The 48,805-nt window shown below is 62.6% G+C and carries 48 protein-coding genes and 1 pseudogene; 20 read left to right on the top strand and 29 right to left on the bottom strand.

Translation table 11 applies throughout. From position 1 onward, the window contains the following. Positions 1–112, bottom strand: a 112-nt coding sequence (locus H146_RS20875; protein ID WP_156826853.1) for a helix-turn-helix domain-containing protein, incomplete at its 3' end; no start/stop codon positions are given. Between the two features lie 174 nt (positions 113–286). Here H146_RS20875 and H146_RS0115625 point away from each other — a divergent pair. Then, a complete protein-coding gene (locus tag H146_RS0115625; protein ID WP_083920906.1) occupies positions 287–922 on the top strand; it encodes a LuxR C-terminal-related transcriptional regulator in 636 nt (211 codons plus the stop codon). Positions 923–1,009: 87 nt separating this feature from the next. On the opposite strand, the pseudogene H146_RS20040 reads toward H146_RS0115625, so the two are convergent. Together H146_RS20040 and H146_RS0115615 are read right to left on the bottom strand one after the other, a co-directional pair. Beyond that, a pseudogene (locus H146_RS20040) lies at positions 1,010–1,857 on the bottom strand (DDE-type integrase/transposase/recombinase). A gap of 420 nt (positions 1,858–2,277) precedes the next feature. Next, the gene (locus H146_RS0115615) at positions 2,278–3,387 is read right to left on the bottom strand and encodes an FAD-dependent oxidoreductase (protein WP_019952823.1); all 1,110 of its coding nucleotides are present in this window, start codon (positions 3,385–3,387) and stop codon (positions 2,278–2,280) included. 74 nt (positions 3,388–3,461) lie between these two features. Here H146_RS0115615 and H146_RS0115610 point away from each other — a divergent pair, with 74 nt between their 5' ends. After that, entirely contained in the window at positions 3,462–4,136 is a 675-nt protein-coding gene (locus tag H146_RS0115610; RefSeq protein ID WP_211213351.1) for a TetR/AcrR family transcriptional regulator, read from the top strand. Between the two features lie 167 nt (positions 4,137–4,303). Then, positions 4,304–4,855, top strand: a complete 552-nt coding sequence (locus H146_RS0115605) for a hypothetical protein (RefSeq protein WP_019952821.1) — start codon at positions 4,304–4,306, stop codon at positions 4,853–4,855. 20 nt (positions 4,856–4,875) lie between these two features. Here H146_RS0115605 and H146_RS0115600 read toward each other — a convergent pair whose 3' ends face one another. Beyond that, positions 4,876–5,760 (bottom strand): LysR substrate-binding domain-containing protein, encoded by an 885-nt coding sequence (locus tag H146_RS0115600; protein ID WP_019952820.1) that lies wholly within the window; start codon positions 5,758–5,760, stop codon positions 4,876–4,878. Positions 5,761–5,914: 154 nt separating this feature from the next. Here H146_RS0115600 and wrbA point away from each other — a divergent pair, with 154 nt between their 5' ends. Both wrbA and H146_RS20870 read left to right on the top strand, forming a co-directional pair. Then, positions 5,915–6,517, top strand: a complete 603-nt coding sequence (gene wrbA, locus H146_RS0115595) for an NAD(P)H:quinone oxidoreductase (protein WP_019952819.1) — start codon at positions 5,915–5,917, stop codon at positions 6,515–6,517. A gap of 67 nt (positions 6,518–6,584) precedes the next feature. Then, positions 6,585–6,710, top strand: coding sequence for a VOC family protein (locus H146_RS20870; RefSeq protein WP_211213350.1), 126 nt, complete (start codon positions 6,585–6,587; stop codon positions 6,708–6,710). Here the strand turns inward: H146_RS20870 and H146_RS0115585 are convergent. Together H146_RS0115585 and H146_RS0115580 are read right to left on the bottom strand one after the other, a co-directional pair. Further along, positions 6,687–7,370, bottom strand: a complete 684-nt coding sequence (locus tag H146_RS0115585; protein ID WP_019952817.1) for a YoaK family protein — start codon at positions 7,368–7,370, stop codon at positions 6,687–6,689. The genes H146_RS20870 and H146_RS0115585 overlap by 24 nt on opposite strands. A gap of 107 nt (positions 7,371–7,477) precedes the next feature. Beyond that, a complete protein-coding gene (locus tag H146_RS0115580; protein WP_019952816.1) occupies positions 7,478–9,037 on the bottom strand; it encodes an SLC5 family protein in 1,560 nt (519 codons plus the stop codon). A 114-nt stretch (positions 9,038–9,151) separates the two neighbouring features. Between H146_RS0115580 and H146_RS0115575 the strand changes: the two genes are divergently transcribed. Both H146_RS0115575 and H146_RS0115570 read left to right on the top strand, forming a co-directional pair. Next, positions 9,152–9,667, top strand: coding sequence for a GNAT family N-acetyltransferase (locus H146_RS0115575; RefSeq protein WP_019952815.1), 516 nt, complete (start codon positions 9,152–9,154; stop codon positions 9,665–9,667). Between the two features lie 131 nt (positions 9,668–9,798). Further along, a complete protein-coding gene (locus tag H146_RS0115570; RefSeq protein ID WP_019952814.1) occupies positions 9,799–10,764 on the top strand; it encodes a zinc-binding metallopeptidase family protein in 966 nt (321 codons plus the stop codon). 18 nt (positions 10,765–10,782) lie between these two features. On the opposite strand, the gene H146_RS0115565 is transcribed toward H146_RS0115570, so the two are convergent. Together H146_RS0115565 and H146_RS0115560 are read right to left on the bottom strand one after the other, a co-directional pair. After that, positions 10,783–12,180 carry an SLC13 family permease gene (locus tag H146_RS0115565; RefSeq protein WP_019952813.1) on the bottom strand — a complete coding sequence of 466 codons (1,398 nt, stop codon included), beginning with the start codon at positions 12,178–12,180 and terminating at the stop codon, positions 10,783–10,785. An 81-nt stretch (positions 12,181–12,261) separates the two neighbouring features. After that, positions 12,262–12,834 (bottom strand): helix-turn-helix domain-containing protein, encoded by a 573-nt coding sequence (locus H146_RS0115560; RefSeq protein WP_019952812.1) that lies wholly within the window; start codon positions 12,832–12,834, stop codon positions 12,262–12,264. A 79-nt stretch (positions 12,835–12,913) separates the two neighbouring features. Between H146_RS0115560 and H146_RS0115555 the strand changes: the two genes are divergently transcribed. Together H146_RS0115555 and H146_RS22360 are read left to right on the top strand one after the other, a co-directional pair. Continuing rightward, on the top strand, positions 12,914–13,816 hold the full coding sequence (locus tag H146_RS0115555) for an EamA family transporter (RefSeq protein WP_019952811.1): 903 nt from the start codon (positions 12,914–12,916) through the stop codon (positions 13,814–13,816). A 56-nt stretch (positions 13,817–13,872) separates the two neighbouring features. Next, positions 13,873–14,070 (top strand): hypothetical protein, encoded by a 198-nt coding sequence (locus H146_RS22360; protein ID WP_019952810.1) that lies wholly within the window; start codon positions 13,873–13,875, stop codon positions 14,068–14,070. 298 nt (positions 14,071–14,368) lie between these two features. On the opposite strand, the gene H146_RS0115545 is transcribed toward H146_RS22360, so the two are convergent. The 4 genes from H146_RS0115545 to H146_RS0115530 form a co-directional block, all read right to left on the bottom strand. Continuing rightward, positions 14,369–15,808, bottom strand: a complete 1,440-nt coding sequence (locus H146_RS0115545) for a LuxR C-terminal-related transcriptional regulator (protein ID WP_019952809.1) — start codon at positions 15,806–15,808, stop codon at positions 14,369–14,371. A gap of 181 nt (positions 15,809–15,989) precedes the next feature. Beyond that, a complete protein-coding gene (locus tag H146_RS19610; protein ID WP_019952808.1) occupies positions 15,990–17,366 on the bottom strand; it encodes a PepSY-associated TM helix domain-containing protein in 1,377 nt (458 codons plus the stop codon). 70 nt (positions 17,367–17,436) lie between these two features. Next, positions 17,437–17,859, bottom strand: coding sequence for a DUF2946 domain-containing protein (locus H146_RS19605; protein ID WP_019952807.1), 423 nt, complete (start codon positions 17,857–17,859; stop codon positions 17,437–17,439). 116 nt (positions 17,860–17,975) lie between these two features. Next, a complete protein-coding gene (locus H146_RS0115530; RefSeq protein ID WP_019952806.1) occupies positions 17,976–18,257 on the bottom strand; it encodes a hypothetical protein in 282 nt (93 codons plus the stop codon). Positions 18,258–18,558: 301 nt separating this feature from the next. Between H146_RS0115530 and H146_RS0115525 the strand changes: the two genes are divergently transcribed. The 3 genes from H146_RS0115525 to H146_RS19600 all read left to right on the top strand — a co-directional run bounded on the left by H146_RS0115525 (position 18,559) and on the right by H146_RS19600 (position 23,027). Continuing rightward, on the top strand, positions 18,559–19,221 hold the full coding sequence (locus tag H146_RS0115525; RefSeq protein WP_019952805.1) for a fumarylacetoacetate hydrolase family protein: 663 nt from the start codon (positions 18,559–18,561) through the stop codon (positions 19,219–19,221). 267 nt (positions 19,222–19,488) lie between these two features. Continuing rightward, on the top strand, positions 19,489–21,231 hold the full coding sequence (gene ilvD / locus H146_RS0115520) for a dihydroxy-acid dehydratase (RefSeq protein ID WP_026352040.1): 1,743 nt from the start codon (positions 19,489–19,491) through the stop codon (positions 21,229–21,231). Positions 21,232–21,353: 122 nt separating this feature from the next. After that, on the top strand, positions 21,354–23,027 hold the full coding sequence (locus H146_RS19600) for a PAS domain S-box protein (RefSeq protein WP_019952803.1): 1,674 nt from the start codon (positions 21,354–21,356) through the stop codon (positions 23,025–23,027). Positions 23,028–23,147: 120 nt separating this feature from the next. On the opposite strand, the gene H146_RS0115510 is transcribed toward H146_RS19600, so the two are convergent. After that, a complete protein-coding gene (locus H146_RS0115510) occupies positions 23,148–24,947 on the bottom strand; it encodes an aminopeptidase P family protein (RefSeq protein ID WP_019952802.1) in 1,800 nt (599 codons plus the stop codon). Positions 24,948–25,049: 102 nt separating this feature from the next. Between H146_RS0115510 and H146_RS0115505 the strand changes: the two genes are divergently transcribed. Further along, positions 25,050–25,568: a metallophosphoesterase family protein gene (locus tag H146_RS0115505; RefSeq protein WP_019952801.1), complete on the top strand. Its 519-nt coding sequence runs from the start codon at positions 25,050–25,052 to the stop codon at positions 25,566–25,568. A 363-nt stretch (positions 25,569–25,931) separates the two neighbouring features. On the opposite strand, the gene H146_RS0115500 is transcribed toward H146_RS0115505, so the two are convergent. The 3 genes from H146_RS0115500 to H146_RS0115490 form a co-directional block, all read right to left on the bottom strand. Then, complete coding sequence (locus H146_RS0115500) at positions 25,932–26,705, bottom strand: molybdopterin-binding protein (RefSeq protein ID WP_019952800.1); 774 nt, start codon at positions 26,703–26,705, stop codon at positions 25,932–25,934. Then, the gene (locus H146_RS19595; protein WP_051091035.1) at positions 26,698–27,570 is read right to left on the bottom strand and encodes a cytochrome b/b6 domain-containing protein; all 873 of its coding nucleotides are present in this window, start codon (positions 27,568–27,570) and stop codon (positions 26,698–26,700) included. The genes H146_RS0115500 and H146_RS19595 overlap by 8 nt, the downstream gene beginning before the upstream one ends. A 168-nt stretch (positions 27,571–27,738) precedes the next feature. Next, complete coding sequence (locus tag H146_RS0115490) at positions 27,739–28,005, bottom strand: hypothetical protein (protein WP_019952798.1); 267 nt, start codon at positions 28,003–28,005, stop codon at positions 27,739–27,741. A gap of 205 nt (positions 28,006–28,210) precedes the next feature. Between H146_RS0115490 and H146_RS0115485 the strand changes: the two genes are divergently transcribed. Next, positions 28,211–28,435, top strand: a complete 225-nt coding sequence (locus tag H146_RS0115485; RefSeq protein ID WP_019952797.1) for a DUF3072 domain-containing protein — start codon at positions 28,211–28,213, stop codon at positions 28,433–28,435. A 63-nt stretch (positions 28,436–28,498) separates the two neighbouring features. Next, a complete protein-coding gene (locus tag H146_RS0115480; protein WP_019952796.1) occupies positions 28,499–29,260 on the top strand; it encodes an SDR family NAD(P)-dependent oxidoreductase in 762 nt (253 codons plus the stop codon). Positions 29,261–29,333: 73 nt separating this feature from the next. On the opposite strand, the gene H146_RS20865 is transcribed toward H146_RS0115480, so the two are convergent. The 3 genes from H146_RS20865 to H146_RS0115465 are packed head-to-tail and all read right to left on the bottom strand — an operon-like array spanning position 29,334 to position 32,882. Next, positions 29,334–30,392 (bottom strand): phenylacetaldoxime dehydratase family protein, encoded by a 1,059-nt coding sequence (locus H146_RS20865; RefSeq protein WP_083920903.1) that lies wholly within the window; start codon positions 30,390–30,392, stop codon positions 29,334–29,336. Then, a complete protein-coding gene (locus H146_RS20860; protein WP_083920902.1) occupies positions 30,389–31,390 on the bottom strand; it encodes a carbon-nitrogen hydrolase family protein in 1,002 nt (333 codons plus the stop codon). The genes H146_RS20865 and H146_RS20860 overlap by 4 nt, the downstream gene beginning before the upstream one ends. After that, positions 31,377–32,882 (bottom strand): sodium:solute symporter family protein, encoded by a 1,506-nt coding sequence (locus H146_RS0115465; protein ID WP_019952793.1) that lies wholly within the window; start codon positions 32,880–32,882, stop codon positions 31,377–31,379. Before H146_RS0115465 ends, H146_RS20860 begins: the two co-directional genes overlap by 14 nt. 433 nt (positions 32,883–33,315) lie before the next feature. Between H146_RS0115465 and H146_RS0115460 the strand changes: the two genes are divergently transcribed. The 3 genes from H146_RS0115460 to H146_RS0115450 all read left to right on the top strand — a co-directional run bounded on the left by H146_RS0115460 (position 33,316) and on the right by H146_RS0115450 (position 36,782). Next, on the top strand, positions 33,316–34,266 hold the full coding sequence (locus tag H146_RS0115460) for a LysR family transcriptional regulator (RefSeq protein WP_245558764.1): 951 nt from the start codon (positions 33,316–33,318) through the stop codon (positions 34,264–34,266). A 492-nt stretch (positions 34,267–34,758) separates the two neighbouring features. After that, positions 34,759–35,022, top strand: coding sequence for a helix-turn-helix domain-containing protein (locus H146_RS0115455; RefSeq protein ID WP_019952791.1), 264 nt, complete (start codon positions 34,759–34,761; stop codon positions 35,020–35,022). A 44-nt stretch (positions 35,023–35,066) separates the two neighbouring features. Next, positions 35,067–36,782, top strand: coding sequence for a SulP family inorganic anion transporter (locus H146_RS0115450; RefSeq protein WP_019952790.1), 1,716 nt, complete (start codon positions 35,067–35,069; stop codon positions 36,780–36,782). An 82-nt stretch (positions 36,783–36,864) separates the two neighbouring features. Here H146_RS0115450 and pcsA read toward each other — a convergent pair whose 3' ends face one another. Next, on the bottom strand, positions 36,865–37,614 hold the full coding sequence (gene pcsA / locus H146_RS0115445; RefSeq protein WP_342664564.1) for a phosphatidylcholine synthase: 750 nt from the start codon (positions 37,612–37,614) through the stop codon (positions 36,865–36,867). Between the two features lie 243 nt (positions 37,615–37,857). Here pcsA and H146_RS0115440 point away from each other — a divergent pair, with 243 nt between their 5' ends. Both H146_RS0115440 and H146_RS0115435 read left to right on the top strand, forming a co-directional pair. Then, positions 37,858–38,559 carry a helix-turn-helix transcriptional regulator gene (locus tag H146_RS0115440; protein ID WP_019952788.1) on the top strand — a complete coding sequence of 234 codons (702 nt, stop codon included), beginning with the start codon at positions 37,858–37,860 and terminating at the stop codon, positions 38,557–38,559. A 66-nt stretch (positions 38,560–38,625) separates the two neighbouring features. Next, positions 38,626–38,997, top strand: a complete 372-nt coding sequence (locus tag H146_RS0115435; protein ID WP_019952787.1) for a VOC family protein — start codon at positions 38,626–38,628, stop codon at positions 38,995–38,997. Positions 38,998–39,160: 163 nt separating this feature from the next. Here H146_RS0115435 and H146_RS20360 read toward each other — a convergent pair whose 3' ends face one another. The 9 genes from H146_RS20360 to H146_RS0115390 form a co-directional block, all read right to left on the bottom strand. After that, the gene (locus H146_RS20360) at positions 39,161–39,733 is read right to left on the bottom strand and encodes a LytTR family DNA-binding domain-containing protein (RefSeq protein ID WP_019952786.1); all 573 of its coding nucleotides are present in this window, start codon (positions 39,731–39,733) and stop codon (positions 39,161–39,163) included. A 98-nt stretch (positions 39,734–39,831) separates the two neighbouring features. Beyond that, complete coding sequence (gene speA, locus H146_RS0115425; RefSeq protein ID WP_019952785.1) at positions 39,832–41,766, bottom strand: biosynthetic arginine decarboxylase; 1,935 nt, start codon at positions 41,764–41,766, stop codon at positions 39,832–39,834. A gap of 90 nt (positions 41,767–41,856) precedes the next feature. Next, positions 41,857–42,831, bottom strand: coding sequence for an NAD-dependent epimerase/dehydratase family protein (locus H146_RS0115420; protein ID WP_019952784.1), 975 nt, complete (start codon positions 42,829–42,831; stop codon positions 41,857–41,859). Continuing rightward, on the bottom strand, positions 42,828–44,483 hold the full coding sequence (locus H146_RS20355) for an ArnT family glycosyltransferase (RefSeq protein WP_019952783.1): 1,656 nt from the start codon (positions 44,481–44,483) through the stop codon (positions 42,828–42,830). The genes H146_RS0115420 and H146_RS20355 overlap by 4 nt, the downstream gene beginning before the upstream one ends. Then, positions 44,480–46,228, bottom strand: coding sequence for an ArnT family glycosyltransferase (locus H146_RS0115410; RefSeq protein WP_019952782.1), 1,749 nt, complete (start codon positions 46,226–46,228; stop codon positions 44,480–44,482). Before H146_RS0115410 ends, H146_RS20355 begins: the two co-directional genes overlap by 4 nt. Further along, the gene (locus H146_RS19580; protein WP_019952781.1) at positions 46,225–46,527 is read right to left on the bottom strand and encodes a lipid-A-disaccharide synthase N-terminal domain-containing protein; all 303 of its coding nucleotides are present in this window, start codon (positions 46,525–46,527) and stop codon (positions 46,225–46,227) included. Before H146_RS19580 ends, H146_RS0115410 begins: the two co-directional genes overlap by 4 nt. After that, positions 46,524–47,327: a glycosyltransferase family 2 protein gene (locus H146_RS0115400; RefSeq protein ID WP_019952780.1), complete on the bottom strand. Its 804-nt coding sequence runs from the start codon at positions 47,325–47,327 to the stop codon at positions 46,524–46,526. The genes H146_RS19580 and H146_RS0115400 overlap by 4 nt, the downstream gene beginning before the upstream one ends. A gap of 90 nt (positions 47,328–47,417) precedes the next feature. Further along, complete coding sequence (locus H146_RS0115395; RefSeq protein WP_019952779.1) at positions 47,418–48,362, bottom strand: homoserine kinase; 945 nt, start codon at positions 48,360–48,362, stop codon at positions 47,418–47,420. 161 nt (positions 48,363–48,523) lie between these two features. After that, a partial coding sequence (locus H146_RS0115390) for an ISAs1 family transposase (RefSeq protein WP_019952778.1) occupies positions 48,524–48,805 on the bottom strand: 282 nt, incomplete at its 5' end.

The following is a 48,805-nucleotide window of genomic DNA, read 5'->3' as shown; positions in this document are numbered from 1 at the left end:
TCGTCGCCGGAGACCGTTCAAGCAGAGCCGCTACCTTCCTGATGCTCAAGCCTTGTGCGAGGCTGACCTGGATAGTGGCACGTTCTTCGGTGCAGAGTTCAGAATATGACATAGGGTCAACACCTTACCGGTTTGATCAGGTGTTGCATTCAGAATTTGCGGCCAAGCCGCCTTTCCTTGAAAAATACATAGGTTATCGGTATATTAATTTGTGTTAGGCTTATATCAAAAGATATAGTCGGTATCATTAAACCGGAACCAGCTAAGACATCTATGGTGAAACCTCATGGTAGATAGTTGCAGCAGGCTAGGCCTCATGCTCAAGTCGTATTTAATGAATTTTGGTGAGGATCGATACTCGCTATTAACTATCCGAAACGGGATGGAAATCGATTTAAAAACCAGCCTTCCAGAAGAATGGAAGGCTGAATTTATAAATATGAAAATGTATATTAAAAGCGACATAGTTAAAGAAGCGAAGCATTACATGACGCCTTTCAAGTGGTCGCCAGAAGAGTACTGTAGCTCAGACATTAATTATCTGGCAAAAAAATATAACATATCTCTCGGAATCTCTTTCCCTATAAACACTTGGAACTCCAAGACTATTTTAACTATCTATACTAATAACTCCGGATCTCAATTCAATAAAAATTTTGATGATATGGCGAAACTGCATTTATACAACCTTTTAAGTATTTTTGAAAAGAACCAAGAAACACCTGACTATAAAGAGCTGACTCCACGAGAACTAGAAGTCGCTAACCTTCTTAAGTTTGGAAAAACATACAACGAAATCAGCATTATACTGGACTTATCTGAGCGAACAGTTAGATTCCATACCAATAATATAGTTGAAAAGATGAAGGTCTATACCGTTAAGCACGCATTGTTTAAGGCCACATCAATGGGACTGATATAAGGAGAATGCTCCAAGAATGGAGATCATTTGATCCCGCCTTATTCACGAGGGCGGGATAAAAACGAAGATGGCGAGTAGTTTTCTCCTTTAGATGTCGGGTCCCGTGTGATTGACTACCCGCTTGGTAAATAGCTCAGGACGCCTGGTCTGCCATTCCTTCATCACCGTAATCGGTGATTGATGATGCAGCGCCTTTTGCGGGATGTGGTGATTGTACAGCCAGGTGTAGCGTTTGAGCGTCTGCTCCAGGTCCTCGCCTGAGGTATAGCGCCGAGTCGCCAGCACATCGCTGATACGGCCGTTGAAGCGCTCCACCATGCCGTTTGTCTGCGGCCTTCCCGGCTTGATCAGACGGTGCTCGATACCAAAGGCCTGGCACTCTTGGTCAAACGGGTGGTTCCCGCTGGGCTTGCGCTCACCCGCCCGCGTGAAGCGATCGGAGAATGACTTGCCGTTGTCGGTCAGTACCGTCTGGACCTTGAAGGGAGCCTTCACCGCCACCTGCTTCATGAACGCCCGCGCATCCTTCGCGGACTGGCTGCGTCTCACCTCCAGATGGACCCAGCGCGTGGCGCGATCGATGGCGACATACAGATAGCGTTTCTGCTCCTCGTCGGGCATTTGGGGCAGGTGCTTGATAATGTCGGCGCCTCGCGTCGCTTGAGCATGCGATGCAGCCCGGAGCGGGACAAGCGAGGATTCAGGAATTCACGTGCCACGACCAGGAGATCATCCAGGCCGAGGTGAAGGAATTCGCGAGCGGCGATCAGCACCTCCTCTTGCTCGGGCGTAAGCGTGGCCAGCAGGTTGTGCCGCGTGTGCGATCGGTCCTGGACATCGTCACGGTACCGCCAGCGCCGGATGGTCGCGGTGGCGACGCCATATTGGCGGGCCATGATGCAGCTTGATGTCCATGGACCTGCTCCCGAATGAATTGCTGAAGAAGCTCTCTGGCGGCTAGCAGAGGATAACTCCTATAGGCGATTCGATCATCAGGGACCCGACACATCGCGATGTTCCGCCGCACCATGGGCGCGACGCCGGGGCGGTATGCCCGATTACAGGCAATCGGGCCGGCCGGGGCCGGGTAGCGTGCCGCCGCGTAGCGGCCGGCCTGCTGGTCGTTGAAGAGGCAGCGATAGACGCTATACTATAGGGCCAGATCGACGATAAGCTGGCCGACATCGTCAACTCCGATCGGCGCACCATCGGCCAGATGCGGCTCGACGCGCTTCGGGATTTCGGTACCCGGAACCGGCCAGGCGTCGAGTCACATCAGCCGGCGAATGACACCTCATCCGACGGCATGATTGCGGATGCTTGGGCCCGATGCGTTCAATCGGACGCCCGCGACATCATCTCATCTCGAGGAAGACCGTCGGCGCCTGATCGCCAAGACATCGATCGAGCAGTTCGTTTGCCTTTCCCGCCTCCGAGGCGGCACGCGCGAACATGGGTTCCTCGTAGGCCGCAAGGGCTGCCTCGATATTGTCGGGATGCCGGACGATCGCCTCGGCCAGTTCCGCGCCATCGAGCATGGCCAGGTTCGCGCCTTCGCCTGACGGCGCCGTGAGGTGCGCGGCGTCTCCCACGAGCGTCACGCCCGGCTTGCGATCCCAGCGATGCCCATCGGGGAGGGCATGGATCGGCCGCAGCACCAGCCTGGTATCGCTGTCGGTGACGAGCGCGGTCAGCGCCGGTGCCCAACCGTCGAATTCAGCCGCGATGACATCGCGCGCCGAAGGATCATCGAAGTCGATCGGGGCGAACCATTCGGCCGGTCGTTTCAGTTGGATATAGCTATGCAGAATATCGCCCGCCTCGCGGTGGGCCGTAATCCCCTGGCCCGGCGCCAAGGCGAACATCGTGCCCGCGCCGACCAATTCGGCCGATGCCGGATGACGGCGGTCGACATCGTGCAGATAGGTCTCGACGAAGCTGACGCCCGTATAGACGGGCCGCGCATCGGACAGAGGCGGGCGCACCCGCGACCATGCCCCATCTGCGCCGACGAGAAGATCGGTCCGAGCGAGCGATCCGTCCGTGAACGCGATTTCGTGCCGCCCGCCACCGATGGCGGTCACCTTTTCGACCTTCCTGCCCCAGCGAACCGTGTCCTTCGGCAGGGACTCGAGAAGGAGATGGCGCAGGTCGCCGCGAAGCACTTCCGGACGCTGACCCTGCCCGTCATCGGGTTCGTCGAGCAGCACGGTGCCGTCCTTGTCCAGGAGGCGCGTGGCCTCCGCCCCCTTATGAACGATCGAGCGGAATCGGTCGGTCAGGTCGGCGGCTGCGATGGCGCGCTGGCCGTTATGTTCGTGAATATCGAGCTGACCGCCCTGGGAGCGGCTGTCGGCACTCGGCTCCGCCTCGAAGACGATCGCTTCGATCCCGTGGACGTGGAGAATGCGGGCGAGCACCAGTCCTCCGAGGCCCGCACCGACGATGGTTACTGTAGTCTGCATGGCTTTATCCTTTCTGGAACGGCATTCCACAGTCAGGAGATTGGAACACTGTTCCAGTCATGTCAAGAATGGGTATGAGTTCAAACGACCATCAGCCCAAACAGCAGAAACCTTCGCTCTCCAGGGAGCGAGTCGTTGCCGCCGCCATCGCGATCCTCGACGGCGAGGGTGAGAACGCGCTGACATTCCGCGCTCTTGCGAAAAGCCTCTCGACCGGAAGCGGCGCCATCTATTGGCACGTCGCCGACAAGAGGACGCTTCTGGCGGCCGCGACGGAGCATGTCCTGTCAGAAGCGATCGCCCAATCAGGACGTGGTACCCATCCAGCAGACGCCGTTCGCGATGTCGCGCTTGGCGTGTTCGACGTGATAGAGGCGCATCCCTGGGTGGGGACCGAACTCGCGCGGGAACCCTGGCAGCCCGCCATGACGACGCTATTCGAGAAGATCAGCGCGGGGTTCGACGCCATGGGTGTTCCGCGCAGCGCGCTGTTTTACTGCGGGTCGGCGCTCGTTCAATACCTCCTCGGCTTCGCCGCTCAGGCCGCCGCAGCCGCCCGTCACGACTTCCAATCGCAGGATCGAACGGAGGTGCTCACCACACTCGTCGCCCGCTGGACGCAAGGTGAGCCGGCAGACTATCCCTATGTTCACCTGCTTGCCGACGAGCTGCGCTCCCACGACGAACGGGAAGCGTTCCTGGCAGGCCTGGACCTGATCCTCGCGGGTGCGCGCAACCTCCAGGGGTGATTTTCGGAAGGGTTATTCGAGATCTGTGGGTCGTGAGATTCCGGTTGGCCTTGCGTTCCCCTCGCCCGTGGGGATGAACCGCGCCGCCGGAGCAACAGTTCGATCGAGGCGCTGTCGTAACCCGCCAGGGCTGATAGGGTGGTGGGACCACCTGCTGCGGAGGTCCCATGCAAAATAGAACCGAGCTGCGCATCAGCCTCGACGATGGCGCCATTGACATCCCCTACGGCGCCGGTGAGAGCGACCATGGCCGTATATTTCCCTACCGCAGCCTGGTCGAGGCCCCGGAGCAGATCGACCTTATCCCCGAGGTCGAGGCATTTCCCGCGATACGCAGCGCCCTTCTGGATATCAATCGGCCGAATGCGGCGTTCGAGACGGCCCGCGTGCTCACCTGGCGCGACCAGGGCGAGGGTTTCGTCAGCTGCTGCGCGCTGGGCTTTTATTTCCGCAACCGTGCGCTTTTTACCCAGCAGACGCAGTGCCTGCTGCTGGCCGGCCGACTGCTCGACGAGATGCTCTATCACCCGCTGATGGCGGCACAGGCGACGCCGCCGATGCTGGAAATTCAGCGCGCGAACCTGGTCAAGGAGAATCGGCGCGGCTGGATCATGGACCTCTATCTCGCCGGCCACAGCGAGCGGGATCAGGCGGATGCCGACGATGAGCTGCAGCAGCGGGTCGCCTGGTTGAAGGACTTTCTGCGCCGTGAAGGTTGATCAACCCGCCCGGAGTCGTCTCACCACTGCCGCAGCGCGTCCACGAACCACTTCACCCCGCGCCCCGATTCGCCGCTGCGCCACACCAGCCAGGTGGTGACGGGCGGTCGCTGTTCGGCCAGTGGCGGGGCGGCCAGACGCCCTTCAGCCAGCATTTCCCTGACCCATAGCCGCGGGCAGTATCCCACGCCCAGCCCGGCCTCCAGCGCGGTAACCTTGCTCTGCATGTTGGCGACCGTCAGCCAGTGACGGCTGTCGAGCAGCCCGGCGGCGTTGCGGCGCGGGAAGCTGCGGGCGCTGTCGGCGACGATAATGCCGCGATGAGCGCGCAGCTGCGCCTCGTCAAGCGGTGTGTGCGCCTGCGCCAGTGGATGATTCGGCGCGCAGCAGAAGACGAAGTCGATGTCGATGAAGGGTTCACGCTCGATACCGGTGATGGCAGGCATTTCGGTGACGCCTACCGCCAGTTCGGCGCGCTGGTCGACCAGCGCCTCCCAGCTGCCGGTCAGCACCTCTTCCTGCAGGTGCAGGTTGATCGAGGGGTGCTCGGCGGTGAAGCGGTCTATCGTCGGCCACAGCAGGGCGGGCGGCACCAGGCCGTTGAGGGCGATACGCAGCTCCGGCTCCCAGTTGTTGGCCAGCCGTTTCGCCGCCGCGCTCAATTCGCTGGTGGCGGCCAGAATACGGCGCCCCTCCTCCAGCAGCAGGCGGCCGGCGGGGGTCAGTCGGGCGCGATGGCCGCTGCGATCGAAAACCTGCACGCCAACCTCTGTCTCCAGCTGGTTGACGGTGTAGGAGATCGCCGAGGGAACCCGGTAGAGCGCCGCCGCCGCCGCGGCGAAGCTGCCGTGGCGGTCGATGGCGTCGAGCACTTCCAGCGCTTCGAGTCGCAGGGTATCGCGCATCCTCGTCTCGTTGATCAAATAATTTGAATGAGTATGCCAGAAGAGTTCGCTTTTCGACCTCCTGTGGGAGAACTACTGTTGACACCGTAATGATCGGCTCGGTTCGCCGGGTCGCAAAATGGTCAACCACAAACCTGCTCAAGGGAGTGTGACAATGAAAAAGATACTGGTGCTCTACTACTCCATGTACGGTCATATCGAGACGCTGGCCAACGCCGTGGTCGAGGGTGCGCGTTCGGTCGATGGTGTGGAAGTCACGCTCAAGCGGGTGCCCGACACCATGAGCCGTGAGGCGCTGGAGAAGGCCGGCGCGAAGCTCGAGCACGACGCGCCGGAGGCCAGGCCGGATGAACTGGCCGATTACGATGCCATCATCTTTGGTTCGCCCACCCGCTTTGGCAATATGGCCGGCCAGATGCGTACCTTCCTCGACCAGACCGGCGGGCTGTGGGCCGGCGGCAAGCTGGTCAACAAGCTGGGCAGCGTCTTTACCTCCAGCGCGACCGGCGCCGGCAACGAGACCACCATCACCTCGTTCTGGAACACTCTGGCCCACCACGGCATGGTGATCGTGCCGATCGACTACGCCGGTGGCCAGGCGCTGTTCGATATTTCCGAAACCCGCGGTGGTTCGCCCTATGGCGCCTCGACGCTGGCCGGCGGTGACGGCTCGCGTCAGCCCTCCGACAAGGAGCTGTCACTGGCCCGCTATCAGGGTGAAAAGGTGGCGAAACTCACCGCTGCCCTGTCGCTGTAAGCGGACGGGCTCACCGGCAGGAGAGATGCCATGGATGATGCCACGCACGAGGCCGCACCGAGCCGGGTTGCACCATATCACCGCGATCTGCGGCGACCCGCGCGATAACCTGCGCTTCTATCGTGATGTGCTGGGGCTGCGGCTGGTCAAGCAGACGGTCAACTCTGACTCAGTAGCCGCTGCCGGAACGTGACTCGCGGCGGTCCGCTTGCTCGCGCTGCGGATCGCCGGCTCCCGCCAGATGCGCGTTCCAGGCGGTAAAGGGGGCGCCTGCTGCCAGGGCGCCGGCCACAAACAGCAGTGCGAGTTCCCCGTAGCGGCTGTCGAGCAGCGTGGCCAGTACGGCGCCGCCGATCAGTGCCGCCCAGCGGGCGAGGCCATCCAGCCCTGCCAGCCACTCTCCCTGTGCCAGCGAACGGCCGGTCTGGACGATCATGCCGGTCAGAAAGGTCACGCCGATGACGCGACTGCTCACCTGATTGAGGCTGCCCATGGCGGCGGCGATCATGGCCACTGTCATCAGTGAATAGCTGCCGGCAGTAGTAAAGGGCACGGCCAGCGCCATCAGCGTGCCGCTGAGCAGCAGGATCAGCGTGGCGCGCCAGCGCCCTGCCCGCTGACCCAGCCAGGCGGCAAGGGTGGTCGCCACGAAAAAGGTACCGATCACCGCCGCCAGCGGCGCGATCGTTGCCCAATGGCCCTGACCGATAGCGCGGCCGATGTGGCTGCTGTTGCCGGTCATATAGACCGCCAGCAACTCGCGACTGTGTAGATAGATCAGGGCATCGGTGGCGCCGGCGATCACGAACAGCAGTGCGAAGGCGTGAAAGGGTATGGGGCGCTCGTTGATCATGGTGCCAGCTCGGGTTGGATAGGAGAGCCACCCAGTGTAGCCGCTCGACGCCGTGAGGCGCCGAGCGGCAGTACCGTCATACGACACGCGTATGGCACAGACAGGCGTCAGCGCAGGAACCAGACAATCACGCCGGTCAGGATGAGTACCACCACAATGCCGACCAGCACATCACGCGGCACCCGCTCCAGCCCCTGTTTGGCGATCAGGGTGATGCGCTGGTCATCCTTGCCGGGCCGGTCGGCGCTGCCCAGCTGCTTCATCCAGCCCCAGGTAAACAGCGCCGTGGCGGCGCAGATCACACCGCCGGCGATAGTGAAGTGCAGCCCCAGAAGGCCGGTCTCGATCAGCACGAACAGCAGCGCACTCAACGCATGGCCGCAGGCCAGCCCGCGCAGCGCCGCCGAGGAGCCCAGCTGTTTGACCCACAGCCCCATCAGGAAGGTGGCGACCAGCGGCGAGGCGACGAAGGCGAATACCTGCTGCAGGTAGGTCCACAGCCCCGAGAAGTACTGGATCATCGGCCCCCACAGGGCGGCGATCAGCGCCACCACGAAGGTAAAGATGCGCCCCCAGCGGGCCAGTTGGTAGTCGTCAAGATGCGGGCGCGCCGGCTTGACGAAGTCGAGCGTCAAAAGCGTTGCCGAGGAGTTGAGGGTGGCCGATAGCGTCGACATCAGCGCCGCGATCAGTCCGGCCAGAATCAGCCCGGTCAGGCCGGTGGGCGTAAAGGTCTTCACCATGGTGGGAAAGACCTGATCCGGGTGGTCCAGATGCGGCAGCAGCGGCACCGCCATCGCCCCCGGCAGGGTCATGATAAAGATCGGCAGCAGCTTGAGCAGGGCGGCGAACACCGAGGCGCGGCCGGCGGCCTGGAGATTGCGCGCACCCAGAATGCGCTGCACAACGTACTGATTCATGGTCCAGTAGTAGAAGCCGACGATCGGCAGCCCGGTCAACAGCCCCAGCCAGGGCACGCCGGGGTCATCCAGCGGGCGGATCAGTGACAGCCGCTCGGGGCTGAGCTGCTCGCGCACGTTGCTCCAGCTGTGGTCGAAATGGCCGAAGATGATCCACGTCATCAGCGCCGAGCCGGTCAGCAGTACGATCGCCTGCATGACGTCGGTCCACACCACCGCACGCAGCCCGCCCAGGGCGGTATAGACCGCGGTGAACAGTGCCAGCACTGCGCACACCAGCCACAGATTCAGCCCCGGTATGAAGGTGGTGACGATCAGGCCGCCGGCGTAGAGGGTGCCGGCGGTGTCGAGCAGAATCGCCAGCAGCAGGGTGATCACCGACAGATACTTGCGCAGCCGGGCGTCGAAGCGTCGCTCCATCAACTCCGGCATGGTGGTCACTTTGGCACGCATCAGCACCGGCAGCACAAAAAGCGCCGTAAACATCAGCACGATGCCCGCCATCCACTCGTAGTTGGCTGCCGAAATGCCGGTCGAGTAGGCCGCGCCCGGCAGTCCCACCAGGGTATCCGAGGAGATATTGGAGGCGAACAGCGAAAAGCCGATAGCCACCGGGCCGAGTGTGCGCCCGGCGAGAAAGAGGTCTTCCGAGGTGGTGCGCCCACGTGCCGCGTACCAGCCGATCAGGGCGGTAACGGTGAAATAGGCGGCGATAACGATGAAATCCCAGATAGTCAGCGAGCTCATGGCATCCCGATCTTTGTCATTGTGTGCGCTCTACTCTGGCACTGTTGGGTAGTAGTATCCACTTTCCGCCCGGTTTCGATACCCTGTTTGCCACCACCGGCCGCCGAGGAACACATGACCCTGCCCGATGCCGAGCCCCTTCTGACGACCTGGTATCTGGAGATGCGCGATCCCGCTGCGCTCGATGCCCGGCCGCTGCCACCGACGCTCGCCGTCGCCGAATGCGAGATACCGCAGTTCGAACTCAATCGCTTTCTCTATCAGCTGGTGGGGGCGCAGTGGCAGTGGACCGATAAACTCGAGGGGGATCAGCAGACGTGGCGCGCGCTGGTCGAAAGCGACGCCCATCGCACCTTCGTGGCCTGGCACCGCGGCGCGGTTGCCGGCTACTTCGAGCTCTACCGCCCGGACGGTCGCAACGTCGAGATTCTCTACTTCGGGCTTGCTCCCGGATTTATCGGCATGGGCTTCGGCGGGCCGCTTTTGAGCCATGCCCTCGCCTGCGCCTGGGCCTGGCCGGGCTGCGAGCGGGTCTGGGTGCATACCTGCTCGTTGGATCATCCGGCGGCGCTGGCCAATTACCGCTCGCGCGGCATGACGGTCTACCACGAAGAAGTGAGCGGCGATTGAGCGCCGCCCTGTAATCAATCGCCTCCTGTCGAAGAGATCACCGTCTCTCGAAGAGATCACCGTCTCGTGGACGAGAGTGAACTACCCTGAAACCTGAAAAACGATTTGATCTCTTTTCGGGAGCCCCGTTCATGCATGTATTCAGCAATCCCGTCGGCTCCGGTTCGCTGTGGTTCGGTAACCTGGCCACCGCCGACGGCACGCCGGTCGCCTACGACCCCCAGGCGCGCGCCTTTCTGCCCATGCCGCCGTTCTGTGCCAACCGCGAGCGCATCGGCTGCAACTGGATTGCCCCCGAGCCGGGCGCCTTCTGCCGTGCCTGCGCGATGACGGCGCTGGCGCCGGACCCGACGATTCCCAACGTCATGGCCAACTGGGCAGAGACCGAAGCCGCCAAGCGCTGGGTGCTGGACAACCTCGGGCGCTGGCACTGGTTTCGCCCCGAGGACCCCGGCACGCGGCCGACCTTTCACATGCTGGGCGAGTACGACGGCCCGGCGCCGATGGGCCACGCCGACGGTGTGGTGACGATAAGCGTGGCGGAGGCCGACCCGGTGGTGCGCATTCAGCGTCGCCAGGCGCTGGGCGAGCCGTATCGCACCATGATCGGCCATATGCGCCATGAGATCGCCCATATGCTGTGGTGGCGTCTCAGCCTGCGCGAGGATTTCCTCGCGGCCTTTCGCGAGGTCTTCGGCGACGAGCGTGAGGATTACACCGCAGCGCTCAGGCAGCACTATGACAATGGACCGCCGGTTGGCTGGGAGCAGCGCTTTCTCTCCACCTACGCCTCCGCGCACCCGCACGAGGACTGGGCCGAAACCACGGCGCATCTGCTGCACCTGACCGACATCACCGACAGTTTCGTGGCCGCCGGACTCTCGTCGCCGGAGCTGCCGAGTGCCCACTGGGACCCCTATACCGAAACGGATTCCGAGCGTTTGATCTACACCGCCGCGGCGATCGCGGTGGGCGTCAACCACATTAACCGCTCGATGGGGCTTTCCGATCTCTATCCCTTCCTGCTGGCCGAGGCGACCCATCGTAAGCTCGCCTTCGTGCACGACTGGCTGCGGCGCGGCGCCCAGGGGCGGTGATGGTTGCCCCGGCGGGGGCTATATCACCCCCAGCCACTGCCACCAAAAATAGTCCAGCGGCCACAGCAGCAGCAGGGTGATGACCGCCAGTGGCAGGGTGATGCGCGTGGCCTGACGAAGCGTCAGGCCCGCGGTCAGCAGGCCGACGATCAGCGGCGGTGACTGATACGGCAGGATGACGGTCGAGAACCCCAGCACCTGCGACATCACGACCGCATAGGGTGACCAGCCGGTCACCTCGGCGAGCTGCGGTGCCATCGGCGTCAGCACCGCCGGCACGCCGGGTAGCGTGACCACCATGCCGAGTGCCGTGGCGATCAGCGCCAGCCAGGCGAAGTTGCCGGCATCGGCGCCGTGGGCCAGCGGTAGCAGCGCCAAAAGCCGCTCGGCGATTGCCTCGCCCAACCCGCTTTCATGAGCCAGCGCGCCAAGGCTGACGATACCGGCAACGTAGATCAGCGGCTCCAGGTTGATCTGCGTCAGCGGCCGAGCGGGCAGCAGGCCGCTGCCCGGGAAGAGGCATGCCAGCGCCACCAGCATACCTACCCAGGCGGGCGAGATGCCGTGCCAGCCGTCACTCATCCACAGCAGCACGGCCAGGCTCAGCAGCACGGCCAGGCTCAGCAGCGCGCCAATCATCATGCTGGCGCGCCCGGCCGGTGGTCTCTGCTCCTCGAAAGTGGCGGGCGCCGCCGGTGTGGCGCGAAATTGCCAAAGGATCAACCCCATCAGCGCCAGCCACTTCAAAAGGCCGAGAATCGGGAAGTGCAGCAGCAGATAGTCGCCATAGTGCAGCGATACCCCCAGTACCGCCTCGCTGGCGCCCATCAGCACGTTGTTGGGGACGTTGGCGGGCAGAATGGTGAAGGTAGGCAGAAAGGTCGACATGATGGCGCTGAGCAGAATGCCGTGACGGCCCGGGTTGTCTTCGGCGTAGCCCAGCCGCGCCACCAGTGTCAGCATGATCGGCACCAGCAGCACGATGCGGCCCATCGCCGAGGGCATGAAAAAGGAGGCCGCCAGCCCCAGTAGTCCGGCGCCGAGCACCGCGCTGGCGTAGCCCGAAGCGAGCATCGGCGCGACGGCGGCGGCCACCCGCTTGCCCAGCCCGGTGTGGTTGATGGCGGTGCCGATCACCAGTCCCGAAAACACCAGCCAGGTCGCGGCCGAGGCGAAACCGGCGAAAGCCACCGAGGCGGGTGCCACGCCGCCCACCATGCACAGAGTGAAAAAGATCAGCGCGGTCAGCCAGGGCGGCAGCCAGCCGGTGGCCCACAGGCCGATGCAGAGCACCACCACCGTACCGGCCTGGGTCAGGCTCGCGTCGGGCAGATAGAGGAGCAGAGCCAGGGTCGCGGCCACGGCGATCAGGGATAGTGTCTGACGCCAGGCCGGGCGCGGGGAGGTGTCGTCCATGCCGGGCCATCCAAAACAGAAAGGGCGGGTAGCTTAACAGGCGCCGGCAGCGCTGAAAGCCGTCATCCGGCGCAAAAGGGTCTAATGCAGCACGTTGCGGACGAAGTGCAGCGGCGCGGCGCCCTCGTTGCAGTAGCTGATCGGCTGGTCGCTGGCGACGACGTGAAAGTCACCGGCCACGACCCGGCGCGCTTCGCCGTCGATCATCAGCGTCAGTTCGCCGGCGATGACTACTACCATGTCGTGCCAGCCCGGCGGATTGGGTTCGGAATCGTAGCGGTCCCCGCTGGCCATCCACCATGATGACAGCTCGACCTCCTGATGGGCCGGCTTGCTGGCCAGCAGAATGCCTCGGCTGTCGGCGTGTCGCCCCGCCCACACCAGCTGCTCGATGCGCGCCGAATCCTCGCTCTCCGGCGGCTGCACCAGCGCGTAGAGCTGTACGCCGAGCACTTCGGCAAGACGGTCGAGCACGTTGAGACTGACGTTGACATCGCCGCTCTCGATGTTGACCAGCATGCGGCGGCTGACGTCGGCGCTCTCGGCCAGCGCCTGTTGGCTCAGGCTGGCGCGCTGGCGCAACTTACGCAGATTGGTGGCCACGTGCACCAGCACGCTGGGGCGTTCGGCGTGGCTATTGCCGTTTGTGTGCACTATATCGCCTATCTGCAATAATGATAATTAAAGTTAAGATGTTGCAACACTTTCACCGATTCGGCTGGCGGAGGCAATGATGGCCGGTGGTTCTTCATGGCATCGGCTATGGCCGGTACTGATCCTGCTGGTCGCGATGTGTTCGATTCAGGGCGGCGCCTCGCTGGCCAAGCAGCTGTTTCCGCTCATCGGCGCCACCGGCGCGACGTCGCTGCGTCTGATGCTGGCGGCGGTCCTGCTGCTGGCCCTGCTGCGCCCCTGGCGGCGACCGGTCACCCGCAAGGCGTGGAAAGCGATCGTCGTCTACGGTGTGGCCATGGGGCTGATGAACTTTCTGCTCTATCAGGCGCTGGTCAGCATTCCGCTGGGCATTGCCGTGGCGCTGGAGTTCACCGGGCCGCTGGCGGTGGCGGTTTTCACCTCGCGTCGGCGGCGCGATCTGGGCTGGATCGCGCTGGCGATGATCGGCCTTGCGATCCTGTTGTGGCCGCGCGACGCCGGCGGCGAGCCGCTCAACCTCTACGGCGTGCTGTGCGCCCTCGGCGCCGGTGTCTGCTGGGCGCTCTACATTCTGTTCGGCCGCCGCGCCGGCAGCGGCAACGGCACCCAGAGTGCGGCGCTGGGCGTGACCATCGCCGCCGTGCTGATGGCGCCGATAGGCGTTTACGAGGCCGGCACGGCGCTCTTTTCGTTACAGGTGCTGCCGCTGGCACTGGGCGTGGCGGTGCTCTCCACGGCGCTGCCCTATACGCTCGAGATGATTTCACTGCCGCGCATGCCGACCTACCTCTTCGGTACCCTGATGAGTCTCGAGCCTGCCATCGGGGCGCTCTTCGGGCTGCTGGTGCTCGGTGAGCAACTGAGCCTGTGGCAGTGGCTGGCGATCATGACGGTGATCATCGCCTCGGCGGGTACCACCCTCTCCAGCGCACCGCGTCCACGCCTTGGCGATGCCGTCGGCGCGACGCAGGATGCCCGGTAATGCGATAGGCGCTGACGTACAGGTTGCCATCTGACCGATTTCGTCGAGGAGATCCCATGAACACTACCCGCCTGCCCGCCATTATTCAGGCGCCGATGGCAGGGGTTTCGACCCCGGAACTGGCCGCGGCGGCGGTGGCATGCGGGGATCATGAGTTCGACGCCTGCTGGGCGGGCCAGGGCGCGGCGCTGACCCGCCCCATGCCGGCGGCGGCGCTGGTCGACACGCTTTATGCCGAGAGCCGGCTGATATAGCACAAAAAGCGTTCGGCGCGCGGTAACCGTCCACCGAAGTGACGGCTATCGCGCGCTGAACATGGACGCCCTCCCTGGCATCCGCTTCCCTGCGGTATCCAACCCCTGTGCAGGGGGTTGAATCCGGCTCCGAGCGCTTCCGCGTCCTGCGGTGGGGGAGATCCTTCTCCCCGGCGCTTTCCTGCGCGCTCCCGAAGCAGGGTCAATATAGGCGCAATATCCCTGCCGCCATAGATACAGATGTACTGCGCCAGAGGGTGCATTTGCGTCGCCGGCGTCCGGTCAGACGAGGGCGTGATCACTCCTGGGTAAAGCCGCACTGGCTCGCCTTGATAATCGCCTCACTGCGGCTGTGTACCTCGAGCTTGCGATAGATCGAGGCGACGTAATTGCGCACCGTGCTGTGGGCCAGCTCGAGCTGTGAGGCGATGCGCTTGTCGGAGAGTCCACGGCACAGCAGCGCCAGCACGTTGCGCTCGCGCGTGCTCAGTTCCTCCAGCGCCTGCCGCTCGGTCTCGGTCACGGCGGCACTGTCGCGCACACCGGCGAGGCGCTCGTTGAGGCTTTGGGTGAACCAGGAGGCGTCCTGCATGACGGATTCGATCGCCTGGTAGAGCTCGGTTTCCGAGCGTTTGCGCCGGCTGATGTCCATCAGCGTCAGCAGAATCCGCTCGCCCTGTTCGAATTTGACCACCGCCGCCGAGATCAGAAAGGTCAGCGCCTCGCCGCCCGCCGGCGTGAGCGTCGCTTCCATCGCCCGTAGCCGGATCTCGCTTTCGAGTGCGCGCAAAAGGCGCCGGCGCACGGTATCGCTCAGCGGCGGATCGCCGCAGCGGGTGTCGTCATCGCCGCAGAACACTTCAGCATAGGCGCTGTTGGCCTCGACCAGTGTCAGGCTGTGGCGATCCAGCAGTGCGGTGGGTATCGGCGAGAGGTCAAAGGCGGCGGCGAATTGCGCTTCGCTGCGGCGCTGTGCGTCACGGGCGCGCTGGGTCGGTTCGAGGTCATCGAAAGTGAGCAGCATGCAGTCAGTGCCGTTCATGTCGATCGGCTGGCCGGCGACCTCGACGCGGCGGGTACCGCCATCGGCGGTGGGTAATGCCGAGCGGGTGAGGGGGATCGCCTCGCCCCGGGCCAGCAGGCGAATCGACTGTTGGCGATTGTCGGCGCCGGCGAAAACGTCAAGCTCGTAGATCGAGCGGTTCAGCACCTCATGACGCGGCAGATCGACGAGCCCGAGGAAGCCGTCGTTGACCCGCACGAAGCGCAGGTCGTCGAGCCGGCAGATGACTGCCGGGGCCGGATTGGCGTTGAAGGCGCTTTCGAAGCGCGCTTCGGCGCTGACCAACCGGGTAATATCCTCGATGAACAGTGCCACCCGTGCGGGCCGGGCGCCGCTGTCCAGTACCCGGCCGCGCAGGCGCTGCACGCGGGTCTCGTCGGTGACGGTAAGTTCGACTTCCAGATGGTCGAAAGGGGTGCCGGCCACCAGTGCCTCGATGGGCAGCGGTGTATCCTGGCAGGCGCTGTCCCGGCGGCGCAGCGAAAAGCGCTGGCGCCATTCGTCCCAGCTGTCGCCCGGCTCGGCGATCGCGGTTACGCCATACATGTGCAGGGCCGCACGGTTGGCCAGCCGCAGGTGCTGATGGTGGTCGAGTATGATGATGCCTTCGTTGAGCTCATCGAGAAGGCGATAGAACGCCGTCTCGCTGACAATGGCATCGGACGAGGCGATCATGACGATAGCGCTCCCCATAGTGCGACAGTTGATTACCTCATAATGAGGAAGCAGCTTAATGGAAGAAAGTATTGTGGCAATATCCGCCGGCATGAGCGGCACTCGACAGAACCGGCTGAATGGCGTATCGCGATGACCTCGCGCAGTGCGGCGACAGGCTGCTCGAGGCGATCAACCACCCTTAGAGCGCCGGCTGGCGCTGAGCGCTTCCCTGTCGGCGCTGATAGAGCCCCACCCCGGCGTCGATCGCCATCAGCAGGATCAGGCTGCCACCCAGTACCGGCAGTGCCCAGCCGATCAGCGCGGCGATAACGATCACGCCGAGGCGCGCCGCCAGCGGCGCCCGCGCCAGCGCCTGCCACAGCGTCAGCGGTGTGAGCGCGGCGCTTGTACGGGTCGGACGACGGCGCCACCACATCACATAACCCATCACCAGCATCGCCACCAGCGCACTGGCGAACACCACCAGTACCAACTGATTGATCAGCCCGAACAGTACCCCCATGTGCAGATCGATGCCCCAGCGGGTCAGTTTGGCGGCGAGCGGGAAATCCTCGAAGCGGGTGCGGTCGATCACCGCCAGGCTGACGGGGTCGATGGCGGCCTGATCCACTTCGGTAGGCCATTCGCGGCCGATCTCGCGTACCCGCCAGGCACTGCCCGCATCGCTTGCCGGAATGATCTCGATTTTGTTGGCGCTCAGCCCTTCGGCGCGGGCGGCGGACAGCACCCGGTCGAATACTGCCGGGTCGGCCGTCACTGGCGCTGAACTGCCGCCATGGCCGGCATGAATGCCCGCCGCTCCCGGCTCGGGGCGGTCAAGGCGAGTCGAGACGCTGGGGGTCTGCCAGCCGTAAAGCGCGCGCAGCTCGCCGATGTTGCCGCCGGCGTACTGCGACCAGGTCAGCCCGGTGGCGGAGAAGAACAGAAAGCCGATCAGGGCCCAGGGGCCGAGGCGGCGGTGCCAGCGGCTGGCGTTTGGCGCCGGCAGCCGGCGCGCAGTGCTGGCGCGGCGTTTGAACCACAGCGCCAGCCCGCCCAGCGCGGCGATCCACAGCCAGGAGGCGGCCAGCTCGCTGTAGAGACGTCCGACATCGCCCAGCAGCAGGCCTCTGTGGAACTTGTCGATGACGATACGAAACGCCGAGATGCCGCTGGTGCCGTAGACCGGCAGCTGGCCGCGCACCTCGCCGCTGACCGGGTCGATGAATACTGCCATGTTCTCCCACTGGCCGAGGCTGTCGTCAGCGAACATCACGCGGGTGGTCTGGCCCGGCTCGGAGGCCGGACGTACCGCCACCGGTGCGGCGTTACCGCCATGGGCGTCGCGGGCCAGTCGCACCTGGGCGGCCAGCGACAGCGGCGTGCCTTCGGCGTCGTCGGTATAAAATTCATGATGATAGAGCGCCTGCTCGATCTGCGGCGTCAGCGCGTAGAGGATGCCGCTCAGTGCGGCGATCAGCAGGAAGGGGCCGACCAGCAGGCCGATATAGAAGTGCAGACGCCCGACCAGCGGCCACAGCCAGGGCGCGCGGACGTCGTTTGAGGAACGGGACAATGTACCATCTCCAGTGTGTCGCGCACGAGGTATTGCAATACCCGCGGCGCGGCGAATTTTAACCAAGGGTTCAGGCGGAGAGAGGGCCGTTCGGAGGTGGCGCGCGTGACAGCGCATTGGGGAAGACGGCGCTGCGGCCATGGCCGACGCGAATGGCCATGATCGGCGCGGCGTGAGGGCCGGCACGCTCGGGCGGCAGGAAGAAATCGCGCTGGGCGGCGAGCGGAAAGTGCGACAGCAGTGAGCAGTAGCCGCAGCTGTCGAAGTTCGCATGCACGCCACCGGTGCTGCCATCGTCATCGGCCGCCGCAGTGTGATGGTGATGGCCGTGGTCACTGGCGCTTTGATGATGATGACCGTGAGACATCGCGCCGGCGTGGGGCGCGCTGGTGTTCAGCGCCGCAAGGGATTGCGACACCACCGGGGCGATGAAAATGATCAGCAGAGCAGCCAGCGCCAGGCGGGCGGCGAAAGAGGCGTTCAGACGGGGCATCGGGTCGGGCGGGCTTGAAACCGCCGGTATTGCCAGTTGAGGCGTTAGCCTAACCCGCCCCCGCGATCAAGAAAAGCGCGCTTTGCACGTCGTACTCGGGAGCGGCAGGGTTCGGGCTATTCGGTTGCGACAGGGCCTGGCGGATGTTCTGCGGGGGGAAGCGCATCGCCCACCGCCGGCTGACGAAAAGAGGAGGCCTCAATGCCGTAACGATCGTCGTTGGCGGCGCCGGTGAGCAGGCGGCGGCGTTCCCAGCCGATATCGCTGCGCAGTCCCAGATAGGTGCCGCAGTGGCGACAGTAGATCGGATCATCAGCGCCGTGCCGAGCCACGCTGTGGATGTGCAGCGAACGACTGCCACACTGAAAACAACGAATGTTGAGCTCGCTCGGGCGCATTGAATTCCCCTTTATCTTTACTGAAACTTAAAAAGCGGAAGCTGATAAAGTGTTCGCGCCGTGCTGGTGGAGATTCCCCCGCCGGCACGGCGCGCTACTTGCTATCCGATTGTGTTAACGGTCAGCGTGACGTTTTATTGATGTCGAGGATAGCGCCTGATGGATGCAAAAAGTGCGTCTTTTCAAGGCATGGCAATCAGGTCGCGGATCAACTACCGGCGACGAAAGCCGGGTGGCTTTCGCCGCGCTTTTGCGGCACCCTGGCGGCAGGACATATTGCGTCGTTACAAAAGGAGTTCTCATGGTCTTTCAGCCCATGTTTAGCGATGGCCAGCCTGCCGCGCAGCCGCTGGGCAAAATCGTCTGCGTGGGGCGCAACTACGCTGCCCACGCCCGCGAACTGGGCAACGACGTGCCCGATGCGCCGCTTTTGTTCATCAAGCCGGCGACCAGCGCCGCGCGCCTGGAGGAGCCGATTCGCGTGCCGCGTCACCTTGGTGAGGTGCACTTCGAGACCGAGCTGGCGCTGCTGATCGGCCGGCCGCTCAGGCGCGTGCGCCCCGAGCAGGCGCTGGCGGCCATCGCCGGCATCGGCCTGGCGCTCGATCTGACCCTGCGCGACGTGCAGGCCGAGCTCAAGGCGAAGGGCCACCCCTGGGAGCGCGCCAAGGCTTTCGACGGCGCCTGTCCGCTGAGCCGTTTCGTCGCGCTCGAGGGGCGCGAGATCGACTACGCTGATCTGCATTTTTCGCTCTCTATCAACGGTGAGCGGCGCCAGAGCGGTCACAGCGCCAACATGATTTTCGGCGTGGCGGAGCTGCTGTGCGAGATGTCGAAGTCCTTTACGCTCGAGCCGGGCGATGTGGTCCTGACCGGTACCCCGGAAGGGGTAGGGCCGCTGCCTGAGAAGGCACGGCTTGAACTCGAACTGAGCGATCATATGACCATCGCCACGCGCAGCTGAAGTGTAAGCGAGGGCCGGCGACGTCTGCCGCCCGGAGGTTTCGCGTCGAGGCCCGGGCGGGCGTATAATCATTTTTCTGAACCGAGCCTGATACTCGGTTCGCGCTATCCGCGCAGCGAGCGCCGGCCCCCTGTGACGATCCGCAGGTGGGCTCACCTCGCCCTGCCGGTCGCCGCCCGGCAGTCCCGGCAGTGACTGCCGCTGCCCCGGAGCAGCGCTGTCACTGTTTGCCCTCTATTTCCCTTATGCATCGAAAGCGAGCCACACATGAGTCAACAGGATCGGCCGGATAGCCCTTCGACGTCCCATAATGCCTCACAGGACAGCACGCGCCGACACTCGGCGCAGGTAGTGGACGGCCCCGGCAAGGCGGCCAGCCGCGCCATGCTGCGCGCGGTGGGCTTCACCGATGAGGATTTCACCAAACCCCAGGTGGGAATTGCTTCCACCTGGAGCCGCGTTACGCCGTGCAACAGCCATATCAACGAGCTGGCCGACGCCGCCAGCGACGGTGCCGACGAGGCCGGCGGCAAGGGCGTGGTGTTCAACACCATCACCATTTCCGACGGGATCGCCAACGGCACCGAGGGCATGAAGTACTCGATGGTGTCGCGCGAGATCATCGCCGACTCCATCGAGGCGGTCAGCGGCTGCGAGGGTTTCGACGGCGTGGTCGCCATCGGCGGCTGCGACAAGAACATGCCGGGCTGTCTGATCGGCCTGGCGCGCCTCGATCGGCCGTCGATCTTCGTTTACGGCGGCACCATTCTGCCCGGCGAGGGCCACACCGACATCGTCTCGGTGTTCGAGGCGATGGGCGCTCACTCCCAGGGCAACATGGAGCTGATCGACGTCAAGCGCATCGAGGAGACTGCGATCCCCGGGCCCGGCTCCTGCGGCGGTATGTATACCGCCAATACCATGGCCTCGGCGATCGAGGCGCTGGGCATGAGTCTGCCCAACTCCTCGGCGCAGAACGCCGTGTCGCAGAACAAGCTTGACGACAGCCGCGCTGCCGGCGTCGCCGTGCTCGAACTGCTGAAGCTCGACCTCAAGCCCTCCGCTATCATGACCCGCCAGGCGTTCGAGAACGCCATCACGGTGGTCATTGCCCTGGGGGGCTCGACCAATGCGGTGCTGCACCTGCTGGCGATCGCCAACACCATTGGCGTGCCGCTGTCGCTTGATGACTTCACCGAGATCGGCAAGCGGGTGCCGGTGGTGGCCGACCTGCGCCCCAGCGGCCACTACATGATGAGCGAGCTGGTGGCGATCGGCGGTATCCAGCCGCTGATGAAAAACCTGCTCGACGCCGGCCTGTTGCACGGCGACTGCCTGACCGTGACCGGCAAAACGCTTGCCGAGAACCTCGCCGCTGTGGCGCCCTATGCCGACGATCAGAACATCATTGCGCCGCTGGACCGGCCGGTTAAAGCCTCCAGCCATCTGCGCGTGCTCTACGGCAACCTGGCGCCCGAGGGCGCGGTGGCCAAGATCACCGGCAAGGAGGGCACCCGCTTCACCGGTACCGCGCGGGTATTCGACTCCGAGGAGGAGGCCCAGGCGCGCATCAACGACCTGACCGTCAGCGCCGGCGATGTGGTGGTGATTCGCTACGAGGGGCCGAAGGGTGGCCCCGGCATGCGCGAGATGCTCACCCCCACCTCGGCGATCATGGGGCGCGGGCTGGGCGACAGCGTGGCGCTGCTGACCGATGGACGCTTCTCCGGCGGCAGCCACGGTTTCGTGGTCGGCCACGTCACCCCGGAGGCGTTCAACGGCGGCCCCATTGCGCTGGTCGAGGACGGTGACGAGATCACTATCGACGCTGAAAACGATGTCATGACCCTGCACATCGATGACGCCGAGATGGCGCGCCGCCGCGCCGCCTGGCAGCGGCCGCAGCCGCGTTACACCCGCGGCGCGCTGGCCAAATACGCACGTACCGTCAGCTCCGCCTCGCTGGGGGCGATCACCGACCTGCCGGCGGCCACCGACGACAGTATCTGAATCCTCTCCTGCCGATCGACCCGGCCGTCCGGCCGGGTCTTCAGACCCCTTTCAGTTAGTGTGTAAAGATCGCTCAGCCGGGAGCCGATAGGGGCTTTTGATCCTCAAGGATGAGACGCCCCATGCCCCGACTGATGACCTCCCGCGCCGCGCGATCGCTGCAGGCCATTTTGCACAACGAAGCCTCCATCGAGTTCGAACCGGACGGTAAAATCGTCGATGCCAGCGAGAAATTTCTGCAACTGATGGGGTATCAGCGCGACGAGGTGGTGGGCCGGCACCACAGTATATTTGTCGACAGCGATTACGCCGCCAGCGGCGACTATCAGGATTTCTGGCGTGAGCTGGCCCGGGGCACGCCGCAGAGCGCCGAGTTTTTGCGTCGCAAAAAGGACGGCGCGCCCGTATGGCTGCAGGCCACCTATCATCCGGTGCCCGGCGCCAGCGGCAGGACCGACCGGGTGATCAAGATCGCCCGGAACAATACCGAAGAGAAGCTGGCCCGGGAGAAAAGTCAAAGCGAGCTGGGCGCGCTGGACAGGGCTCAGGCGATTATCGAATTCGATACGCAGGGCACGATTCTGGAAGCCAATGACAACTTCTGCCGGCTGATGGGCTATGAGCGCGACGAGATTGTCGGTCAGCACCACCGGATTTTCGTTCCTCGCTCGGAGCTGGGGCCGGCCTATGACAGGTTCTGGCGCGATCTGAACAATGGCATCTATCAGGCTGGCGAATTTCTTCGCCATGCCAGGGATGGCAGCGAGGTCTGGATCCAGGGGAACTACAGCCCTGTTCCCGATCTCAATGGCGTGCCCTGCAAGGTGGTCAAGTTCGGCCTCGATATTACCGAGCAGGTGCGGCTGCGCAAGGAGGCCGAGCTGCTGTCGCTGGTGGCCAACCGCAGCAATGTCGGCATGCTGATTACCGATGCTCGCGGGCTTTGCGAGTACGCCAACCAGGGGTTTGTCGAGTCGATGGGGTTTACGCAGTCGGAGGTGCTCGGGCGCGCCCCGGGCGAGTTTCTGCAGGGCCGCAATACCAACCCCGAGACCGTGGCCGACATCGGCCGCCAGTTGAAGGCACAACGCCCGGTCGAGGTCGAGATTCTCAACTATCGCAAGGATGGCACGCCGCGCTGGATCTCGCTGCAGATCAATCCCATTTTTGACGCCCATGGCGAGCTCGAGCGCTTCATTTCGGTGCAGGCCGATATTACCGAGACCCGCATGCGCGCCGACGAGGACGCCCTTCGCCTCAGTGCGATCCGCGACGCTTTCGTGGCCGCCGACTGGGATGCCCGGGGCGAGCTGCTCGATGTGAGTCCCCTGCTGCGCGAGGCGTTGGGGGTAGAAGATCGCGAGGCGGCGGCGACGGAGCTGGAGCGCCTTTACAGCGATAATCTGACAGAAAACGATCTTGCCGAACTACGTGATGGCAACAGTATTGTCGGGCGAGTGCTGGTTTTTACCTGCAGCGGCGGCCACGAGGGCTTTTTGAACGCCACTTTCAATCCGGCCTTCAACGCCGAGGGCGCCCTGACCCGCGTCGCCATGTACGCCGAGGACATTACCGAGCGCCGCCGCATTACCGCCCAGGTGAAAGACATTCTCGGTGACATCAACAACATCACCCGACGTACCCACATGGTGTCGTTCAACGCCACCATCGAAGCTGCCCGCGCCGGCGAGGAGGGCAAGAGCTTCGGCGTGGTGGCCAGCGAGGTCAGGTCGCTCTCCGCCCAGTCAAGCGACGCCGCCAGCCGCATCGAGCGGCTGATCGCCGATGGTGAATGAGGCGTTCAGGGCGCCAGCCGCTCCGGGGGCAGCCCTCTGATCTCCGGCAACGCCGTGCTGGTGCCCTGTATGCCGTGATCATCGGGCTCCATGGCGAGCAGCGCACGGCATCAAAAGCCTTCAGACCGATAACAGCGGCCGCGTGCGCGCCTCCAGCCACTCCCGGGTCTCCCCATCCAGTTGCGGTGCCAGCGTCTCACGCACGCGGGCATGGTAAGCGTCCAGCCAGTCGATCTCCTCGGCGTTGAGCAGTGCCGGTTCGAGGCAGCGGGTGTCGATGGGGCACAGCGTCAGGGTCTCGAATTCGAGAAAACCCGGATGCGCCGCGAGTGTGCGGTTGGCCACCAGGTTCTCGATGCGTACGCCCCACTGGCCGGGGCGGTACTGGCCCGGCTCAATCGAGGTGATCATGCCCGCACGCATGGCGTTGCGCGGTGCCGGGGCGGCGCCGTTGGAGATCACCTGGGGGCCTTCATGGACGTTGAGATAGTAGCCCACGCCGTGGCCGGTGCCGTGGCCGTAGTCGAGCCCCGCCTGCCACAGCGGCGCGCGCGCGATAGCGTCCAGCCGCGGCGCCTCGATGCCTTCGGGAAAGCGGCTGCGCGACAGGGCGATCAGCCCCTTGAGCACCAGGGTACAGTCGCGACGCTGGGCGTCGTCGAGACGGCCCACCGGCACCATGCGGGTAATATCGGTGGTGCCATCCTCGTACTGGCCGCCGGAGTCGATCAGCAGCAGGCCGTTGCCCTGGATGGTGGCGTGGGCATCACGGCTCGCCTGGTAGTGGGGCAGGGCGCCGTTGTCGTTGAAGCCGGCAATGGTGGAAAAGCTGCGCGATACGAAGCGCTCGCCCTTCTCGCGCTCGGCGGTCAGCCACTCGTCGACGGTCAGCTCGGTGAGGGTTTCGCCGTTGGCAAGCGCCGCCTCGAAGCGGCACAGAAAGCGGCACAGCGCAGCGCCGTCGCGCTTCATCGCCTCGCGCACATGGGCGATGGCGGCTTCGGGCTTGCACGCCTTGGCCAGGCTGGTGGGCTGGATGTTTTCGATCAGCGTGATGCCCTCGGGCAGACGCCGGGTGAGGGCCAGCGTGACCCGGGCGGGGTCGAGCAGCAGCCGGCGCGGTGCCGGCAGCGCGGCCAGGGCGTCGCCGACGGCGGCGTAGTCGTCAAGAGTGACACCATCCGTCTGTAGTAGGGTTTCCAGTTCCGGGGCCACCTTGCGGCGGTCGATGAAAAGCCGGGCGCTGTCGGGCTCGATCAGGGCGTGGGCGAGGAACACCGGGTTGTAACCGACGTCGCTGCCGCGCAGATTGAACAGCCAGGCGATATCGTCAAGCGATGAGATGAGATGGGCATCGGCACTTTGCTCGCTCATGGCACGGCGCAGTGCGGCCAGTTTGTCGCTGCGGTCGCCGTCGGCAAGCGCCGTGTCATGGGCGGCCACCGGTGCGGTGGGCAGTGCCGGACGGTGATGCCAGACGACGTCCAGCAGATCGCTGTCGGTGGCCAGAGTGACCCGCTCGCCCAGCAGTTCGCTGAAGCGGCGCACGGCGGCCAGCGGCACCACGGCGGCGTCGAAGCCCAGTGTCAGGGGCTCGTCGTGCTGTGCGGCGAGCCACTCGACGGGAGCGACCACCTGCTGCCCCTGAACGACCTTCATCATGGTAATACCGCTGCCGGCCAGCTCCTGCTCGGCCTGCACGAAGTAGCGGCTGTCGACCCACAGGCCGGCGAAATCGGCGCTCACCAGCAGGGTGCCGACCGAGCCGGTAAAGCCGGAGAGCCACTGGCGACCCTGCCAGTGCGCGGGCAGATACTCGGAGATGTGCGGGTCGGAGGAGGGCAGCAGCCAGGCGTCGATGGCCTGTTCACGCATCGCCTCACGCAGGGCCTTCAGACGCTGGGCAGGGGTGTCGTTCATGGTCGGGGCTCCGGTTGGTAGTGGGGAAAAGTGAACAGCATTAGCACGGCGCGGCCGGTGGCTGCCAGTCCGACGGTGAGGTCGGGAAGAGGAGAGGGCGGTATGAGCGGCGGTTTGAGTGAGCAGAACCACTTCGAGCTTTCCTCGCCGGTAGGCGTGATCAGCGATACCCACGGCCTGCTGCGCGACGAGGCGCTGGCGCTGATGCGCGGCTGCGGTTTGATCCTGCATCTGGGCGATGTCGGCGATGAAAGAATTCTCGAACGGCTCGCCGAGTTGGCGCCGCTGATTGCCATACGCGGCAATATCGATCGTGACAGCTGGTGCGAGGCGCTGCCGCTGCGCCGCGATATCACCATCAACGGCTGGCGGTTTCAACTGGTGCACGACCGCGCCGATGTGGAGGCGACGGCGGCCTTCGATGCCTTTTTATTCGGCCACTCGCACAAGCCGCTTTGCCAGTGGCACGAAAAGAAGGAGGGCGGTCGACAGCTGTGGTTCAATCCCGGCGCCGCCGGCAGGCGCCGCTTTCGCCTGCCGATTACCGCCGCGAGGCTGCTGGCCCGGCCGGAGCGACTGTGCTGCGCGACGGTATACCTGCTTGATGATGCGCCACGGTAGCGCCACATGAAAACGCCCTGAGGCTACTGACAAAGTTGCTGTCGGATCGGAAAAGCCTTTCACGAGGGCGCTATAAACCCTTCCATGGACGCTAAATTCGCCATCCCTGGCGAATAATCCTCGTTGCAGGCTGTTTTCGACCCTCTCCGCAAGGTCTTCACAGGGCTTTTACGGGCTTTGCCATCAATCCGAGCCCCGCAGATGCGGGGCTCGGTAGGTCTCGGGGGCTGTCTTGCATCGGCGGTTCAGTACCTTCCAGACCCACGATGACGACTTTGGCAGGAACGTCGCATGCATCGATATTGGATCGTTTAAAAAGATTGCGCGATTAATATTTGCACGCTATCAGGTTTGGCAGAAAACTCAGATGCCCGCATACCAGGTATAGCCACGGTCCTCCCAGTAGCCGCCTTTTCCGCCCTGGATATCGTCGAAGTGCTCGACAAGCGTAATGCCGTGCAGATACTTGGCCATCTTGTAGCCCAACTGGCGCTCCACTCGCAGGCGCAGTGGCGCACCGTTGGCGACCGGCACCGCCTCACCGTTAAGGGAGTGGGCTAGAAGCGTCTGGGGGTGCCGGGCGGCGACCATGTCGATACTTTCGTAATAGAAATTGCGACCGTTGAGCTGATCCATGCAGTGAAACACTACATAGCGTGCCTGCGGCTGCACGCCGGCGCGCGCCAGCACATCGCCGAGCACTGGCCCTGTCCATTGGCCGATCACACTCCAGCCCTCGACGCAGTCATGGCGGGTAATCTGGGTGCGTGCCGGCATCGCCCGTATTTCCGCCAGTGACAGACTCAGCGGATTATCGACCAGCCCGCCGATTTCGAGGCGCCAATCGGTGAAGTCGTTGGCCAGATAACCGCGGTAGAGATCGGTCTGCGGGTCGGTGGAGCCGTTGGGACGAAAGACCGGTGAGATCATCGAGGCCGGATACTCGATCGCCAGTGCGTCGCCCGCCAGCAGCCGCTGGGCTGTCATATTGAGCGCCTGGGCACCCCCCAGCAGATTGAGCAGCGCATCGTTTTGCGATAGCCGATCGCAGCCGGAAAGCCCGAGTGCCGCCGCCCCCAGCGCGGCGCGCTGCAAAAGCGCTCGGCGGCTCAGGCCGTCTTCGTTGCGTTCACTCATGGGAGGGCTCCGAATCCTGGTGGCGTCGACGCGCGTCACTGCCCACCGGCGCGCGGCCGGTAATCATGCCGCGCAGCTGACGCAGCGGATGGGTCAAAAGCACCAGCAGCACGTGAACGATGACGAACAGCACCAGCAAAGTGGCGACAATAAAGTGCAGCGAACGAGCGCTCTGGCGACCGCCGAACAGGTCCAGAAGCCAGGGAGCGACGGCGTTGAAAGTGGGCGACATGCAAAGCCCGGTCAGTATCATCAGCGGCAGGGCGACGAAGATCACACCGGCATAGCTGAGCTTTTGCAGGCTGTTGTATTTGCCGGCGTGGTCGTGAAAGCGACATTTCAGATGGTTGAGAATATCGCGCCCCAGTCCGCGCCACTCACGCCCGGCGGGCCAGAGATCGCGTTTCAGGTGGCCGCTGAACAGGGCGTAGATCACGAACAGCGCACCGCTGATGGCGAACAGCCAGGCGAAGAAAAAGTGCCAGAGCCGCCCCATCGACAGGTGCTGATAGCCCGGGAGGGTCGACCATTCGGGAAATCCGCGAACCGCTGGCTGGCCCGCTACCCTGGAGTAACCCAGTACGCCGGTGGTTTCGAACTGCCATGAGCCGAGAGCAGTAATGCCCTCGATGTCACCCGCAGGCGTGCGGATGGCATACATCTCAAGCCAGGGATCATCAAAAGTGGACACACTGCCCCAGTAGAGTGCCGGGTGGGCGTTGAAAATCTGCAGGCCGCTCATCAGCAGCACGATCAGACACCACAGGTTGAACCAGTGCCACAGGCGCACCGGTAGCCGGTGCCGCGGGCCTGCCCTGACGTGCGGATTTTGAGAAGGGGCTTGTGGAGAGTTTTTATCACTCATGCAGACGTCTCGCCGAATATGAGCCTCGCCTGCAGTATGAGCAACCGATAACGGTAGCGCACGATTTTTATGCCACAGAAGCGTTTCGCTGTGGGATCAGCGCACTTTAAAAGTAAAGGCGTGATATCTCTGCCCGCCTTTCATGGCGGGCAGAAGGCGATGGTGCCCTCATTGAATGGGCTGATCGACGCGCCAGGCAAGAGAGGAAATGAAGGCGGATGAGCCGCTGATCAGTGCCTCGGTAACGCCGCATTCGCTGCACCGGGTGGCGCTGTTGGCCAACCCCAGGGTCGCGCTGGTCGTGCGTATCGACTGGCTGGCGTTTTCGATGTAGACGCACTCGAGCGGCGTATCGCGCGGTGGCATCCTTTCACTGGTCAGGGTGTAGCCATTGGCGCGTATAAATTCGCGATAGCTCTGTGACATACCTTCCATGGTACTGCTCCGAATCGATCCGGGAATGGATGCACCGCCTTTCCATGGCGGTGATGGCGTGACCGAAAAGCGGCGCTACCATAGTCTGCGTAAAACTCTGGTGGCGCTTCTTTTTGCCTCGTACAAATATCGTAGAAGATTGGCGTTATGGGGGACAACGTCTATATTTTTATACAGTAGTTAATGTCACTCGAGGAGACATCGCATGGTCGATAAATCGCAGGAAAACGAGCAGCAGGGCAGCAATCTCGAGAAGGACCCCGGCGACTGGACGACCGGAGAGGAGAGCATGACCGGTGCTCAGGCTTCCTATCTGCGCACCCTTTGTGAGGAAGCGGGCGTCGATTTTGACGACAGTCTTACCAAGGCAGAAGCGTCGCGCAGAATCGATGAGCTACAGGATAAAACCGGCCGCGGCGAGAGCCACTGACCCTCGGTGGCGGAGCGTGCTCTGCTATGCTGGTCAGCAACCATCATCTCTGGAGGGCTCATCGTGAGTAACTGTGTTTTCATCACCGGCGCCACCTCCGGCTTCGGCCACGCCGCCGCCCACCGCTTCGCCGAGGCCGGCTTCCCGCTGGTACTTACCGGCCGCCGCCGCGAGCGGCTCGAGGCGCTGCAAAAAGAGCTGTCGGCACAAACGCAGGTGCATATCGCCGAGCTGGATGTCAGCGACGAGACGGCGGTGCAAAAAGTGGTTGACGAATTGCCACAGGAATTTCGCCGCGTCGGCACGCTGATCAACAACGCCGGCCTGGCGCTGGCGCCGGAACCGGCGCAGCAGGTCGAGCTGGGCGACTGGCACACCATGATCGACACCAACGTCAAGGGGCTGGTCAACGTCACCCACGCCCTGCTGCCGAGCCTGATCGAGGTGGGCGCGGGGGCCAGCATCATCAACGTCGGCTCCACCGCCGGCCAGTGGCCCTACCAGGGCAGCCACGTTTACGGCGCCACCAAGGCGTTTGTGCAGCAGTTCAGCTACAACCTGCGCTGCGACCTGCTGGGCACCGGCGTGCGGGTCACCGACCTTGCCCCCGGCATGGCCGAGACCGAGTTCACCCTGGTGCGCACCAAGGGCGATCAGGCCGCCTCCGATGCGCTCTACGGGGGTACCACGCCGATGTCGGCGGCGGATATCGCCGAGCAGATGTTCTACATCGCCACCCTGCCGGCACACCTGAACATCAACCGGGTGGAGATACAGCCGGTGCGCCAGGTGTGGGCGGGGATGAAGGTGCATCGGGATGGTTGAGAGGAAATAATCGAAATGTTGCAAACATGCCGGCGACTCAGCCGGCCTTTAAAAGGCCGGCAAGCAAGCTATTTCAAAGGCGCTCATATAACGTGCAGAAAGGAAGTAGACCTGTCCCAGGATGGCAGTTTATATACTCGAAGGGAAGTCCGGATGTGAGTATGAATACTTCATGCCACGTCACAACGCTACGGTTTTCCCCATACTGTCGTTTCTTTTCGATAGCATGATTGTATATTCGTAAATGGCTGGTATGAGAGCTTGCCCATTCTTCCATGCCAGCCATATCCACAAAACATGCATATACTGAAGTTTCATCGCGCTCTCTACCATGGCGATCAAGGTTTGTCATGATTCGTAGCGATAGCGTACCAGTTTCTTTTCGGTTCTCCAGTAGATAACGCATGCCATCCATAAGCTTTGGCTGCATTGATAGCTGATAATCTTCCGATTGGGCGCTATCAGCCTCTGCCCAATATTGACCAGAACGTATTGCCGTCATGTTGTGCGGCGTCTCTGCAAACAGACGCCTGTTATGTGTATCAATTCTTCCGGAAGGATGTTCTATGACAGACATAAAGCCCGGCAAGGAGTCTACAGATGAGATCGGAAGGCGGTCACGGGCCGCTCCGAAATACCCATTAGTATTCATCGGTACGAGCTCTGAATCAGAACAGAGAGCCAAACCAATACGATAGTCGCTCGCAGAGTAAATGGTCTCATGACGATCGTAATGAATCGCAATTATTTCTCGCCAGTAACCAAAAGACTCTTGTAAACGTTCCGTAGATTCCCACCAGTCTGCAAAATCGCTGCATTGTTCCCATTCGGTATATTGATTTTGATCAGTCCAATAAGCCACTATAATAGCATTTGTATATCCCTCCTCGTCTATACAGCGCATGGTTTCATAAGTTTCTGGACCGCAATTTGATTCAAAAAAACGCGCAAAGCGGTCAAAGAAAGATTTTTGCTCATTCTCGGAAAGAGGTGAGCCCTGAATGCCGTAGTAAGCAGAAATGATGCGGTTGACCGGTTTTCTCCAGCGCAGTGTATAGCGTGGTGCCCCAGGTTCGTGTCCTTCCGGGCGACGTTCCGGTAAAATTCGAGGGTACTCGATGTGAAATTTCATGAATCATCCTCGATATCAGGACAAAAATTTTCTTTCTTCGAAATCGAACCGGTAGCGGCAAAAGAATCAAAACTTGTCACCGGTTCTTTAGCACCTATATCAACATGGAGTTGGAATATATCCGGCCGGGCATAATGACCTACTGGGTCAAAATCAAGTTTGCTGCGGATAACGTCATTCTGCGAAATATCAGCGTAAATTATATTTTCACAGTCAAATACGGGGCCTGCGATAAGGTCTCCGTTCGGAGCGAAAATCGCACTGGCACCACGCATCAGCACTTTATCCGGTTCTTTGGCAGAAGCGAGTAGACAGTCATAGTCGTTCGGGAAGTCACCGCGTGTCATAAATTGACATGCGCTTAATACATAACAACGCCCTTCGAGCGCGATATGCCGCATACTGGCTAACCAGCTGTCCCGGTCATCAGCCGTAGGCGCACAGTAGATTGTGATGCCTTCTGCATACATCTTGGCACGCATGAGAGGCATATAGTTCTCCCAGCAAATAACCGCACCTGCTTTGCCAACGGGTGTTTCAAATACAGGGAGCGTTGAGCCGTCCCCGAACCCCCAGATCAGACGCTCTCCTCCTGTAGGCATCAATTTGCGATGCTTTCCAACCAGGCCATAGACGGGGTCGATATAAACTACAGTGCAATATAGCGTGAAAAGGCTTTTTTCAATGATGCCCATGACAATGAAAATCGAATGCTCATTGGCAGCTCTGACAAGCTTTTCGATCTCGGGGCCGTCGATTTCTATGGAGCCCTTGAAATACTCAAGGAAGGCATTGCGCCCTTCATCAGTTCGCTTTCCTACCGGGCTACCAAAACTTGCCCCCTTGGGATATCCGCCGAGGAATGCTTCCGGAAAGACAACCAGCTCGGCACCGTTTTGAGCAGCCTCGACAATGAACTCTATCCCTTTGCTTATAGTGCGCCCTGGTGAAAAGGGAATGGAGCCGGCCTGAACAACGGCTGCTTTAACTGTAGACACTGTTTTTCCCCTCTTCGATATTGTTTTGTCCGAAAGCCGAAGCAAATATCTTATGGTAGTCGTTCTCCGAATTGCGTGGCGCCGGCATGGTTACAAGACTTACCACAGTCGTGAACAGTATGTTAACAATAATGCCATTGATTCCCGGGCCGAAGAAATAGTCAAACCCGGTTGCGGCAGTGGCTGCCAAAATCACTACACCTGAAGCCAGACCCGCCAGTGCCCCTTTGGGAGTTATTACGGGTATATAGAGCATCCCTAGAGCCGTTGGAACGAGCTGCAGGCCAAGGCTGAACCCGAGGGATGCAATTGGAATAAGGTATCCTGCGCCGGAGGGAGCCAGCGCCAGCACAAGTACGATAGTCGTTATGACCAGAACAACGATTCTATTAACAAGCCTAAGGCTTCGGTCACCCATATTCTTGTTAAAAAAGCGACGCCATATATCTTCGGCAACCAGGCTTGAAGATGAGAGTAGCTGACTGTTTATGGTTGAAATGGCGGCTGCCAGAATGCCGGCAACTACAAACGAGCCGAGAATAGGCGCATACTCGGAAAAAATAAGTGGCAGAATAGCGTCACTGTTATCGGCAGCGCCCGGTATGAGTCCCGGAATATTGGCAGAAAGCCCTATGGCAAGGGGAACACAAGCCATCATCCATGAATTCCAGAAAGGAGCGAACATGGCGACCTTGCCAAGGACTTCTGCTGAACTCGCGGAATAAAATTTTTGCCACATGTGGGGTAGTGCCCAGGCACCGAAGCTCAGACCGAGCCATAGCTCAAGCATGGCCATGGGGTTGCCTTTATTGGTCAACAACTGGGGTTTGTGATCTGCAACATTATTCAGAAACGATAAACCGCCAGCTTTGCCAACGACAAAGATGGCTGTGAAAACAAGAATAGTTGCAAAAAAGACACCCATAAAAGCATCTGCCCAGGCCGTGCCTCGAAAACCTGACCACAGAACGATAAAGCCGACGACGACCGAGGATACTATGACACCGACTGTATAGGGGATGGCATTATCGGTAAGGCTCGCCAGAGCGGTAGCGCTTCCAGTAACCTGAATCAACATGACCGGAACAAGAGCAACAATGCCGACGCATGAAAATAGCAGTCTCAATGTCGGACTGGCGTAGTAGTGCTCTACCATTTGTCCTGGAGTGATAAAGCCAAATTTCTTTCCAATATACCAAAGACGAGTGCCAAACAACCAGATAAAGACGCTACCCTGAATAATAGCCCAGGTCGTGAATCCGGCAAACCAGATGCCCTCTCGATAGTAAACGCCGAAAGATCCCAGCAGCGTCCATGTGGAAAAATAGGTTGCTCCCATCGACATCAGTAGAAGCGGGGTGTTCATGCGTCTGCCGGCCACTACATAGTCGTCAGCGGATGCCTTGTTTTTTCTTCCCGCAAGTAGCGAAAGCGCACAGAAAATAAGAATGAAGACAGCCAGGGTAATGATGGTTACAAGAGAACTGTTCATAATTCACCCTTGTTCTTGTCCAGCTTTCTAGATAATGGCTTGAAATAGAGAGGGTAAAGTGCAATCGCGCATGCTGTCAGTATTACATTGGATGCAAGTACTAATGCCAGCGGTTGCGGTAGCGGACCCACCCATACAAGGGAGTTGGCGATGTCAAAGTAGGGCAACCAGCTGGCAGCGATAGCCAATAGTACTGTGCCCCATAGTAGTTTTCTCTTTGTTTGGAGAGACATTGTTTTCCCTCTTGCTGTTATGTGGTATGTGGAGTGGATATGTTTACGTTGTTGGTGTTTTTTAATATTGTTAGTGCGTTGCTTTGGGTCACAACACTCTTTTCTGAAGAGGTTGCATCGGCTCTCCATCGCCTCAAGGCCTCTGGCTATGGTATGTATAGCTTTCGTTCGACGGGAATCAAAATTGTTGGTACGGTCTGTTGCCGAAAGTTCAACGGGCAACCTATCTTCCTGTATTAAAAGAATTTTTGGGGTGCGACATCCAAATTTCTACTTTCAAATATTTCCTTGCAGTGGCCGAAACGGGCTCGATTCGTCAGGCCGCATTGGATCTGCATGTCAGCGCTTCGGCGATAAGTCGCCAGATTCAGAACCTTGAGCATGGCTTTCAGTCAGCGCTGTTCGAGAGACGGCCTTCCGGAATGTATCTGACTGAGGAGGGAGGCATACTGGCGCTGCACATGCGCCGTACTATTCGTGAAATGGAGCTGGCGAAGGCGCGAATCAATGAGCTCCACGATCTTCTGGCTGGTACTCTGCGGTATGCGACAATAGAAGGTGTCGCACGCGCATGGCTCTTTCCTACCATTGATGACTTTCGCGAAACTTATCCGGGAGTCGTATTCAGCGGCCATATTATGGGAACGGAAGCGGTCTATGAGGCTGTAGAAAACGATAATGTCGATTTTGGTATTGCCATGGAGGGTGATCCTCGGCATGACATCGAGGTCGTCAGACGTTTTTCTACATCCTTTCGTGCTGCCATGCGGAATGATCATCCGCTAGCAGGAGAAGAGGTGATCGGATTGGCCGATTTAAAACCTTTCGATCTGACAATGCTGAGTGCGCAATTTCAGACACGACGTGTTCTCAATGCCGCCCAGCAGCGATCCGGAATAAAAATTCGTGTAGGCTTTGAGTTGGAGCATATCGAGCTGATTAAAAGTCAGGTAGTGTCGACCGGCGGGATAACTATTCTTCCTGACTACGCAGTTGCCAGAGAAGCCAGCTGTAATGAGATGGTTGTTATAGACATGAATAACGAGGAGTTTCCGCCTGGAGGAACTTTGCTCTGTGTGCGACGCGGGCGAGAATTATCCCGCGCTGCTTCCATTTTTATCGAACAATTGAAGCAGCGCTCGATACCATAACAGGGTGTTTAAAGAGGCATGCGCCTGATAACACGGCGCTAAAGTTGAGCAGAATCGGTCAGGGGCCGTCCCGTAGGCTATCTCCTGTAGTCAGGCGGCAAACCTTGCCGACTGCCAGTTGGCACCCGGCTGTCCTCGGAGCCGACGGTCAGCAGCACCGCCAGAGATAGCGAATGCCTGCAGGTGAATGCTTTTAGGCGTCGATGGCGTGCAGTGCGTGGCGCCCCGTCTCGGTCTTCGGCGAGCCGAAATCCACACTGTTCACCGTGCCTATAAGAATGCGGGCCAATTCAGAGGCGTTGAGAATACCGGAGTCGATCGAGTAGCGGCAGATCGCAGCGGTCGAGGCATGTCGGCATCCTCACGGAACCGAGGCGGGCAATGGGATAAAATCTTGCTGATATGATGTTTAAAATATCAATAAATTTGTTTTATTATCATATATGAAGCTTCAGCATCATGAGCTGTTTTTTGAAAATCGTGGAGAACCCCATGATCACCGGACCCCAGATGCGCGCCGCCCGCGCCCTGCTGGGCCTCGACCAGCGTGGCCTGGCGGCGCTGGCGGGTGTCTCCGTGCCTACTATTCAGCGCATGGAGTCGAGCCCCGGCAATGTGCGTGGCGTGGTCGAGAGCCTGACTCGCGTAGTGGAGGCGCTGGATCGCGCCGGTATTGAGCTGATCGGCGAGCAGGCCACCAGCTACGCCAGCGGGCGCGGCGTGCGGCTGAAAGCCCCGCCCGATGACGAGCGCTGAACCCCCCAACGTCACGCCACACACGCCAATAGAGCCTTCGCCCCATGCAGGATGCAAGCAACTCCTCCCATTCGTCGGCGTCACCGAGTTTCGCGGCGCTGTTCACGCCCAAGCTGATTACCGTATTGCGGGAAGGCTATGGGCTCACCAGGCTGCGCGCCGACGCTGTTGCCGGCCTGACGGTCGCGGTGGTGGCGTTGCCGCTGTCGATGGCGATTGCGGTGGCCTCCGGCGCCTCTCCTGCTCAGGGGCTCTACACCGCCATCTTCGGCGGGTTTCTGGTCTCGGCGCTGGGCGGTAGCCGTTTTCAGATCGGCGGGCCGGCGGGAGCCTTTATCGTGCTGGTGGCAGCTACCGCGCAGGCGCACGGCATGGCCGGTCTGCTGCTGGCCACGCTACTGTCGGGCGTGATGCTGGCGGTGATCGGCTGGCTGCGCCTGGGCAGCCTGATCCGGCTGATTCCCTATCCGGTGACGGTCGGTTTTACGGCCGGTATCGCCCTGATCATCTTTTCCAGCCAGCTCAAGTCGCTGCTGGGGCTGACCTTCGACGGCAAGGAGCCGGGGCCGCTGCTGGAGAAGCTGCCGGCCATCTGGCAGGCGCTGCCGACAGCCAGCCCGATCACCATCGCGCTGTCGCTGGCGACCATTCTGATTATCCTCGCGCTACGCCGTTTTACGCCTCGCCTGCCGGGCATGCTGGTGGCGATAGCGGTCACGGCGGCTGCGGCAACGCTGTTTGGCCTGCCGGTGGCCACCATCGGTTCTGCCTTTGGTGGCATCCCGGAGACGCTGCCGATGCCGTCGCTGCCCGAGATGTCGTGGGGGCTGTTGATTGATGTGCTGCCCAGCGCGGTTGCCTTCACCCTGCTGGGGGCGATCGAATCGCTGCTGTCGGCGGTGGTGGCGGATGGCATGACCGGGCGCCGCCATCGTGCCAACTGCGAGCTGGTGGCGCAGGGAGCGGCCAACGTCGCCTCGGCGCTGTTTGGCGGTATCTGCGTGACCGGCACCATCGCCCGTACCGCCACCAATGTGCGCGCCGGGGCGGTAAGCCCGATCTCCGGCATGTTGCACTCGCTCTTTCTGATGCTGTTCATTCTGGTGGCGGCGCCGCTGCTGGACTATATCCCGCTGGCAAGCCTGGCCGGGGTGCTGGCAGTGGTGGCCTGGAACATGATCGAGAAGCACGCCTTCGCCAGCCTGCTGCGGGCCTCGAGAGGCGATGCCGCGGTGCTGCTGGTCACCCTTGGGCTGACTGTCTTCCGTGACCTGATCGAGGGCATTCTGGCCGGTACGCTGCTCGGCGCGCTGCTCTTTATTCAACGCATGTCGCGCACCGTCGGCGTAGCGCAGACGCCCCTGGTGCCGGAAGACGTGCCCGACGACAGTCTCGACTACCATGACTCCGGGCTGTCGCCGGCTGATCCGGAACTGGTGGTCTACCGGCTATCGGGCGCCTGGTTTTTCGGTGCCGCCACCTCGATCGAGTCGATTCTGGCACGGGTGGCGGACGGTCATCGGGGGCTGGTTCTCGACTTCGCCGCAGTGCCCTTTATCGATGCCAGCGCCGCCCGCGCGCTGGAGGGCGTGCTGGGTGCCGCGCGCCACAGCGGTGTCGAAGTAGCGTTGACAGGTACCAACCACGATATGCGTCGCGTGCTGTTCGCCAACGGTGTGCGACCGCCGCTGGTGGGCTATGAGCGCTCCATCGAGGCGGCGGTGAGCAAGTTGCGGCGGACGCCATCCTCGTCTGTTTGATCCTTCAGGCCCGGCAATATCATACAGGCGGCCGGGGGGGAAGACCGGCGCCGTCATACAACACAAGCCTGCCCTCTGCCCATCAGTGGCGCGTATCAGAGGGCTGAGTAGCCAACCACTCCCGGCCCGTGCGCCACAGGCACATGCCGGTGAAGTAGAAAGAGGTCAGGCCCAGCCCCCACAGCGCCCAAACTGCGTGTCCCGAGTTCGACAGCAGCAGCGCGGTGGTGCAGACGCACCACGCCAGCGTGACTGCGATGTTCAGCGGCATCAGAAAGCGCACGCGAAACGGATGGAGAAATTTCACCCGGGTCACGGTGAGCGCGGCGAGCACCAGGATGGCGACAAAGACGATAAAAGGCGGTAGATCGAGGATATAGAAGTACGCAGCGGCAATGTTCCAGGCGGCGGGAAAACCGACAAAGTAGTTGTCCTGGCTTTTCATGTTGACGTTGCAGAAGCAGAACATCGATGACAGCACGATGATGAAAACGGACAGCAGCGAGAGATAGGGCGGCAGTTCGATAAAGAAGTAGATGAACAGGGCGGGAATGAAGGCCCAGGTGAGATAGTCGATGACCATGTCGAGCGTGGAGCCATCGATATGGGGCAGGGTGGTCTTGACCGCGTATCGGCGCGCCAGGGTGCCGTCGAGGCTGTCGACCATCATGGCCGTACCCAGCCACAGCAGGCAGGCGACCGGGTTGTTATCGATCAGCGCCAGCAGCGCCATCGTCCCGAACACCACGCCGCTGGCGGTAAGAATATGCACGCTCCATGCCTTGTACAAGGCAGTCCTGGAAGACGTATGCGAAAAAAGCGATTGTGTCATCCTGGCACCATGGGGGAACGCGCTGTTCCCGTCCCGTCTGTTTGACTGATCGACGTATGTAGGTGTCACCGGTACAGGTCTCGCGGTGCAATCACGGCGCTGCCGGTAACCTTGCGCGGGCCGGCGGGGCCGCACGCGTCACACAACATCACAAACGATACACTATCAGGGCGGAATCGTCAGATAATAAGCTGAATGCCCGGCGCCCACCGGAAGGCGCTGTCAAACCGAGCAATATGAAGCATGTCCCGTTCCGAACGCCTTTTCGAACTGCTGCAGGTGCTGCGCCGCCACCGCCGCCCGGTAAGCGCCAAAGTACTGGCCGAGAAGACCGGCGTCAGCGTGCGCACCCTCTATCGCGATATTGACAGCCTTCGCGCCCAGGGAGCGCCGATCGAAGGCGAGGCGGGTGTGGGCTATGTGCTCAAACCCGGTTTTGTGTTGCCGCCGCTGATGTTTTCAGTCGAGGAGGTCGAGGCACTGGTGCTGGGCGCGCGCTGGCTAGCGGCACGCGCCGATGCGCCGCTGGCGGCTGCCGCCGCCGACGCCCTGGCGCGTATCGCCGCGGTGCTGCCCGCCGAGCTGCGCGAGGAGCTGGAAGCCTCTGCACTGCTGGTCGGCCCCGGTGAGCGTCCCGACCCGGAGCGCATCGACCCGGCCCTGCTGCGTTGCGCCATCCGCCTCGAACGTAAACTGCTGCTGGACTATCGAGATGGCAGTGGCATCTCCAGCCACCGCACGGTATGGCCCTTTGCGCTGGGGTTTTTCGATCGGGCCCGGGTGCTGGTGGCCTGGTGCGAGCTGCGCGGCGACTTCCGCCATTTTCGCACCGACCGTCTGGATCACGCCGAGATGCTGGAAGCGCGCTATCCTGGACGGCGCCAGGCGCTGCTGCGTCAATGGCGCAAGGCGCAGGGAATCGCTCCGCCGATTGACGGCTCATGATGCTGACGGAAACTGACGCATGCCGGGCGCAGGATGCTGCTGTCTATCCAATGACAGGAGCCCGTCATGAACTATCGAAACTCTCTTCTTCTGCACGTCGAAGATATGGCCGCCAGCGTTGATTTCTATACCCGCCTGATGACTTCGCCGCCGGTCGAATCGAGCCCGACCTTTGCGCTTTTCGTGCTGCCCACCGGGTTGGCACTGGGGCTCTGGCAGTGCGCCGGCGTCGTGCCGGCTGCTGGCGCGACAAGCGGTAGCAGCGAACTCGGTTTTCGGCTGGAAAACTCGGCGGAGGTGGACGCATGCCACCGGCAATGGTCGGCAGCGGGTGCGCGCATTCTGCTGGCCCCCGCCGATCTTGATTTTGGCCGCAGTTTCGTGGCCGTCGACCCGGACGGCCACTGGCTGCGGGTCTATCACGTTGAGGAGGCGTAGCCTGCCGCGTCCACTTATCCCTGTGGCTTCGACCGATCATGTCCACAGTGGCAGGTGGGAGAGTGTCATGCAGGTTGGTCATTGCAAGGTGGCGCTGCGAGCCGACGCAGCGCCGCCGGGATGATCCATGACGCGCTGACCGAGTTCCGTGGTGGCCGAGAGCCTATAAAAGCCCCGCTTTGCGCAGCCGGGGTAAACTGGTGCGACTGACCGCCAGTGTATCGTTGGCGGTCGTGGTGATCTGATAGCGCCCCCGGTGGCACTTCAGTGATTGAATCGCCTCGAGTGCCACCCAGTGGGAGCGATGCGTCTGGATGCCGGGAAGCGGGTTTGTTTCCCCGATCGCGTCTCGCAGGCGCATCAATAACATTGAATGGCCGCGGGTCGTCACCACGCGAACATAATGGTCGCATGCCGAGATCGACACCAGCTCACCGCGCTTGTCCGGCGGCAAGCGCTGCAGTAACTCGGGCACGAAAGTCCTTGCGCCGTCCTCCTGTGTTGTGCAGGCAGGGCGTGTATCGCGCCACACCAGCAAGGGCAATAGACCTGCCAGCACGATACAGATCAGCAGAACATTGCCGAACGTATGCAAGAGGTTGTGCCTTTCCAGAATCTCGCTCCCGAAGGTGAGCGCGTCGATGGCCACCACCAGTATTGCAATGGGCACCCCCATGGCCACACCGATCAGCAGAAACCGGCTACGGTGACGCCAGCCCCGGGTGTCGAGCTTCAATCTGGCCCAGGCGGCGATACGGCCCCGTCATCGCAAATGACGCTCGAACCGGCCACACCAGCGTCGCTGGCGGCTGTCTTTACTTTCCACCTTGCCCCCTACTCCAGATAGGTATAGCCCTCCAGCCCCGCTTCCAGCTCCTCGAGGAACATTTCGCGCTCCTCGCTCGAGACCTCGCTTCTGATCAGCTGGCGCTGGAAGCGGCTGCGCAGCTGGTCGGGGTCGAAGTTCACATAGCGCAGCACGTTGGAGACGCTGTCGCCGACGATCGGCGTGCCGAGGCGCCACTCGCCCTCCTCGGTGAGGCTGACGTCGATGGAGTCGGTGTCGCCGAAGAGGTTGTGCAGATCGCCCAGAATCTCCTGATAGGCGCCGACCAGGAAAAGCCCCAAAAGCTTCTCTTCGCCCTCTTTCCACTCCGGCAGCGGCAGGGTGCTCTCGACCCCCTGGCCGTCGACGTAGCGCTCGATGCGGCCGTCGCTGTCGCAGGTGATGTCCTGCACCACGGCGCGACGCACCGGCGGCTGGTCGAGGTTGGAGAGCGGCAGCACCGGGAAGATCTGGTCGATGCCCCAGACGTCGGGCAGCGACTGGAACAGCGAGAAGTTGACGAACAGCTTGTCGGCAAGCTTCTCGTCCATTTCATCGAGGATTTCACGGTGGGCGCGGTTGCGGCCATCAAGCCGTGCCCGCAGGCGGCGGCAGGCGGCGATATAGACCGCCTCACCCTCGGCGCGCACGGCGAGGCTGGCACTGCCCAGCACGAAGTGCTCCTGGATATCACTCATCGCCTGGTAGAGGTCGTGGTAGTACTCCACCAGCAGGCGCGGTTCGGCGGGCTCGTTGAGCCACTGCCAGGTCTGCCACAGGGTGTCGAGGTTGGGGTCCGCCTCGGCGCTGCGCTGCGGCACTTCCACTTCGTGGCGCTCTTCGTCGATCACGTTGGTGATCAGTACCGCATGGTGGGCGGTCAGCGCCCGGCCGGATTCGGAGATGATATCCGGATGGGGCAGGTCGCGCGCCTGACAGAGCTGGGCGAAGGCACCCACCACGTTGTTGGCGTACTCGTCCATCGAGTAGTTGGCCGAGCAGTAGCTGCGCGAACGGGTGCCCTCGTAGTCGACCCCCAGGCCGCCGCCGACATCCACCACGCTGATCGGTACGCCGACTTCGCGCAGGCTGCGGTAGAACTGGGTGCACTCGCGCAAACCGCGCTGAATATCGCGGATGTTGGCGATCTGTGAACCGAGATGGAAGTGCACCAGCTGCAGGGTATCGAGGCGGTCGCGCTGATGCAGCTGATTGACCAGCTGCTGGATCTGGCGCGCGGTAAGGCCGAACTTGGACTTGTCGCCGCCGCTGCTCTCCCAGTTGCCGCGCCCCACCGAGGCGAGGCGGGCGCGTACGCCGATGCGCGGCGCCACGCCGAGGCGGTCGGACTCCTCCAGAATCAGCTCTACCTCGGCGTGCTTTTCGACTACCAGAAACACGCGGTGGCCGAGCTTTTCGCCCATCAGCGCCAGGCGCACGTACTCGCGGTCCTTGTAGCCGTTGCAGACGATGGTCGAGGTACTCTCCGAGGAGAGGGCCAGCACTGCCAGCAGCTCCGGCTTGCTGCCGGCCTCCAGTCCCACCCGGCCGCGGCCGCGCTCCGGGGTGGCGAGCAGCTCCTCGACCACGCGCCGCTGCTGATTGACCTTGATGGGATAGACGGCGGTGTAATGGCCGCCATAATCGAGCTCGTCGATCGCCGTGTCGAAGGCCTGGCAGAGCTGTTCGACACGGTCGTGCAGAATATCGGTAAAGCGCACCAGGGTCGGCAGGCGCAGGCCGGCGGCCTGGAGTTCATCGACCAGCCCGGTCAGGGGCAGGGCGGGGCTGTGCGGATCGTCGGCGCTGCCGAAAGGCCGCACCACGGCGTGGCCTTGGACGTCGACATCGAAGTAGCCGCTGCCCCACTGGTCGATATTGTAGGTGCGGCGCGCCTCCGACTGGGTACGCAGTTGAGCGGTGGCTGAGGTGGGTTCAGTCATGAAGGACTCCGACCGGGAAACTCGCAGAGGGGCATATTATGGCGATAGCTTGCGAAGGCGTCGACGTGTCGTGCGCGATGGGCACAACCGTCATGGCAGTTCGCAGTGTTTGGCGCACGCCGAATACCAGCCGGCAAAGCGGCTGACGCCCTCTTCGAGAGAGGTTTGCGGCGCAAAGCCGGTCGCCTCCTGAAGGCGCCGGGTATTGGCATGGGTGCGGGGCACGTCGCCCGTTTGCATTTCCCGCCACCGCCGCGGCGAATGCCGGCCCAGCGCACGCTCCAGCAGTTCGATGAAGGTCATCAGTTCGGTGGGCGCGCCGCGCCCCAGATTGTAGAGGATATGCGGTGCCGACGATCCGCCAGCGGGCGGCAGATCGATCAGCCGCGTGACGGCCTCCACGATATCGCCGATCCAGGTGAAGTCGCGCGCCATGCGACCGTGGTTGAACACTTCGATCGGCTCGCCGCGCAGCAGCGCTCGAGCGAACAGCATGGGAGCCATGTCGGGTCGCCCCCAGGGGCCGTAGACGGTAAAAAAGCGCATACCGCTGATCGCCATGCCGTACAGATCGGCGTAGCTGTGCGCCATCAGCTCGTTGGCCCGCTTGGTGGCGGCATAGAGCGATATGGGGCTGTCCACCCGGTCGGTTTCGTCGAAAACGCTGCGGTCGCTGCGGCCGTAGACGGAGCTGGAGGAGGCGTAGAGCAGATGACGAATGTCGTGGTGGCGGCATGCCTCCAGCACGTTGACGAAGCCGACCAGGTTGGTCGAGGCGTAGATATGCGGATTATCGACGCTATAGCGCACCCCTGCCTGGGCGGCCAGGTGCACCACATGAGTGAAGTCTTCGGCGTCGAACAGGGCGTTGAGGGCATCGCGCTGCTCGATGTCGAGGATGCGCACGTCGTCGAGACCGAGCGCTGCCACGCGGGCGCGCTTGTAGTCGACGCTGTAGTAGTTCGACAGGTTATCGATACCTATGGCATCGATTCCCCGGGCGCGTAAATGGGCCAGCAGATGAGCGCCGATAAAACCGGCCGCGCCGGTAACCAGTACTTTCATGGGGCTTCCGTACAGAGAGAGGTCGAGGTGACGGTTCGAAGCGCTGGCGGCGACAGAAAAAGCAGTGCATGGCCGCGCCAGTTAAAGCGCCTGACGGAGAGACCGGCAGGAGGAGTGGGCAGGTCGCGCGCATCGCCGATCACCCAGCCGTTCGGGTGGTTCTGCCGCCAGCGGCACAGCGCCATCAGGCCACTACCGGTCTCGATCAGCGGTCTGCGCAGCCGGCCGGCGAACTGAAAGCTGGCCTGGTAGTCGCTGCCGTACCAGGCGAGCGCTGCGCCGGTCTTTTCGACCTGCGCCAGTGCTGCCGCCGGGCGGGTGGCGTCCAGCCGCGGCCAGAGTGGACTCAGCATCGCGCCCAGGGTAGCGGCAAGGGCGAGCGGGACGAGCATCGTTACTGCCACGCTGGCCGCCCGGGGTGTCAGGTGCAGGATCGTCAGCGCGATACCCGGCAGCAGCACCGCCAGCGCGCCGACGGGAGCGACTATCGCGTGCAGCTCGGCGTTGCCGAATGTCGCCAGTGCCAGCCCGCATCCTCCCAGTGCCAGCGGCAGCAGGGCGGGTAGCCACAGCCGCCGACGGCTGTCGTCGGCGCGCGTCAGGGCGTCGGCGATCAGCAGTGCGAGGGCCGGCAACAGCGGCATCAGGTAGTGAATCTGCTTGCCGCTGACCAGTGAGAACAGGGCCAGTGGTATCAGCAACCAGACCCATAGCAGGCGACGCGCGCCAGGCGGCACGCCGGTTGCGGCGGCCGGCATAGGCTGCCGCAGCGGCCAGGCCGGTGGCCACAGTGACCAGGGCAACATCAGCAGCGGTAGCAGCGGCAGATACCACCAGAAGGGTCGCGCGTGGTCCGCCCCCTGTTGCAGTCGGCCGACGCTTTGATGCCACAGCAGATCCTGGGCATAGGCCCCGCCCCCCAGCCAGGCGGAGCTCAACGCCCAGCCCAGCAGTACCAGCAGCGCGGCCAGACTGGCTGTCCACAGCAACAGGTAGCCACGCCGTCCGGGCCAGCGCTCGCGATAGAGTGGTAGAGCGGCGAGAATCGGCAGCCAGCTCAACAGCACTGCCGGCCCCTTGGCGAGCAGCGCCAGCGACAGCCACAAAGCGATTCGCAGCGCCCGCTGGCGCGGCGAGGTGTTGTCCACCAGCGCGGCTACCGCGCCCAGCAGGCAGGCGCTGAGCAGCACATCGAACATCAGCGTGCCGCTGTAGAGCCACCACATCAGCATCGACATCAGCAAGGCCGGTGCCAGTCCGGCGGCGCGGCGTGAATAGCCCAGGTGCAGGGCGATGCGGTAGAGCTTAAGCAGACCGAGCAGCGATGCCAGCGGCATGATCAGACGCGGCCACCAGTCGTTGACGCCGAACACGCCCCAGCCGAGGTTGATCAGCCAGAACAGCAGCGGCGGCTTGTCGGCATAGGGGACGCCGTTCATGTGGGCGACCCACCACTGGTGGCTCAGCCACATCTCCCAGGCGATCGAAACATAGCGGGTTTCGTCGATCGGTATTAGCGGCCTGAGCTGAAAGGCGAGCGTGCAGGCCAGCCAGGCGACCAGGCTGGCGAACGTGGCGGCGCGCTCCTTTTCCAGCATGGCCGCGCCGCGCTGCCACAGCCTTGCCGGCAGCAGGAGATGCCTTGCGGTCATGGCGACGGCGCCAGTTGGGTGGGCGAATGGAACAGCGGCGTGGCGTGGGCATCCGCCGGGCACTGCTTGACCGCGTCGGTGCTGAACACCACCCAGTTGTCGCCGCCGCCGCGGTTGTCGATCGGGATCAGCCGGTTTTGGTCGAGGCACGCGAATTTGCGGGCCTGGTGTGCGGTAGTCTGGGCCCAGCGCTGACCCGGCGCCTCGCGCAGCCAGGCCACTGCACGGTCGAGCTGCGCGCCGTTGAGGTCGGTGTCATGGCCGAACTGCACGATCGGCTGGCGCGTCTGCAGGGCGGTCACTTCGCTGAAGTCGAGCAGCGCCAGCGGTGCGCCGTGGGTCACGCGGGCCACTTCCGCCATCAGGCCGTGGCGCGAGCGGTGGTCATCCATCACTGCATAGCCCCAGCTCGACCACAGCGCCCAGAACACTACGAACCACACCGCCAGCGCGCGCACGCCCTTCGATGGCGGCAGTACCACGGCGATCACGGCGGTGGCGGCGCCGAGGGTCAGCCACCAGTACCAGGGCGAGCGGGAAAAACTGTCCTCGAGGCTTGCCGGGTCGAGCAGGCCGGTGGCGAACAGCGCCCCGGTCACGCCGATGGTGCCGCCCAGCGCTACTATCAGTGCCCAGCACAGCCGGCGCACTCCGGAGCGGCGGATCAGCCCCGGCAGCGCCGGCGCCAGCGACAGTACGAAAAGCGCCGCGCCCGGTGTCATGTAAACCCCGCGCTTGCCGGGGCTCAGCGAGAAAAACAGCACCATCAGCACCACGAAGGAGAGCGGTAGCCACAGGCGCGGGTCGGCGCGGCGCAGGCGGCGGAACCAGTGTGGCACTACCCAGGGCAGCGCCAGCATGCCCGGCAGCCAGGCCCAGGGCAGCACCTTGAGCAGGTAATACCAGAAGGGTTCGAGGTGGTGCCAGGAGTCGGCGTAGCGTTCGCCGGTCTGCTGAAAGAGGATATTGTTTCGATAGGCGGCCAGTGCCGGATCACCGCTGAAGCTGGTGTAGAGCACCATCGGTACCACCCAACTGGCGATTGCCGCCAGCAGCAGCGCCAGGCCGATGCCGAGCTGTTTGAGCGTCAGCGGGGCAAGGCGCCAGTGGTCGCCCGGATGACGGCGCTGCCAGGCGGCAAGACCGTACCAGGCGGGCAGCAGCAACAGTGGCAGAAAGCCGACACCCTTGGTGATCACCCCCAACCCCATCGACACGCAGCTCAGATACCACCATCCCGGTGCCGGTCCCAGCAGGGCGTGGCGCAGCGCGCCGTAGGCGCCCAGGGTAATGAAGCCGGTGACCAGCATATCGATCTGCGCGGTGCGCGACTGCAGGGTGAACTGTACGGTCAGCAGCAGCGTCAGCCCGGCAAGCCAGGCGATGCGCGGGCCGTAGAGACGCCGAGCGAGGTCGGTGGTCAGTCCCAGCGTGGCCAGTCCGCCCAGCAGCGAGGGCAGCAGAAAGGCGATCTTGAGGCTGCCGGTAAGCAGAATGCCGAGCGCGATCGCCCACATGAAAATCGGCGGCTTGTCGGGGTAGAGCTCACCGGCGCGGTGGGGAATCAGCCACTGATGGGTGGCGATCATCTCGCGGGCGATCAGCGCAAAGCGCGGCTCGTCGGCGGGCCACGGCCAGCGCCAGCCGATGCCGAAACCCAGCACCAGCAGGCCGATCAGCAGCACGGGAAGGAGCGGCGCGCGCTGCAGCCGGTCGATCAGTCGGTAAAGCGGCGGGCTGCTCATGACGACTGCTCGGCCTGCTCGCGGCTTGCCAGCGCAGTGCGTCGCTCACGCTGGATCAGCACCAGGTTGCGGGTATAGATGAAAAGCCCCGAGGCCTGACCGATGATAAAGACCGGGTCGCGGCGGTAGATGGCGTAGCACAGCAGCACCCCGCCGCCGCCGATGCTCAAATACCAGAAAAGATGAGGAATGACGCTGCGCCTTGCCTTCTCGCTGGCCAGCCACTGGACCAGAAAACGGGCCGAGAACAGTGCCTGGCCGAGCAGGCCGATGGCGATCCAGAGGGTCGCGCTACTCATGAGGTGGACTCCTGCGGGCGCTCCGCCTCGCGCTGCGTCGATGGGTGCTGCAGTGACGGACGCTGCTCGGGCGCGCTGTCGGGCATCTCCAGCGGTGCCGGCAGTTTCGAGCGATGGATCAGCCACATCACGCCACCCAGATCGAGCAGGCCGGCCAGCAGGCGGTCGAGGGTGCCGTAGTTGGAGCGTCCGGCGCTGCGCGGGCGGTGATTGACCGGCCACGACAGGGTATTGCCGCCCTGGGCGCGCATCAGTGCCGGCAGGAAGCGATGCATATGATTGAAGTAGGGCAGCGCCAGCATTGCGTCGCGGCGCATCACCTTGATGCCGCAGCCGGTATCCGGGGTATCGTCGTGCAATAGCCGCGAGCGCACGGCGTTGGCGAGGCGCGAAGAGAGCCGTTTGACCGCGCCGTCGTTGCGCGTCACCCGGTGGCCGGCCAGCAGCACCAGATCGCCACGCTCAAAGCGTTCGACCATTGCCGGCAGATCGGCCGGGTCGTTCTGACCGTCGCCGTCGAGGGTGGCCAGCCAGTCACCGCGCGCGCGCCAGGCGGCCTGCCAGATCGAGGTGCTCTGGCCGGCACTGGTGGGGTGATGCAGCGGGCGAAGGCGTGGCTCATGCTGCGCGTATCGCTCGAGCACGTCGCCGGTGGCGTCGCTGGAGCCGTCGTTGACCACCAGGATTTCAAAGGCGATGGCGGCGCTTTCCAGCGCCGTGCGCACTTCATCAAGCAGTCCCGGCAGGTTGTCCGCTTCATTGCGGGCGGGAATAAGAACGGAGAGTCTGATGTCTGACATGGCGTTGGCTTTAGGGTTTGAATAAACACATTATAACGCCACGCGATTCAATTAGAATTAAGGAAATGTTTTATATTCCCCCGCGCGGTGTCAGGGCAGGGGCGGCGGCGGTGTCGCCATGCGCGATGTCAGGATAGTGCGGTATTGCCCGGGGTCCTTGGGCGTCAGGGCGTGTGCCGGCGGGTCGACATAGACCACCAGCAGCCTCGATAGCCAGTAGCGCAGCGCGGTCATCGACAGCATCAGCGGCCAGACCCGGCGTTCGGCGTCATCGAAGGGGCGCTCGAGGGCGTAGGCGTCGATGATAGCGCGATATCGTTCGGGAAGCAGCTCCCCGCGCTCGTCGCTGCACCAGTCGTTGATAACGATCGCCAGGTCGAACAGCAGATCGCCGGTGCAGCCGTTATAGAAGTCGATCAGCCCGCCGAGACGGTCGCCGTCGAACAGGGTGTTGTCGCGAAACAGGTCGCCGTGCAGCGCCCCCTGCGGCAGCGTTTCCGGCGCCAGTCCGGCGTCGAGGGCGTCGATGCAGTCGCGCATCAGTTGCTGACCGGTGGCGTCGAGATAGCTCATCACGCGGCTGTGCACGGCGTGTATCCAGCGCAGGTCGCGGGGGTTGGGGCGGCTGCCCTGAAAGCCGCTTGATACCCTGTGCATCTGCCCCAGGACGGTGCCGATCGCCGCACACTGGGCAAGCCCCGGCTGCTCCGGGTGGCGCCCGGGCAGGCGCGGGAAAAGCAGCGCCGGACGCCCGGCAAGATGCTGCAGCGCTACCCCTTCGCGGTCGAACAGGGGGCCGGGTACCGGCAGGCCGTGGCTGTCGAGGCTGGCGAGCAGATCGACGAAGAAGGGCAGCTCTTCCTGCTCCCCCTGTTCAAACAGGGTCAGCACCAGCGAGTGGCGTTCGGTGGTGACGAAAAAGGTCGAGTTTTCAGTACCGCCCGCCACGTCTTCGAGCCGTTCGAGTCGGCCCACATCGAAGCGTTCGAGAAAGTGAGCTACCTGCTCGTCGCTGAGGGGAGTGAAGACTGCCATATTGCTCCTGTGCGCGAAGAGCGCTCCGGGCGCGGTATCCGTAAGGCCGGCTGCCACTGACATGCCGGAGGGCACAAAATGGCGCAGTTTATCACCAAAGGCCACGGCTGTGTCTGTCCGCCTGACGGCGGCGCAGGGCGATCGCACGTAGCGATTCATTCTCATTCAAGCCCGAGGAGCTGGGCACGGTAATCATCCAATGTCGCCGCAAGGACTCGTTTGACCTTTAAACTGCCCTTGCGCTTTACCGGATTCAGCCGGATCAGGTTGAGGGTCAGGCGCTTGAGGATGGCCAGATTATGCGCCGCGTGGGCAGTCCGTGCTCGCATCTGGTCATCCGCAAAGGCCACATCCAGGCACCAGTGCACCCGGTTCTCGATGCCCCAGTGTTGGCGTACCGCCCTGGCCAGCCGCTCGGCATCGGGAGCCAGGCTGCTGATGTA

The organism is Kushneria aurantia DSM 21353, assembly GCF_000382245.1.
GTDB classification, from domain to species: Bacteria; Pseudomonadota; Gammaproteobacteria; order Pseudomonadales; family Halomonadaceae; genus Kushneria; species Kushneria aurantia.
Note: the sequence above shows the minus strand (reverse complement) of the source record. Positions and strands in the feature narration are given on the sequence as shown.

Coding starts and splice junctions, on each gene's coding strand:
- H146_RS0115625 (WP_083920906.1), top strand. CDS start 287: ATGGTAGATAGTTGCAGCAGGCTAGGCCTCATGCTCAAGTCGTATTTA.
- H146_RS0115615 (WP_019952823.1), bottom strand. CDS start 3,387: ATGCAGACTACAGTAACCATCGTCGGTGCGGGCCTCGGAGGACTGGTG.
- H146_RS0115610 (WP_211213351.1), top strand. CDS start 3,462: ATGAGTTCAAACGACCATCAGCCCAAACAGCAGAAACCTTCGCTCTCC.
- H146_RS0115605 (WP_019952821.1), top strand. CDS start 4,304: ATGCAAAATAGAACCGAGCTGCGCATCAGCCTCGACGATGGCGCCATT.
- H146_RS0115600 (WP_019952820.1), bottom strand. CDS start 5,760: ATGCGCGATACCCTGCGACTCGAAGCGCTGGAAGTGCTCGACGCCATC.
- wrbA (WP_019952819.1), top strand. CDS start 5,915: ATGAAAAAGATACTGGTGCTCTACTACTCCATGTACGGTCATATCGAG.
- H146_RS0115585 (WP_019952817.1), bottom strand. CDS start 7,370: ATGATCAACGAGCGCCCCATACCCTTTCACGCCTTCGCACTGCTGTTC.
- H146_RS0115580 (WP_019952816.1), bottom strand. CDS start 9,037: ATGAGCTCGCTGACTATCTGGGATTTCATCGTTATCGCCGCCTATTTC.
- H146_RS0115575 (WP_019952815.1), top strand. CDS start 9,152: ATGACCCTGCCCGATGCCGAGCCCCTTCTGACGACCTGGTATCTGGAG.
- H146_RS0115570 (WP_019952814.1), top strand. CDS start 9,799: ATGCATGTATTCAGCAATCCCGTCGGCTCCGGTTCGCTGTGGTTCGGT.
- H146_RS0115565 (WP_019952813.1), bottom strand. CDS start 12,180: ATGGACGACACCTCCCCGCGCCCGGCCTGGCGTCAGACACTATCCCTG.
- H146_RS0115555 (WP_019952811.1), top strand. CDS start 12,914: ATGGCCGGTGGTTCTTCATGGCATCGGCTATGGCCGGTACTGATCCTG.
- H146_RS22360 (WP_019952810.1), top strand. CDS start 13,873: ATGAACACTACCCGCCTGCCCGCCATTATTCAGGCGCCGATGGCAGGG.
- H146_RS0115545 (WP_019952809.1), bottom strand. CDS start 15,808: ATGATCGCCTCGTCCGATGCCATTGTCAGCGAGACGGCGTTCTATCGC.
- H146_RS19605 (WP_019952807.1), bottom strand. CDS start 17,859: ATGCCCCGTCTGAACGCCTCTTTCGCCGCCCGCCTGGCGCTGGCTGCT.
- H146_RS0115530 (WP_019952806.1), bottom strand. CDS start 18,257: ATGCGCCCGAGCGAGCTCAACATTCGTTGTTTTCAGTGTGGCAGTCGT.
- H146_RS0115525 (WP_019952805.1), top strand. CDS start 18,559: ATGGTCTTTCAGCCCATGTTTAGCGATGGCCAGCCTGCCGCGCAGCCG.
- ilvD (WP_026352040.1), top strand. CDS start 19,489: ATGAGTCAACAGGATCGGCCGGATAGCCCTTCGACGTCCCATAATGCC.
- H146_RS19600 (WP_019952803.1), top strand. CDS start 21,354: ATGCCCCGACTGATGACCTCCCGCGCCGCGCGATCGCTGCAGGCCATT.
- H146_RS0115510 (WP_019952802.1), bottom strand. CDS start 24,947: ATGAACGACACCCCTGCCCAGCGTCTGAAGGCCCTGCGTGAGGCGATG.
- H146_RS0115505 (WP_019952801.1), top strand. CDS start 25,050: ATGAGCGGCGGTTTGAGTGAGCAGAACCACTTCGAGCTTTCCTCGCCG.
- H146_RS0115500 (WP_019952800.1), bottom strand. CDS start 26,705: ATGAGTGAACGCAACGAAGACGGCCTGAGCCGCCGAGCGCTTTTGCAG.
- H146_RS19595 (WP_051091035.1), bottom strand. CDS start 27,570: ATGAGTGATAAAAACTCTCCACAAGCCCCTTCTCAAAATCCGCACGTC.
- H146_RS0115490 (WP_019952798.1), bottom strand. CDS start 28,005: ATGGAAGGTATGTCACAGAGCTATCGCGAATTTATACGCGCCAATGGC.
- H146_RS0115485 (WP_019952797.1), top strand. CDS start 28,211: ATGGTCGATAAATCGCAGGAAAACGAGCAGCAGGGCAGCAATCTCGAG.
- H146_RS20865 (WP_083920903.1), bottom strand. CDS start 30,392: ATGAAATTTCACATCGAGTACCCTCGAATTTTACCGGAACGTCGCCCG.
- H146_RS0115465 (WP_019952793.1), bottom strand. CDS start 32,882: ATGAACAGTTCTCTTGTAACCATCATTACCCTGGCTGTCTTCATTCTT.
- H146_RS0115455 (WP_019952791.1), top strand. CDS start 34,759: ATGATCACCGGACCCCAGATGCGCGCCGCCCGCGCCCTGCTGGGCCTC.
- H146_RS0115450 (WP_019952790.1), top strand. CDS start 35,067: ATGCAGGATGCAAGCAACTCCTCCCATTCGTCGGCGTCACCGAGTTTC.
- pcsA (WP_342664564.1), bottom strand. CDS start 37,614: ATGACACAATCGCTTTTTTCGCATACGTCTTCCAGGACTGCCTTGTAC.
- H146_RS0115440 (WP_019952788.1), top strand. CDS start 37,858: ATGTCCCGTTCCGAACGCCTTTTCGAACTGCTGCAGGTGCTGCGCCGC.
- H146_RS0115435 (WP_019952787.1), top strand. CDS start 38,626: ATGAACTATCGAAACTCTCTTCTTCTGCACGTCGAAGATATGGCCGCC.
- speA (WP_019952785.1), bottom strand. CDS start 41,766: ATGACTGAACCCACCTCAGCCACCGCTCAACTGCGTACCCAGTCGGAG.
- H146_RS0115420 (WP_019952784.1), bottom strand. CDS start 42,831: ATGAAAGTACTGGTTACCGGCGCGGCCGGTTTTATCGGCGCTCATCTG.
- H146_RS20355 (WP_019952783.1), bottom strand. CDS start 44,483: ATGACCGCAAGGCATCTCCTGCTGCCGGCAAGGCTGTGGCAGCGCGGC.
- H146_RS0115410 (WP_019952782.1), bottom strand. CDS start 46,228: ATGAGCAGCCCGCCGCTTTACCGACTGATCGACCGGCTGCAGCGCGCG.
- H146_RS19580 (WP_019952781.1), bottom strand. CDS start 46,527: ATGAGTAGCGCGACCCTCTGGATCGCCATCGGCCTGCTCGGCCAGGCA.
- H146_RS0115400 (WP_019952780.1), bottom strand. CDS start 47,327: ATGTCAGACATCAGACTCTCCGTTCTTATTCCCGCCCGCAATGAAGCG.
- H146_RS0115395 (WP_019952779.1), bottom strand. CDS start 48,362: ATGGCAGTCTTCACTCCCCTCAGCGACGAGCAGGTAGCTCACTTTCTC.